The 56,665-nt window shown below is 71.6% G+C and carries 52 protein-coding genes and 1 pseudogene (1 of these 53 cut by a window edge); 33 read left to right on the forward strand and 20 right to left on the reverse strand.

Annotated elements, in window-relative coordinates; genetic code table 11:
- The 3 genes and pseudogenes from O3X23_RS34040 to O3X23_RS34050 all read left to right on the forward strand — a co-directional run.
- A pseudogene (locus tag O3X23_RS34040) lies at positions 1-677 on the forward strand (hypothetical protein); the annotation flags it as partial.
- Positions 678-852: 175 nt separating this feature from the next.
- On the forward strand, positions 853-1,020 hold the full coding sequence (locus O3X23_RS34045) for a hypothetical protein (RefSeq protein ID WP_269276358.1): 168 nt from the start codon (positions 853-855) through the stop codon (positions 1,018-1,020).
- Positions 1,021-1,073: 53 nt separating this feature from the next.
- Positions 1,074-1,418 (forward strand): hypothetical protein, encoded by a 345-nt coding sequence (locus O3X23_RS34050; RefSeq protein ID WP_269276359.1) that lies wholly within the window; start codon positions 1,074-1,076, stop codon positions 1,416-1,418.
- Between the two features lie 50 nt (positions 1,419-1,468).
- On the opposite strand, the gene O3X23_RS34055 is transcribed toward O3X23_RS34050, so the two are convergent.
- Positions 1,469-2,608 carry a DUF5937 family protein gene (locus tag O3X23_RS34055; protein WP_269276360.1) on the reverse strand — a complete coding sequence of 380 codons (1,140 nt, stop codon included), beginning with the start codon at positions 2,606-2,608 and terminating at the stop codon, positions 1,469-1,471.
- Between O3X23_RS34055 and O3X23_RS34060 the strand changes: the two genes are divergently transcribed.
- From O3X23_RS34060 to O3X23_RS34080, 5 genes are all read left to right on the forward strand, one after another.
- Positions 2,607-3,131: a tetratricopeptide repeat protein gene (locus O3X23_RS34060; protein WP_269276362.1), complete on the forward strand. Its 525-nt coding sequence runs from the start codon at positions 2,607-2,609 to the stop codon at positions 3,129-3,131. The two genes, O3X23_RS34055 and O3X23_RS34060, sit on opposite strands and share 2 nt — an antisense overlap.
- Positions 3,132-3,207: 76 nt before the next feature.
- The gene (locus O3X23_RS34065; protein ID WP_269276363.1) at positions 3,208-4,413 is read left to right on the forward strand and encodes a glycosyltransferase; all 1,206 of its coding nucleotides are present in this window, start codon (positions 3,208-3,210) and stop codon (positions 4,411-4,413) included.
- 80 nt (positions 4,414-4,493) lie between these two features.
- A complete protein-coding gene (locus O3X23_RS34070) occupies positions 4,494-5,825 on the forward strand; it encodes a glycosyltransferase family 87 protein (RefSeq protein ID WP_269276365.1) in 1,332 nt (443 codons plus the stop codon).
- 38 nt (positions 5,826-5,863) lie between these two features.
- A complete protein-coding gene (locus O3X23_RS34075) occupies positions 5,864-6,244 on the forward strand; it encodes an RNA-binding S4 domain-containing protein (RefSeq protein ID WP_269276366.1) in 381 nt (126 codons plus the stop codon).
- Between the two features lie 140 nt (positions 6,245-6,384).
- The gene (locus tag O3X23_RS34080; protein ID WP_269276367.1) at positions 6,385-7,953 is read left to right on the forward strand and encodes a DHA2 family efflux MFS transporter permease subunit; all 1,569 of its coding nucleotides are present in this window, start codon (positions 6,385-6,387) and stop codon (positions 7,951-7,953) included.
- Between the two features lie 16 nt (positions 7,954-7,969).
- On the opposite strand, the gene O3X23_RS34085 is transcribed toward O3X23_RS34080, so the two are convergent.
- Complete coding sequence (locus O3X23_RS34085) at positions 7,970-8,290, reverse strand: hypothetical protein (protein WP_269276368.1); 321 nt, start codon at positions 8,288-8,290, stop codon at positions 7,970-7,972.
- Between the two features lie 40 nt (positions 8,291-8,330).
- A complete protein-coding gene (locus O3X23_RS34090) occupies positions 8,331-9,080 on the reverse strand; it encodes a YhjD/YihY/BrkB family envelope integrity protein (RefSeq protein WP_269276369.1) in 750 nt (249 codons plus the stop codon).
- Positions 9,081-9,318: 238 nt separating this feature from the next.
- On the opposite strand from O3X23_RS34090, the gene O3X23_RS34095 reads away from it, so the two are divergent.
- From O3X23_RS34095 to O3X23_RS34130, 8 genes are all read left to right on the forward strand, one after another.
- Entirely contained in the window at positions 9,319-10,338 is a 1,020-nt protein-coding gene (locus O3X23_RS34095; RefSeq protein ID WP_269276370.1) for a LacI family DNA-binding transcriptional regulator, read from the forward strand.
- 372 nt (positions 10,339-10,710) lie between these two features.
- Positions 10,711-12,075 carry an ABC transporter substrate-binding protein gene (locus O3X23_RS34100; RefSeq protein WP_269276371.1) on the forward strand — a complete coding sequence of 455 codons (1,365 nt, stop codon included), beginning with the start codon at positions 10,711-10,713 and terminating at the stop codon, positions 12,073-12,075.
- The gene (locus O3X23_RS34105; RefSeq protein ID WP_443048060.1) at positions 12,072-13,046 is read left to right on the forward strand and encodes a carbohydrate ABC transporter permease; all 975 of its coding nucleotides are present in this window, start codon (positions 12,072-12,074) and stop codon (positions 13,044-13,046) included. The genes O3X23_RS34100 and O3X23_RS34105 overlap by 4 nt, the downstream gene beginning before the upstream one ends.
- 12 nt (positions 13,047-13,058) lie before the next feature.
- Positions 13,059-13,946 (forward strand): carbohydrate ABC transporter permease, encoded by an 888-nt coding sequence (locus O3X23_RS34110; RefSeq protein WP_269276373.1) that lies wholly within the window; start codon positions 13,059-13,061, stop codon positions 13,944-13,946.
- 80 nt (positions 13,947-14,026) lie between these two features.
- Complete coding sequence (locus O3X23_RS34115; RefSeq protein ID WP_269276374.1) at positions 14,027-16,576, forward strand: CBM35 domain-containing protein; 2,550 nt, start codon at positions 14,027-14,029, stop codon at positions 16,574-16,576.
- 113 nt (positions 16,577-16,689) lie between these two features.
- The gene (locus tag O3X23_RS34120) at positions 16,690-18,378 is read left to right on the forward strand and encodes a glycoside hydrolase family 13 protein (RefSeq protein ID WP_269276375.1); all 1,689 of its coding nucleotides are present in this window, start codon (positions 16,690-16,692) and stop codon (positions 18,376-18,378) included.
- Between the two features lie 144 nt (positions 18,379-18,522).
- Complete coding sequence (locus tag O3X23_RS34125) at positions 18,523-19,071, forward strand: ferritin-like domain-containing protein (protein ID WP_269276376.1); 549 nt, start codon at positions 18,523-18,525, stop codon at positions 19,069-19,071.
- A gap of 369 nt (positions 19,072-19,440) precedes the next feature.
- Positions 19,441-19,833, forward strand: coding sequence for a hypothetical protein (locus O3X23_RS34130; RefSeq protein WP_269276378.1), 393 nt, complete (start codon positions 19,441-19,443; stop codon positions 19,831-19,833).
- Positions 19,834-19,847: 14 nt separating this feature from the next.
- Here O3X23_RS34130 and O3X23_RS34135 read toward each other — a convergent pair whose 3' ends face one another.
- Both O3X23_RS34135 and O3X23_RS34140 read right to left on the reverse strand, forming a co-directional pair.
- A complete protein-coding gene (locus O3X23_RS34135) occupies positions 19,848-20,807 on the reverse strand; it encodes a ribokinase (RefSeq protein WP_269276379.1) in 960 nt (319 codons plus the stop codon).
- A 56-nt stretch (positions 20,808-20,863) separates the two neighbouring features.
- The gene (locus O3X23_RS34140) at positions 20,864-21,301 is read right to left on the reverse strand and encodes an SRPBCC family protein (protein WP_269276380.1); all 438 of its coding nucleotides are present in this window, start codon (positions 21,299-21,301) and stop codon (positions 20,864-20,866) included.
- A 130-nt stretch (positions 21,302-21,431) separates the two neighbouring features.
- Here O3X23_RS34140 and O3X23_RS34145 point away from each other — a divergent pair, with 130 nt between their 5' ends.
- Entirely contained in the window at positions 21,432-22,283 is an 852-nt protein-coding gene (locus tag O3X23_RS34145; protein ID WP_269276381.1) for an LLM class flavin-dependent oxidoreductase, read from the forward strand.
- Positions 22,284-22,292: 9 nt separating this feature from the next.
- Here O3X23_RS34145 and O3X23_RS34150 read toward each other — a convergent pair whose 3' ends face one another.
- The 3 genes from O3X23_RS34150 to O3X23_RS34160 all read right to left on the reverse strand — a co-directional run bounded on the left by O3X23_RS34150 (position 22,293) and on the right by O3X23_RS34160 (position 25,883).
- Positions 22,293-23,135: a phosphatase PAP2 family protein gene (locus O3X23_RS34150; RefSeq protein ID WP_269276382.1), complete on the reverse strand. Its 843-nt coding sequence runs from the start codon at positions 23,133-23,135 to the stop codon at positions 22,293-22,295.
- Between the two features lie 83 nt (positions 23,136-23,218).
- Positions 23,219-24,172 (reverse strand): YihY/virulence factor BrkB family protein, encoded by a 954-nt coding sequence (locus O3X23_RS34155; RefSeq protein ID WP_269276383.1) that lies wholly within the window; start codon positions 24,170-24,172, stop codon positions 23,219-23,221.
- Positions 24,108-25,883, reverse strand: coding sequence for a diacylglycerol kinase family protein (locus O3X23_RS34160; protein ID WP_269276384.1), 1,776 nt, complete (start codon positions 25,881-25,883; stop codon positions 24,108-24,110). Before O3X23_RS34160 ends, O3X23_RS34155 begins: the two co-directional genes overlap by 65 nt.
- A gap of 648 nt (positions 25,884-26,531) precedes the next feature.
- On the opposite strand from O3X23_RS34160, the gene O3X23_RS34165 reads away from it, so the two are divergent.
- Positions 26,532-27,377, forward strand: coding sequence for a hypothetical protein (locus tag O3X23_RS34165; RefSeq protein ID WP_269276385.1), 846 nt, complete (start codon positions 26,532-26,534; stop codon positions 27,375-27,377).
- Positions 27,378-27,456: 79 nt separating this feature from the next.
- Here the strand turns inward: O3X23_RS34165 and O3X23_RS34170 are convergent, their stop codons facing one another.
- Complete coding sequence (locus O3X23_RS34170; protein WP_269276386.1) at positions 27,457-28,656, reverse strand: serine hydrolase domain-containing protein; 1,200 nt, start codon at positions 28,654-28,656, stop codon at positions 27,457-27,459.
- 77 nt (positions 28,657-28,733) lie between these two features.
- A complete protein-coding gene (gene pgm / locus O3X23_RS34175; protein ID WP_269276387.1) occupies positions 28,734-30,389 on the reverse strand; it encodes a phosphoglucomutase (alpha-D-glucose-1,6-bisphosphate-dependent) in 1,656 nt (551 codons plus the stop codon).
- Positions 30,390-30,727: 338 nt separating this feature from the next.
- Between pgm and glgA the strand changes: the two genes are divergently transcribed.
- Both glgA and glgC read left to right on the forward strand, forming a co-directional pair.
- Complete coding sequence (gene glgA / locus O3X23_RS34180) at positions 30,728-31,921, forward strand: glycogen synthase (RefSeq protein WP_269276388.1); 1,194 nt, start codon at positions 30,728-30,730, stop codon at positions 31,919-31,921.
- A 39-nt stretch (positions 31,922-31,960) separates the two neighbouring features.
- A complete protein-coding gene (gene glgC, locus O3X23_RS34185) occupies positions 31,961-33,181 on the forward strand; it encodes a glucose-1-phosphate adenylyltransferase (protein WP_269276389.1) in 1,221 nt (406 codons plus the stop codon).
- A 157-nt stretch (positions 33,182-33,338) separates the two neighbouring features.
- Here the strand turns inward: glgC and O3X23_RS34190 are convergent, their stop codons facing one another.
- The 3 genes from O3X23_RS34190 to O3X23_RS34200 are packed head-to-tail and all read right to left on the reverse strand — an operon-like array spanning position 33,339 to position 34,965.
- Complete coding sequence (locus O3X23_RS34190; RefSeq protein WP_269276391.1) at positions 33,339-34,313, reverse strand: NAD(P)-dependent alcohol dehydrogenase; 975 nt, start codon at positions 34,311-34,313, stop codon at positions 33,339-33,341.
- Positions 34,310-34,543 (reverse strand): helix-turn-helix transcriptional regulator, encoded by a 234-nt coding sequence (locus tag O3X23_RS34195; RefSeq protein WP_269276392.1) that lies wholly within the window; start codon positions 34,541-34,543, stop codon positions 34,310-34,312. The genes O3X23_RS34190 and O3X23_RS34195 overlap by 4 nt, the downstream gene beginning before the upstream one ends.
- Positions 34,544-34,545: 2 nt before the next feature.
- The gene (locus O3X23_RS34200; RefSeq protein WP_269276393.1) at positions 34,546-34,965 is read right to left on the reverse strand and encodes a hypothetical protein; all 420 of its coding nucleotides are present in this window, start codon (positions 34,963-34,965) and stop codon (positions 34,546-34,548) included.
- 288 nt (positions 34,966-35,253) lie between these two features.
- Between O3X23_RS34200 and O3X23_RS34205 the strand changes: the two genes are divergently transcribed.
- From O3X23_RS34205 to O3X23_RS34215, 3 genes are read left to right on the forward strand one after another with little or no spacing between them, the layout of a single operon-like run.
- Entirely contained in the window at positions 35,254-36,219 is a 966-nt protein-coding gene (locus O3X23_RS34205) for an LLM class F420-dependent oxidoreductase (protein ID WP_269276394.1), read from the forward strand.
- A 41-nt stretch (positions 36,220-36,260) separates the two neighbouring features.
- A complete protein-coding gene (locus O3X23_RS34210; RefSeq protein WP_269276395.1) occupies positions 36,261-38,009 on the forward strand; it encodes a class I adenylate-forming enzyme family protein in 1,749 nt (582 codons plus the stop codon).
- Entirely contained in the window at positions 37,999-39,480 is a 1,482-nt protein-coding gene (locus tag O3X23_RS34215) for a carotenoid oxygenase family protein (protein WP_269276396.1), read from the forward strand. Before O3X23_RS34210 ends, O3X23_RS34215 begins: the two co-directional genes overlap by 11 nt.
- 24 nt (positions 39,481-39,504) lie before the next feature.
- On the opposite strand, the gene O3X23_RS34220 is transcribed toward O3X23_RS34215, so the two are convergent.
- Positions 39,505-40,176 (reverse strand): M15 family metallopeptidase, encoded by a 672-nt coding sequence (locus O3X23_RS34220; RefSeq protein ID WP_269276397.1) that lies wholly within the window; start codon positions 40,174-40,176, stop codon positions 39,505-39,507.
- Between the two features lie 203 nt (positions 40,177-40,379).
- Here O3X23_RS34220 and O3X23_RS34225 point away from each other — a divergent pair, with 203 nt between their 5' ends.
- The 5 genes from O3X23_RS34225 to O3X23_RS34245 all read left to right on the forward strand — a co-directional run bounded on the left by O3X23_RS34225 (position 40,380) and on the right by O3X23_RS34245 (position 44,324).
- A complete protein-coding gene (locus O3X23_RS34225; RefSeq protein ID WP_269276398.1) occupies positions 40,380-40,808 on the forward strand; it encodes a GntR family transcriptional regulator in 429 nt (142 codons plus the stop codon).
- Positions 40,805-41,734, forward strand: coding sequence for an ABC transporter ATP-binding protein (locus tag O3X23_RS34230; protein ID WP_269276399.1), 930 nt, complete (start codon positions 40,805-40,807; stop codon positions 41,732-41,734). Before O3X23_RS34225 ends, O3X23_RS34230 begins: the two co-directional genes overlap by 4 nt.
- Positions 41,731-42,741, forward strand: coding sequence for an ABC transporter permease subunit (locus tag O3X23_RS34235; RefSeq protein WP_269276400.1), 1,011 nt, complete (start codon positions 41,731-41,733; stop codon positions 42,739-42,741). The genes O3X23_RS34230 and O3X23_RS34235 overlap by 4 nt, the downstream gene beginning before the upstream one ends.
- A 63-nt stretch (positions 42,742-42,804) precedes the next feature.
- Positions 42,805-43,863: an ABC transporter permease gene (locus O3X23_RS34240; protein ID WP_269276401.1), complete on the forward strand. Its 1,059-nt coding sequence runs from the start codon at positions 42,805-42,807 to the stop codon at positions 43,861-43,863.
- A gap of 83 nt (positions 43,864-43,946) precedes the next feature.
- On the forward strand, positions 43,947-44,324 hold the full coding sequence (locus tag O3X23_RS34245; RefSeq protein WP_269276402.1) for a hypothetical protein: 378 nt from the start codon (positions 43,947-43,949) through the stop codon (positions 44,322-44,324).
- On the opposite strand, the gene O3X23_RS34250 is transcribed toward O3X23_RS34245, so the two are convergent.
- Both O3X23_RS34250 and O3X23_RS34255 read right to left on the reverse strand, forming a co-directional pair.
- A complete protein-coding gene (locus tag O3X23_RS34250) occupies positions 44,306-45,001 on the reverse strand; it encodes a response regulator transcription factor (RefSeq protein WP_269276403.1) in 696 nt (231 codons plus the stop codon). The two genes, O3X23_RS34245 and O3X23_RS34250, sit on opposite strands and share 19 nt — an antisense overlap.
- A complete protein-coding gene (locus O3X23_RS34255) occupies positions 44,998-46,245 on the reverse strand; it encodes a sensor histidine kinase (RefSeq protein ID WP_269276404.1) in 1,248 nt (415 codons plus the stop codon). The genes O3X23_RS34250 and O3X23_RS34255 overlap by 4 nt, the downstream gene beginning before the upstream one ends.
- Positions 46,246-46,409: 164 nt before the next feature.
- Here O3X23_RS34255 and O3X23_RS34260 point away from each other — a divergent pair, with 164 nt between their 5' ends.
- Entirely contained in the window at positions 46,410-47,108 is a 699-nt protein-coding gene (locus O3X23_RS34260) for a DUF4386 domain-containing protein (protein ID WP_269276405.1), read from the forward strand.
- A 1-nt stretch (position 47,109) separates the two neighbouring features.
- Here O3X23_RS34260 and O3X23_RS34265 read toward each other — a convergent pair whose 3' ends face one another.
- From O3X23_RS34265 to O3X23_RS34280, 4 genes are all read right to left on the reverse strand, one after another.
- Positions 47,110-48,135: a LacI family DNA-binding transcriptional regulator gene (locus O3X23_RS34265; protein WP_269276406.1), complete on the reverse strand. Its 1,026-nt coding sequence runs from the start codon at positions 48,133-48,135 to the stop codon at positions 47,110-47,112.
- Between the two features lie 189 nt (positions 48,136-48,324).
- On the reverse strand, positions 48,325-49,302 hold the full coding sequence (locus O3X23_RS34270) for an ABC transporter substrate-binding protein (RefSeq protein WP_269276407.1): 978 nt from the start codon (positions 49,300-49,302) through the stop codon (positions 48,325-48,327).
- A 57-nt stretch (positions 49,303-49,359) separates the two neighbouring features.
- On the reverse strand, positions 49,360-50,439 hold the full coding sequence (locus O3X23_RS34275) for an ABC transporter permease (protein WP_269276408.1): 1,080 nt from the start codon (positions 50,437-50,439) through the stop codon (positions 49,360-49,362).
- 23 nt (positions 50,440-50,462) lie between these two features.
- Complete coding sequence (locus O3X23_RS34280) at positions 50,463-51,236, reverse strand: ATP-binding cassette domain-containing protein (RefSeq protein WP_269276409.1); 774 nt, start codon at positions 51,234-51,236, stop codon at positions 50,463-50,465.
- A 280-nt stretch (positions 51,237-51,516) separates the two neighbouring features.
- On the opposite strand from O3X23_RS34280, the gene O3X23_RS34285 reads away from it, so the two are divergent.
- The 4 genes from O3X23_RS34285 to dhbC form a co-directional block, all read left to right on the forward strand.
- Positions 51,517-54,720: a GH92 family glycosyl hydrolase gene (locus tag O3X23_RS34285; protein WP_269276410.1), complete on the forward strand. Its 3,204-nt coding sequence runs from the start codon at positions 51,517-51,519 to the stop codon at positions 54,718-54,720.
- Between the two features lie 144 nt (positions 54,721-54,864).
- Positions 54,865-55,644 (forward strand): ferritin-like domain-containing protein, encoded by a 780-nt coding sequence (locus O3X23_RS34290; protein WP_269276411.1) that lies wholly within the window; start codon positions 54,865-54,867, stop codon positions 55,642-55,644.
- A 96-nt stretch (positions 55,645-55,740) separates the two neighbouring features.
- Positions 55,741-56,517 carry a 2,3-dihydro-2,3-dihydroxybenzoate dehydrogenase gene (locus O3X23_RS34295; protein ID WP_269276412.1) on the forward strand — a complete coding sequence of 259 codons (777 nt, stop codon included), beginning with the start codon at positions 55,741-55,743 and terminating at the stop codon, positions 56,515-56,517.
- Between the two features lie 100 nt (positions 56,518-56,617).
- Positions 56,618-56,665: the 5' end (the start) of an isochorismate synthase DhbC gene (dhbC, locus tag O3X23_RS34300; protein ID WP_269276413.1), read on the forward strand. It continues 1,167 nt past the right edge of the window; only the first 48 of its 1,215 coding nucleotides appear in the window; the start codon lies at positions 56,618-56,620; its stop codon lies off the right edge, out of view.

Below are 56,665 nucleotides of genomic sequence, written 5' to 3' on the forward strand. Positions count from 1 at the left end.
AGGCCCGCTACGGACGGGCCTGGCGCCGCAAAGCCCCCGTCGAAGCCCTCATGCCCCTGCGCCTGGCCCGCTACGGCATCCCCCTCGCCGAAACCGCCCCCCTCGGCCTCGCCGCCGCCGGCATCACGATTCCCGTCACGGCCGTCGTCACGGCCGACACCAACGGCGCTGCCCCCGTGCCCGCGGACGCGGACGGCGAGGACACCGGGGCCACGCACCACGAGCAGTCCGCCGCCCCGGACGGCGTCGACGGCCGGGCCCATCCCGGGCAGCCCGCAGCGGACGACGGGTACGAGAACCTCTGGTTCACCCCGGTCCCGGTGCTGCCCGCGGACGAGCCCGGCGCGCCCGACGCGTCGTACCCGGCGACGGACGACGGCGCGGCGCCCGAGCGGGAACCGGTGGCCGTGCCGGAGCAGACGGCCGCCGCGCCCGCGGGTCCGGCCGGCGCGGCCTCGCGCCTCGACACCCTCTACGCCGCGTTCGTCGAACTGACCGACGCCCTGGGCCAGTACCCGACCTTCGACGACCTCGCGAAGATCCTCTTCGTCAAGTACAACGTCACCGGCCGCAGCGGTCAGGCACTGAGCCCCGACAGCCTGCGCCGATACGCCGGCCAACTGCGGGAGCGGTACGAGGAGGAGCGGTCGGCGGTGGAGTACGGCGCGGAGGTTTGAGACGGCGTCGTCCCCCGCAGGAGTGACCGTTGCGGGAAGTTGTCCTCCTGGACCACCTCGGGCTGGGACACTCCGAACAAGGGTGGTTCGGCATGATCCGGAACCATTTCGTCGTGCTGACAGGCTCGCCTCACCTGCCGCCGGCTGCCCTGCGCAGCGGGTGTGACAAAGGGAGGTGGCGGCGCTGGCGATCACCGTTCTGGAGTGGCTCGGTCTGTGGGTCGGCGTCAGCCTTGCCGCGGGCCTGCTGATCGCCGTGGTCGGATACCGGCGCAACACACTCCGCCGCCGCGCTCAGGAGTCCCGCCGGATCGACCCGCCGGGCGACGAGCCGCAGGACTGACGAGTGGACCCGACACGCTGTCGCTATGAGGGTCCGTGCGCGACACTGGATCCATGACGCCCGAGCAGCAGCGTGTTCTGGACACGATCGCGTTCCGGCTTGCCGCCCGACTGGGCATCGACCGGGCCGAGGCCCGGATCGCGGTCGAGGACGCGGCCGACCGGCGCGGTCCCCATCTCGCCGAGGTCGACGCGGAGTTCCGCGCCGTGGCCGCGGAGCTGGCCGCCGCCGGGCAGCCGGCCGCCCGGTTCGCCGCGGCGCTGCACCGGGCCGCCCGGCGCAGCGTGCGCGACGCGGTCCGCGAGCGGGAGCGCGGCAAGCGCTTCGTCGCCCGCCACCCGGACCTGATCGCCCTCGACCACCGCCTCAACGGACTCTACGAGCGCCCGACGGCCTGACCCGGCGCCGCACTCCCGTCGTCCGGAAGTTCAGCCGGCACGGCCGCTGACTAGCCGACCCCGTGTCCCCGGTGCGCCACCGCGTGGCCGAGGTCCGTGCGGCGGTAGCGGATCTCGTGGCGGTGGCGTTCACCGACGACGAAGCCCGCGTCGCGCAGGACCGACAGGTGCTCCGAGACGGTGCCGCCCGCCAGGGCGTGGCGGTGGGCGAGTGCGGAGGTCGAGGCCGGTTCGTCCAGGCCGGTCAGCAGCGCGGCCCGGGTGCGGCCGATGAGCCGGGCGAGCGCGGCGTCCCCGGTGCCGCGCGGTGGCTGCCACAGGGTGCCGAGGCCGCGGACGGGGTAGATGGCGGTGGGCTGCCAGGGCGGGTCCACGACGATGACCACCTCGTCCCACTTGAAGGCGCTGGGCACCAGCACCAGGCCCTCGCCGTGCAGTTCGCGCCGGTCGTCGTCGCCGAACTCCCGCGTCAGGACGTTGTCGTGCCATCGCAGCATGGGGTGGAGCTCGGCGAAGAGCCGGTCGAGACCGCCTTCGGCCAGCCGCCGGGACTGGAAGCCGACATCGGCGTCGAGCAGGTTGCGCACCCGCGGCCAGACCGGTTCGACCAGGGTGTGCCAGGCCTCGCGGACCAGCCGCGTCAGCCCGGCCAGCACATCGGCCGGCTCGCCGAGCAGCAGCCGGCCGGTCTCGCTGCCGGACGCTCCGGGGCTCTCCCGGAGCGAGCGGACGATCTCGGCGCGGACCCGCGCCGGCGGGGTCGCCGCGATGCGCGCGAGGTCCTCGTCGAAGGTGGCGAGCGGTCCGGTCGGCGGCGGGGACAGGAAGTCGGGGGTGTATCCGCGCCGGGGCTGCAGCAGGGTGATCGGCCGCAGGTCGAGGGTGCCGAGCCCCGGGCGGACGGAATCCAGCCACCGCTGGTGGTGGCCGGGACCCTGCTCGCCGGTGGCGACGCGGATCGCGGCGAGCGTCTCCAGTGCGGGGGAGACCGCGAAGCGGCAGCGCCGCAGGTCGGCGGGGCTGAACCGCAGCGTGACGGCGATGGCGTGCTCCCCGCGGACGTCGGTGTGCCGGTGGGTGATTCGGTCCGGGCCGAATGACTGGTGAGGAGCGTAGCAATGCTCGCAGGATGGTCCCCGTGAGCAGCGCCACCGCCGTCCGGCGGGGCCACCGTGAGGGGAGCACGACATGAACGACACGACGAACGCGACCGGAACGGATGCCGGCTGGGAGCAGCGGACGGCGGAGCTGTGGGCGGCGATCGACAGCCACAGTGAGGACGACTTCCGCGCCCGGATCGGGAAACTCGCCGCCGAGCTGCCGCCGGACCATCCGGCGGCGGTGTTCGAGCGGGCAGCCGCGTTCGACTCGACCGGCCACTCCGATCTCGCGGTCCCGCTGTACCGGCAGGCGCTCGACCTCGGGCTGGCGGGTGAGCGGCGCCGCAGGGCCGTGATCCAGCTGGCCAGCTCGCTGCGCAACCTCGGTCGCGCGCAGGAGAGCGTCGCCCTGCTCACCGCCGAGCGGGACGCCGGCTCCGACCACCTGGACGACGCGGTCGCCGTCTTCCTCGCCCTCGCCCTGGCGGACACCGGTCGCGAGCGCGAGGCGGTGTCGGTCGCGCTGACGGCGCTTGCCGGCCATCTGCCCCGCTACCAGCGCTCGGCGGCCAACTACGCCCGGCTGCTGGTGGAGCCCGATCCCGCCGAGTAGCGGTGCGGGGGCCTGGGGGCCCGTTCGCGGAGCAGTGGCATGATGGCGAGCTTCGCGAGCGAGAGGGGACGCCACGGTGCGCATTCTGTTCACCTTCGTCGGAGGAAACGGCCACTTCGAGCCACTGGTCCCGATCGCGGACGCCGCGCGGGAAGCCGGCCACACCATCGCGTTCGCCTGCGGCCCCGGCATGGTGCGGGCGGTGGCGGCGGCGGGGTTCGACGTCCTCGGACCGGACACCGGCCACGACGGGCAGGCGGAGCGGCGGCCGCTGCTCGCGGTCAGTACCGAGCGCGAGGACCGGATCCTGCGGGAGGCCTTCGCCGGCCACATGGCGCGTGCGCGCGCCGCCGACGGGCTCGACCTGTTCGCCGCGTGGCGCCCCGACCTGCTGGTGTGCGAGGAGATGGACTTCGGCAGCGTGGTCGCGGCCGAGCGGTCGGGACTGCCGTACGCGCGGGTGCTCGTCATCGCCGAGGGCTCCTTCGTACGGCACCACCTGATCGCGGAGCCGCTCAACGAGTTGCGCGCCGCGCACGGCCTGCCCGCCGACCCCGGTCTGGACATGCTCGGCCGGCACCTCGTCCTGGCACCCTTTCCGCCCGGCTTCCGGCACCCGGACTTCCCGCTGCCGCCCACCGGGCAGGCGCTGCGCCCGCGTGGCCTGGACGCCGTGCCGGAGGAGGCGGTGCCGCGGTGGATCGGGGAACTGGGCGACGCGCCGACCGTCTACTTCACCCTCGGCACCGTGTTCAACGTCGAGTCGGGTGACCTCTTCGGGCGGGTACTGGCGGGGTTGCGGGACCTGCCGGTCAATGTGGTCGTGACGGTCGGCGAGGACGTGGACCCCGCGGAGCTCGGACCGCAGCCCGGGCATGTGCGCGTCGAGCGGTTCGTCCCGCAGGCGGCGCTGCTGCCCCACTGCGACGTGGTCGTCTCGCACGGCGGGTCCGGGAGCGTGATCGGTGCGCTGGCGTACGGTCTGCCGTCGGTGCTGATCCCGATGGGCGCCGACCAGCCCCAGAACGCGGCCCGTTGTGCCGCCCTGGGGGTCTCCCGCGTGCTCGACGCCGTGGAGGCCACACCGGACCACGTCCGCGAGGCGGTCGTCGAGATACTGGCGGACGCGTCCTACCGGCTGGCCGCCGAACGCCTGCGGGACGAGATCGCCGCCCTGCCCGGCCCCGCCCACGCCGTCGCGCTCCTGGAACGCCTGGTGGCGGCCGAGTGGCCGAGCGCTGCGGAGGACCGCTCCGAGCGCGGACCGGTTCGGCCGACCTGAGCTTTGGTGAACGTTTCTGCGTGTTGGTCATTTTGTCAGCTTTTGCCGTGTTTTAGCGTCAGGGTTCGTGTGGTTGGCGGGTGACGTGGACGGTGGAGGTTCGGGTGGCGTCGTGCGGTGAGGCCGAGTGCACGGGATGCGCGTGCGGGGCGGGCGGCGGCGTGGAGGGCAGGTGGTGCCCCCGCTGGTGGCCGCTGGCGGCCTACTGGGTGGCCTCCCGGCTGGTGATACTGGCCATGCTGCGCACCGGGCACGGGGACATCGCCTCGGAGGTGCACCGGCTGTACGTGCGCTGGGCCGGAGAGCTGCAGGCGGGATCGTTCCCCGCCGGGGACGTCACCTGGCAGTACCCGCCGGGCGCCGGCCTGCTCATGCTCGCCCCCGCCCTGGTGCCCCTGGTGTCGTATCTGCAGGGCTTCGTCGTGCTGATGGTGCTGGCCGACGCCCTGGTGGTGCTGGCCCTGGCGCGCGCCGCGCGCGGTGGACGCGGCAGCGCGGCCGGTGCCTGGCTGTGGGCGGGCGGCCTGCCCTTGCTGCTGGCGCTGCCCTTCGCGCGGTTCGACGTGGCGGTCGCCGCGCTGGCGGTGGTCTCCCTGCTGGTGATCAACCGGCGGCCGTGGCTCGGCGGCGCACTCGCCGGAATCGCCGCGATGATCAAGGTGTGGCCCGCGCTGGTCGTGCTCGGCACCCCCCGGGGCCGGTCCACCCGTCAGGCCTGGAGCGCGGTGCTGGCGTCCGCGGCGGTGCTGCTGACGGTGCTGGCGGTCGGCTTCCGCGGGACGTTCGGATTCCTGTCCTCGCAGGGCAACCGGGGGGTGGAGGTCGAGTCGATGGGCGGCACCCTGCTGCACCTGGCCCGGCTGGGTGGCTGGCCGGGGCACGTCAGACTGCACTACGGCTCGTTCGAGTTCCTCGGCCCGTACGTCTCCAGCGTCGCCCGCGGCTCCCTGCTGCTGACCGCGGTGGCCTTCGGCTGGCTGCTGCTGTGGCGCTGGCGCGCCCGTGTGTGGAGCGAGGCCACCGTCTACGACGCGGCCCTGACGGCGGTGCTGCTGTTCACCTCCACCAGCCGCGTGATCAGCCCGCAGTACCTGATCTGGCTGATCGCCCTGGCCGCCGTGTGCCTGACGGTGCACGGCACCACCCAGCGGCCGGTCGCGGTGCTGCTGCTCCTCGCCACCGCCGTCACCGCGGTCGACTTCCCGCTGTTCTTCGGCGCGGTGCTCAACAGCTCCTGGCAGGGCGTCGCCGTCCTGGTGGCGCGCAACAGCCTGCTGGCCGCGGCGACGGTGCTGTCGTGCGTACGGCTGTGGCGCGCGGCGATCCCGTCCCGGCGGGCCTCCCTCGCGACCGGACGCCGGGCGGGACCGCGGCCGGTGCCCCTGGAGAGCGGGGTCGCCGGCGGTAATTGACACCGCCCGGTCCCTGCCCGGCGGTTTAAGGTCGTGTCATGGCTGCAGACGAGGGGACCGTACGGGTCGACAGTTGGATCTGGTCCGTACGGCTGACGAAGACCCGGTCGATGGCCGCCGCGGCGTGCCGCGCCGGCCACGTCAAGGTCAACGGTGAGCGCGCGAAACCGGCCCAGACCGTGCGGTCGGGGGACGAGGTACGGCTGCGCGGGGAAGGCGCCGAGCGGATCGTGGTCGTCTCGCGCATCGTGCGCAAGCGGGTCGGGGCGCCCGTCGCCGCGGAGTGCTTCGTCGACAACAGCCCGCCGCCGCCCGCCCGTGAGGACATCCTGGCGATCGGCCGCCGCGACCGCGGCACGGGCCGCCCGACCAAGCGCGACCGGCGGGAGATGGAGCGGCTGCGGGACATCGACGTCTGACGCCCACCCGAACCAGGACCGCCACGCGGCCGCCGGCCGGGCCCTGGAGCGCTTGCCGTCGGAGATCGGCGCACCTAGCGTGAGTCGTGCCGGCCGGGCCCCCGGCGGTCCCGGCCGCTCGGATCAGAACGGTGGGCCCCATGTTCTCGAAGTCGCAGGCGCCCCGGCGCGAACCCGACGGGATCGCGCCGGCAGGCGGGACCGGGACGGCCGGGGAGATCCACGTCGGGTCGGCCGCGGGGCGGTGGGTGCTCGTGGCCTCCATCCTCGGGTCGGCGCTGGCCGGGATCGACGCCACCGTCGTCAACATCGCCCTGCCGGCCATCGGCCGCGACTTCGGTGCCGGATTCGGCACCCTGCAGTGGGCGGTGACCGCGTACACCGTCGCGCTGGCCTCGCTCATCCTGCTGGGCGGCGCGCTGGGCGACCGGTACGGCCGGCGCCGGATCTTCAACGTCGGCGTCCTGTGGTTCGCCGCCGCGTCACTGCTGTGCGGGCTGGCGCCCTCGGCCGGCTTGCTGCTGGCCGCCAGAGCTCTGCAGGGCGTCGGGGGAGCGCTGTTGATGCCCGGCAGCCTGGCCATGATCCAGGCGTCCTTCCACCCGGAGGACCGGGCGCGGGCGATCGGCGCGTGGTCCGCCTTCGGCGGCGTGGCGACCGCGATCGGCCCGTTCCTCGGCGGCTGGCTCGTGCAGGCGGCCTCCTGGCGCTGGGTGTTCCTCATCAACGCCCCGCTCGCCGTCGCCGTCGTCCTCATCTCGCGCCGCCACGTGCCCGAGACCCGCGATCCGGCGGCCGCCGGGCGGATCGACGTGCTCGGCGCGGCCCTCAGCTGCGTCGGGCTGGCGGGCGTCACCTACGCGATCATCGCCGCCCCGGAGCACGGGGCCGGGTCGGCGACGGTGCTCGTCAGCGGCGTGCTGGGCGTGGCGGCGCTGGCCGGCTTCCTCGTCGCGGAGGCCCGTCAGGCACACCCGATGCTGCCGCTGAGCATGTTCGCCGTACGCCAGTTCAGCGCCGCGAACGGTGTCACGTTCGCCGTCTACGGAGCCTTCGGCGGAGTGTTCTTCCTGCTCGCCGTCCAGCTCCAGGTCGTCGCCGGGTTCTCGCCGCTCGCCGCCGGGACGGCGATGCTGCCGATCACGGTCATGATGCTGCTGCTCTCCGCGCGCTTCGGCCGGCTGTCGCAGCGCATCGGCCCCCGGCTGCCCATGACGGCCGGACCGCTGATCTGCGCGGCCGCGACCCTGCTGATGTTCCGTGTCGGGCCGGGCGCGGACTACGTCCGGGACGTGCTGCCCGCCGTCGTCGTGCTCGGTTTCGGCCTGGCCGTCCTGGTCGCGCCGCTCACCGCCACGGTCCTGGGCGCGGTCGGCCCCGAGCACGCCGGTGTGGCGTCGGGGGTCAACAACGCCGTCGCCCGCGCGGCCGGCCTCATCGCCGTCGCCGCGCTGCCGGCCGTCGCCGGACTGTCGGGCCGCAGCTACGACGACCCCGAGGCGTTCTCGCACGGATTCCACGTCTCGCTGGTGATCGCCGCGTCGCTGCTGGCGGCGGGCGCCGCCCTGGCCGCCGTCACGATCCGCACCCCGCCCGCGCCGCCGGCCGGGGCGCCGGCGGCGCCCCGGGACGAGGGGCCGCCCGAGCCGCGCATGCACTGCGCGGTGGACGGCCCGCCGCTGACCGCCCGCAAGTGCGACAGCGGCTGACGGCGGCCGGCAGCGGTCAGCCGAGCAGCCGCCGCATCGTGTAGATGGAGTACGTGCCCATGTGGCCCGCGGAGTCCAGTTCCCTGACCTTGTCGAGCATCCAGGTGGGGGCCATCCCCTTGTCGCTGTACTCCGCCTCGCCGCGCGCCTCCAGCAGCCAGCCCTCGCCGCCCAGCCGGTCGAGCCGGGCCAGGATCAGGGCGGGGGTCTGGAGCGTCGAGTCCTCCAGGGCGACGATCTCCGCGCCCTCGCTGGTGACCACCAGCTCGTAGACCTTCTCCGCCCCCTGGGGCCCGTAGTACCCGATGTACAGAAAGCCGTACTGCCAACGTTCCACTGTCGCGTCTCCCAACCGGTCGTATGGTGGCGCGGTCACGTCACCGGGGACGTTTGCGCTCGTACAACCCCTGCCCCGCCAGAGCTCCCGCATAGATGACGAATCCGATGCCTATCAGCCAGGACTGAACGATCAGCACGGTTCCGATGGGTCCGTAGGAGGTCGCGCTGCTGGCGATCAGCGGCGAGAAGACGGTGATGGAGAAGAACCGGAGCCCGACGAGGCCGGCCACGGTCAGCAGCGCGCCGGGCAGCAGGAGCCACCGGCCGACGCGGCCGCAGAGCAGGAAGTGCTGGATCCACCAGAAGAACGCCACGCCCCCGCTTCCCGTCACCACGATGCGGATGAGGGGCTGCAGCGGCGTGCCCTCCTGAACGTGGTCGGAGTACTCGGCGGTCAGCAGGTAGCCGACCAGGACCGCGAGTGCCAGCGCCCGCCGCAAGGTGGCGTGCCAGGGCGCGGACGGCAGGTCCCAGATGCGTTCGTAGGTGGTCTGGATCGCGGCGATGAACGACAGCCCGAAGACCGCCAGGGACGCCAGGCTGAGCGCGGTCGTGGTACTCAGCACCCGTGCCGGCGAGCTGAACAGGCTCTCCACCGCCTGCGCGGAACTGCCCCGCACCCCGAGCGCGTCCCGCACCCACGCCACGAACCCCTGGCCGTTGTGGCCCAGTGCCGCCGCCACGACGATCAGCAGCGGGATCAGTGTCACCAGACCGAGTGCGGCGAAGCCCATCGACCGCTGCATCAGCTCTATCTCGACACCCCGCCGCCAGATGCGGCGTGCCACCCGCGCAGGCTTCGGACCCCGGTCGGGCGGGCGACCGTCCGAGCCGGAGTGCACCGAGCGGCGGGTTTCGGGGGGCTCCGGACCCATGGAGGTCTGCTACCCCGTCCCCGCACGTGTGCACGCGACAACGGCCGGGTGCACGAGCGGAGCTCGATGGGAGCTCCTTGCTTCGCAAAGAAAGTTACTTTCTTGCGTCAGTGATCTCCATTTTTGCGGAGGCTGCTGTAGCTTCGACTCTGTGACGAAACGACTTTCCCAAATAGCCGGGTTCGCGGGAGTCAGCGAAGCGACGGTCAGCCGGGTGCTGAACGGCAGCCCCGATGTGGCGCAGGGGACGCGGGACTCGGTGCTGACCGCGCTCGACGTCTTCGGGTTCGAAAGGCCGGCCAGGCTGCGCAGGGATCGGGCCCCGCTGATCGGGCTCGTCGTCCCTGACCTGCAGAATCCCATTTTTCCCGCCTTCACCGAGGCGTTGGCCGGGGCGCTCAACAAGCGGGGGCTGATCCCGGTGCTGTGTACCCGGACCGCGGACGGGGTCTCGGAGGCGCACTACATCCAGATGCTGCTGGAGCAGAACATCGGCGGCATCATCTTCGTCGGGGCCAGTTACGCGGACGCGGGCCCGGAGCACGGGCGGGAGTTGAAGGAGCGCCAGGTCCCCATCGTGCTGATCAACGCGGCGGACGAGAACCTGGGCGTCCCCCAGGTGTGCGTCGACGACTCGGTGGCGGCCCAGCAGGCACTGGTGCACCTGGCCGGGTTGGGCCACGAGCGGATCGGACTGATCCTCGGGCCGGTCGGGCATGTGCCGTCCGCGCGCAAACTCGCAGGTTACTCGGCCTATTGGGCGTCGCAAGGGAAGGGGCCCGAGTACTGGCGCCCGCTGGTGACGCACGCGATGTTCGCCATGGAGGGCGGGGCGATGGCGCTGCCCAGGCTGCTGGCCGAGGGGGCCACCGCGGTGGTGTGCGCGAGCGACGCCCTCGCGCTGGGCGCGATCAGGGCCGCCCGCCGGCAGGGCCTGCGCGTACCCCAGGACCTGTCGGTCGTCGGCTTCGACGACTCGCTCTACATGGTGGCCACGGATCCACCGCTGACCACGGCCCGCCAGCCGGTCCAGGCGATGGCCGCCGCGGCGATCGCCGCCCTGATCTCGCAGGTGGACGGGCATGCCACGATCGATGAACTGATGCTGTTCGAACCGGAGCTGATCGTGCGCGGCTCGACGATGATGCGCAGGGCGCCCGATCGGCCCTGAGCTGCGGTTTCCCGGCTCCCTGCGGTAGGGGGGCGGGTGTGAGGGCGGGGTGCCCCCGGTCTGCCAGGGCCGGTGGCACCCCGCCCTTTCGCGTGCCGCCGCGGCGGCTTCCGGCGCCGGACCCCCGACCGTGGTCGTCGACCGCCGGGGGCCGTACCGAATCCCTTAGGGCGCACCGGTGTTACGCCTTCGGATCTCGTTGATGAAGTTCTTGCGTCAGTTCATTGACATCTTGCAAGCCCGACTTCTACTGTCAGCGCCAACGCACAGCGCCCAGACGCGAATCCTCCTCCCCGTTACGCAAGTCGACGCAAGCCCGTATTCGTCATCCGGGCCCAGGTCCGCCGCCGCTCTCCAGGAAGGCCCCATCCCATGGCCGGCTTCAGAACCCACCGCACCGTCTGTCTCACCGCACTCGCCACCGCACTGGTCCTCAGCGTCACCGCGTGCGGGGGGAGTTCGTCCAGCTCCGGTGGCGCCGACAAGAACGGTGTGGTGACGATCAGCGTCAACGGCCTGCCGCCGGCGACCCAGACCGTCGACCGCAAGAACTTCGAGGACGACGTCAGGGAGTTCGAGGCGAGCCACCCGAAGATCAGGATCGACGCCCACGAAGGACTGATGGACCCGACGACGTTCGCGGCCCGGCTGGCCGGCGGTCAGTTGGAGGACGTGTACTACGTCTACTTCACCGATCCCGCCGGGCTGATCCAGCGCCGCCAGGCGGCGGACATCACCGCCCAGCTCAAGGACTTCCCGGGACTGAAGGACATCCGTCCCTCGCTGCAGAACGTCTTCAAGGACGGCAGCGGCAAGGTGTACGGCCTGCCGACCGGCAACTACTCCCTCGGCCTGGTCTACAACCGGGCGCTGTTCGCCAAGGCCGGCCTGGACCCGGACAAGCCCCCGGCCACGTGGGAAGAGGTCCGCACCGCCGCCCGGAAGATCAGCGCGCTCGGAAACGGCATCGTCGGCTACGCCGACTACAGCAAGAACAACCAGGGCGGCTGGCACCTCACCTCGTGGATCTACTCCATGGGCGGTGACGTCGCCACCAAGGACGGCAGCGCCTGGAAGGCCGCCTTCAACAGCGACGCGGGCCGCAAGGCCCTGCAGACCCTGCACGACATGCGCTGGACGGATCAGAGCATGGGCACCCGGCAGCTGCTGGAGATCCCCGACGTCCAGAAGATGATGGGCGCCGACAAGCTCGGGATGTACATGGCGGGGCCCGACAACATACCCACCATCGTCAAGCAGTTCGAGCGCAAGTACGCCGACTACGGTCTGGCCGCCCTGCCCGGTACCGCGACCCTCGGCGGCGGTGACGGCTTCATGTTCAACCCGAAGGACACCCCGGAGAAGATCAAGGCCGGCCTCACCTGGATCCAGTGGAAGTACCTCACCCCGGAGCGCGAGGAGGCCATCACCAAGAAGTCGGCCGGCAAGGACATCCCGATCGGACTGCCGCAGCCGAACCTGTGGGACGGGGCGGGCCAGGCCAAGGTCGACGCCGCCCACCTGAAGTACGCCAACGTGCCGCAGAAGAACTACCAGCCGTTCGTCGACCGCAGCGACTCCGTCGAGGTGAAGGTCGAACCGCCGAACGCCCAGCAGATCTACACCGTGCTCGACGGGGTCATGCAGGCCGTCCTGACCAAGAAGGACGCCGACATCGGCCGGCTCCTCAGCGATGCGGAGAAGAAGGTCAACGTCATCCTGGCCACCGCCAAGTGACGACCGGATCGCTGACCGCCTCCAGCAGCCCGCCCGGCGCCCCCGAGGCGGCCGGCGCCCCGGAAACCCGTGCGGCACGCCGGGCGCGCCCCTCGAGGGAGCGGCTGCGCCGCGGCATCCGCGACAACCTGGTGGCGTACCTCTTCCTGACGGCCGGAGTGCTCTGCTTCGCGGTGTTCTCCTGGTACCCGATCGTGCGCGGGGTGCTGCTCAGCTTCCAGCAGGTCAACTTCGCCGAGCCGGCGCGGTGGGTCGGGCTGGACAACTACCAGCGGCTCTTCGACGACCCGCTGTTCCTGACCGCCTGGCGCAACACCTTCTGGTTCAGCCTGCTGGCCCTGGTCTTCGGGTTCGCCGCCCCGCTCGCGACCGCCGTGGTGCTCAACGAACTGCGGCACGGCCGGGCCTTCCTGCGGATGACGGTCTACCTGCCGGTCATGCTCCCGCCGATCGTCACCATGCTGCTGTGGCGGTGGTTCTACGATCCGGGACCGGGGCTGTTCAACAACGTGCTCCAGGTCGCGCACCTGCCGGCCCAGCAGTGGCTGGAGTCGGAGAACCTGTCGATGATCTCGCTGGTCCTGGTCTCCACCTGGGCCAACATGGGCACCACCACGCTCATCTACCTCGCCGCTCTCGGCGGGATCCCCGGTGAGCTGTACGAGGCGGCCGAACTCGACGGCGCGTCCATCCGGCAGCGCATGTGGCACGTCACCCTGCCGCAGTTGCGCTTCATCCTGATGATCACCCTGCTGCTGCAGATGATCGGCACCATGCAGGTGTTCGTCGAGCCGTTCGTCCTCACCGGAGGCGGCCCGAACGACGCCACGGTGACCGTGCTCCTCCTGCTCTACCGCTACGCGTTCGTCTACAACGACTTCGGTCTCGCCAGCGCCATGAGCACGGTGCTCTTCGTCGTGCTGGGGCTCTTCGCCGGCGTGTACCTGCGCCTGACCCGGACCAAGGGCTGAGAGGAACCCGCCATGGCCGCCGAGACCCCCGTCCGCACGCTCATCGCGCCGACCGAGATGAACCGCCGCACCGGCAGGTTCCTCTACCGCTTCGTCCTGGTGGCGACCCTGCTGAGCTTCACCGCCGCCTTCGTCTTCCCGCTGTACTGGATGGCGTCGGGAGCGGTGAAGTCCTCCTCGGAACTCGCCGCGCCCGAGCCGTCCCTGCTGCCGCACTCCTGGCACCCGGAGAGCTACTCCCAGGCCTGGTCGTCGGTGGGCCTCGGGCACTACTTCCTGAACACGCTGGCCCTCGCGGCCGGCGCGTGGGCCTCCCAACTGGTGGTGGACGTCGCCGCCGCGTACTCCCTGTCCAAACTCCGGCCGGTGCTCGGCAACGTGGTCCTCGGCATGATGCTGGCCACCTTGATGCTGCCGGTCTCCGCGCTGCTCGTGCCGACGTACCTGACGGCGGTCGACGTACCGCTGATCCACGTCAACCTGATCAACACGCCGTTCGCGGTGTGGCTGCCGTCCGCCGCGAACGCGTTCAACATCTTCATCCTCAAACGGTTCTTCGACCAGATCCCCGGTGAACTCCTCGACTCCGCGCGCATCGACGGCGCGGGCACCGTACGAGTCCTGGTCTCCGTGGTGCTGCCGCTGTCGCGGCCGGTGCTCGCGGTGGTGTCGATCTTCGCGGTGGTCGGGGTCTGGAAGGACTTCCTCTGGCCGATGCTCGTGCTGCCCGACCCGTCGAAGCAGCCGATCACCGTCGCGCTGAACCGGCTCTCCGCGGACATGCCGGCCAACCAACTACTGGCCGGGATGGTGATGGCCAGCATCCCCCTGCTCGTCCTGTTCCTCATCTTCCAGCGGAGCATCATCTCCGGCCTGACCGCCGGAAGCCTCAAGGGCTGACCCCGCGGGCTTCCGCCGGCACACCTCCCCCCAACAAGCGGGACCACTCGGCGACGGTGGTGCCGCGGAAGGACTTCTCCGTGTCATCAGGACCCAGAACCCCCACCCGGAGCGCCAAAGTGGCGCTGCCCGTCCTCCTCACCATGCTGAGCGCCCTGGCGCTGTGGAACGTGACGCCCTCCGCCAACGCCGCCACCAACGCCTTCGAGGCGGAGTCGGCGGTGCTGTCCGGCGGTGCGGCGGCGGCGTCCGACCACAGCGGCTACACCGGCAGCGGTTTCGCCGGCGGGTACACCGACGGCAACAAGGGCGCGGCGTCCACCGCGTTCAAGGTGACGTCCACGGCGGCGGGCAGCGGCTCTGTCAAGATCCGCTACGCCAACGGCACCGGCGTGACGATGACGCTCAGTCTGTACGTCAACGGCACCAAGGTCCGCCAGGTGAGCCTGCCGGCGACCGCGAACTGGGACACCTGGGCCACCACCGACCAGGCCGTCACCTTCGCGGCGGGCGCCAACACCGTCGCGCTGACGTTCACCACCGCCGACAGTGGCAACATCAACCTCGACAACATCAACGCCACCACCCCGGACGGCTCCACCACGCCGCCCACCACACCCCCCACCACCCCGCCCCCCGCCGGGACCCCGGCCTACCAGGCCGAGAGCGCCTTCTTCTCCGGCGGCGCCACCGTCTCGACGAGCGCGGCCGGCTCCACCGGCGCCGGCTACCTCACCGGCTTCTCCACCGCCGGTGCCCGCGCGGTCTTCGCGGTGAGCACCCCGGCCGCGGCCACTTACCCGGTCGCCCTGCGCTACCGCACCACGGGCAGTGCCGCCGCCACCGTCACGCTCACCGCCAACGGGCTGAAGGTCCGGCAGATATCCCTGCCGGGCACCTCCGGCGGCTGGTCCGCGGCCTCCACCGACGCACCGCTGCGCAGCGGCCTCAACACCGTGACACTGCGCACCGAGGCGGGCGACACCGGCGGCCCCGACCTCGACGGGATCACCGTCACCGGTTCGAGCGCGAACGCCGCCCGGGGCGCGACCGTCCCGTACACCAGCTACGAGGCGGAGGCCGGCACCACCAACGCGAGCACCCTCGGACCGGACCGCACCTATCTGACGGCCGCCTCCGAGGCGTCCGGCCGCAGGGCAGTGGTGCTGGACAGCACCGGTGAGTACGTCCAGTTCACACTGACCAAGCCGGCGAACGCCGTGACCCTGCGGTACTCGATCCCGGACAACGCGGCCGGCACCGGGGCGGCGGCGACGCTGAGCCTGTACGCCAACGGCACCAAGGCCCGCGACCTGAACCTGACCTCCAAGTACAGCTGGGTCTACGGCGCCTACCCGTACACCAACGTCCCGTCGCAGGGATCCGCCCACCACTTCTACGACGAGACCCGCCAGCTCACCGCCACCTACCCGGCCGGCACCGTGCTGAAGTTCCAGAAGGACGCCGGCAACACCGCGGCCTCCTACACGCTGGACCTGGTGGAGACCGAGCAGGTCGCCGCCGACCGGACCATGCCCGCCACCGGCTTCGTCTCCGCGACCACCCTGGGCGCCACGGCCAACGACGGCAGTGACGACACCAACGCGCTGAACTCCGCGCTGGCGACGGCCAAGTCGCAGGGCAAGGGACTGTGGCTGCCGTCCGGCACCTTCAACATCTCCGGTCACGTCAACCTCACCGGCATCGCCCTGCACGGGGCCGGCGCATGGGCCACCGTCCTCCAGGGCAGCAACGGCAAGGGCGGCCTGTTCGGTCAGGGCGGCACCAGCACCATCCAGGACCTGACGATCTCCGGCGACGCGTCCGTCCGGGACGACGCGGGCGGCGACACGGCGATCGAGGGCAACCTCGGCTCGGGATCGACCATCCAGGACGTCTGGATCGAGCACGCCAAGGTCGGACTGTGGATCGACGCCCCCACCGACGGCCTCTACGCGGGCGGCCTGCGCATCCGCGACACCTTCGCCGACGGCGTCAACCTCCACAAGGGGACCGCCAACACCGAGGTCTGGAACAGCAGTGTCCGCAACACCGGTGACGACGGCCTGGCGATGTTCTCCGAAGCGCTCGCCGTCACCCGCTGCGCCTTCCGCTTCAACACCGTCCAGGCGCCGCTGCTCGCCAACACCGTCGGCGTCTACGGCGGCACCGGCAACCGGGTCGAGGACAACCTCCTCGCCGACACGGTGACCGGATCGGCCGGGATCGCGATCAGCACCCGCTTCGCCCCCGTCCCGTTCAGCGGCACCACCTCGGTGCAGCGCAACACGCTGCTGCGCACCGGCGGTTACGAGCCCAACTGGCAGAGCAAGTTCGGCGCCCTGTGGATCTACGCGGACAGCTCCGACATCACCGCGCCGGTCCTGGTGCAGGACAACACCATTCTCGACAGCACCTACAGCGGTGTCCTGCTCTCGTACCAGAAGACCATCACCAACCTGACGCTGAGGAACACCACGATCCAGAACACCGGCAACTACGGCCTGGAGATCATCTCCAACGGTTCCGGCACCTTCTCCGGAGTCACCGTGACCGGTGCCGCCGCCGGTGGCCTGAGCCTCACCGGCACCTTCACCGTCAACCGGGGCGCCGGCAACAGCGGCTGGTGACCACCCCGGCCCACCCGGTCCGCCCCGCCGCACGCCGGCGGGGCGGACCGCCCCTTCGCCAAGCCCCGGCCACCGGCCCCCGCTTCTCCACGAACCGTCAAGGAGACCCCTCCATGTCCGTCCTCACGACCCCGACCGCCGTCCGCACCGCGACCGCCTGGTGGCGGCATGCCGCGATCTACCAGATCTACGTGCGGAGCTTCGCCGACGGGAACGGCGACGGCATGGGCGACCTCGCGGGCGTCAGGGGGCGGCTGCCGTACCTGCGCGACCTGGGCGTGGACGCACTGTGGTTCAACCCCTGGTACCTGTCCCCGATGGCCGACGGCGGCTACGACGTGGCGGACTACCGCGACATCGACCCGATGTTCGGCACCCTCGCCGAAGCCGAGCAGCTGATCGGTGAGGCACACGCGGAAGGCCTGCGGGTCATCGTCGACCTGGTGCCCAACCACTGCTCCGACCAGCACCGCTGGTTCCAGCAGGCGCTGGCCGCCGGTCCCGGTTCGGCCGAGCGGGAGCGCTTCTGGTTCACGGCCGGGCGCGGCGAGGACGGGGAACTGCCGCCCAACGACTGGCAGTCGTACTTCGGCGGTCCCGCCTGGACCCGGCTCACCGAGGCGGACGGCACCCCCGGCCCCTGGTACCTGCACATGTTCGCCCCCGAGCAGCCCGACCTCAACTGGGAGCACCCCGAGGTGCGGGCCGAGTTCGAGGACATCCTGCACTTCTGGCTGAAGCGCGGGGTGGACGGATTCCGGATCGACGTCGCCCACGGCCTGGCCAAGAAGCCCGGCCTGCCCGATGTCGGCCCCGACCCGGACCCCCAGGACCTGCCGTACCAGGACTGCGACGACGTGCACGACATCTACCGCAGCTGGCGGCGGATCTCCGACGGTTATAACGGTGAACGCGCCTTCGTCGGCGAGGTCTGGCTTCCCACGCCCGAGCAGTTCGCCCGCTATCTGCGCCCGGACGAGTTGCACTCCGCCTTCAACTTCGACTTCCTGTGCTGCCCCTGGGACGCCGACGCCCTGCGGCGCGTCATCGACACCACACTCGCCGCGCACCGGCCGGTCGCCGCGCCTCCCACCTGGGTGCTGTCCAACCACGACACCATCCGGCACGTGACCCGCTACGGCCGCCGGGACACCTCGTTCGACATGGGCGACAAGCGGCTCGGCGACCCCAGTGACCTGGTGCTGGGCCGCCGCCGCGGCCGGGCCGCCGCACTGCTGACGCTCGCGCTGCCCGGCGGCGTGTACATCTACCAGGGCGACGAGCTCGGCCTGGCCGAGGTCCAGGACCTGCCCGACCACCTGATCCAGGACCCGACCTTCGTCCGTTCGCAGGGCAGCGACCGGGGACGCGACGGCTGCCGTGTTCCGCTGCCGTGGTCGGGCGGATCGCCCTCACTGGGATTCTCGCCGGACCGCGCCGCCGCGGCCCCCTGGCTGCCGCAGCCCGCGGGCTGGGAACACCTCAGCGTCGAGGCGCAGGAGGCCGACCCGGATTCGACGCTGGCGCTCTACCGTGCCGGGCTCGCACTGCGCCGGGAGCGGCTGACCGGGCTGCCGGAGACGCTGGAGTGGACGACGACGGGCGACGGCGTCGTCTCCTTCGCCAGGGAGGGTGGCTTCCACTGCCTGGTGAACCTCTCCCCGGCGCCCGTCGCACTGCCCTCCGGCGGGGTCGTCCTGCTCAGCAGCGGACCCCTCGCGTCCGGCCCTGCCGGGTCGGAGCTGGTGCCGGTGGACACCTGCGTCTGGTTCAGCGGCGGAGTGCCGGACTCCGCCGGATGACCTGCCGGGACCGGATGCGGCGGGGCCGGGAGGCTGATCCGCGGCCGGGGCGGGCGTACGAGGGGGAGCGGCCGGGTACGCGCAGCGCGTGGACGGGTCTCCCGCTCGTCCTGGCCGCAGATCACGAAGGACGGTAGTAACGACATGGCGGAGTTCCTGACCGACATCGAAACGCTCCGGAGCCGGGCTCGCCTGGAGATGGAGAAGGGCCCGGTGACCGACGCGTACGGCGCGGACCTGGACCGGGTCCTGCAGGTGCTGAACGAGGCGCTGGCCACCGAGCTCGTGTGCGTGCTGCGCTACAAGCGCCACTACTACACGGCCAGCGGCCTGTACTCCGAACCCGTCGCGGCCGAGTTCCTGGAGCACGCGGGGGAGGAGCAGGAGCACGCGGACAAATTGGCGAAGCGCATCGTCCAGTTGGGCGGGGAGCCGGACTTCAATCCGGACACCCTGACCAAGCGGTCGCACGCCCAGTACGACGAGAGCCTCAACCTGATCGACATGATCAAGGAGGACCTGGTGGCGGAACGGGTCGCCATCGCCTCCTACACCGAGATCGCCAAGTGGCTCGGCGATGGTGACCCGACCACCCGGCGAGTGTTCGAGGACCTCCTCGCGCAGGAGGAGGAGCACGCGGACGACCTGCGCGGGCTCCTGGAGCGCATTCCCCAGGACCAAGGGGGGCTCTGACCGCCCGCACTCCCGCCCGTCCACCGCGGACCGGTTCCGCGGCACGCCAGGAACTCCCCGGTGCGCCGCGAGCCGGTCCGCGGTGCGTCGGGGCGGGCTCGGGTCCCCATGGACCGCGGGAGTACCGTCATGCCCCGGGAGTTTGCCGCCCGTTGGCGGGGGAAGCGGCATCAGTACAGTGTTCCCCGGCCGGCCGGCGGACCTTCGCCCTCGTGCGGAGCTGAACCGGCCGGGGACCTGCCACCACGAGGTGGGCTACGGAACGGTGCGGGGTACGACGTATCGTCCGACCGCGAGCGCGGCCGGTGTTGAGGCAGAAGTGCAGGAGGCGGCCTCCGCCCTGGAGGCCAGACATCGCGGAGATGGCCCATGGACGCTGTAGAACTCACCGACGAGGAACGCCGGATCCTCAACAGCATGGAAGTCAACTTCCGCCGTGAGGGCCGGCTTCTGCGCAGACTGACCAGTTGGGCCGCTCCCGCCGCCCGACGGGTGCGGCGGCCGCCGGTCCGCTGGCTGGTGGCGCTGCTGGGCGGGCTGGCCGCAGGCTCACTGGTCCTGCTGATCGAAGCGGTGCGCGCCGACGCGCCGACGCTGATCTACACCTTCCTCGGCACCTGGACGGTGGCGCTGACCGCTCTCGGGGCCCTGACGCGCAGAGCTACCGCCCCCTCCGTCCCCCGCCCCCACCGGCACCGCAAGCACCGCACCCGCCAACCGGACCGGACGCTCCCCATCGCACCGCGGCACGACGCCCCCTGAGCTTCGGGGACCGGTCAGCCGGCGACACCGTTCCCGCCCAGGATCCGGTCGACCTCGGCCCGGGTGGGCAGGGACCGCTGCGCGCCGTGGCGGGTGGTGGCCATGGCGCCGGCCGCGCAGGCGCCGCGGAGCGCCTGGGCGAGCGGGTGGCCCAGACCGAGAGCGATGGCGAGTCGGGCGCAGAAGGCGTCACCGGCACCGACGGTGTCCACCGCGTCGGCCGGGAAGCCCGGCTCGGTGAGTCGGCCTCCGGCAGCGGCGGCGACCGCACCGGCGCCGCCGAGGGTGATCACGACGGTTTCCGGTCCCAGACGGCGGAGCTGTTCCGCGCGCGCGGTCCAGTTCTCGCCGTCGGCCGTGGAGCCCACGCCGGGGAGGCCGAGCAGTCCGGCCGCCTCGGTCTCGTTGACGATCAGGACGTCGATCTCCCGCAGCAATCGGGTCAGCAACGGGCCGGGAGCCGGCAGTGGAGCGGCGTTGAGCACGGTCAGCGCCCCCGCGGCACGCGCCTCGCGGGCCGCGGCCAGCACGGTGGGCAGCGGCACCTCGAGTTGGAGCAGGACGGTGTCGGCGCGGTTCGCGACGGTCCCTCCGGTGAGGGTCCGCAGGGTGCTCTCGTCGAGGCGGTCGTTGGCGCCGGGGGACAGGGTGATGGTGTTCTCGCCGTCGTGCCGCACCACGATCAGCGCCAGTCCGGAGGCGGTGCCGGGAAGCGTGCCCACCGCGCTGTCGTCGATGCCCGCCGCCACCAGGGCGGCCCGCAGTTCCACGCCGTGGGCGTCGTCCCCGAGCAGTCCGACCATCCGGACCCGCGCGCCCAGTCGCGCCGCGGCGACCGCCTGGTTCCCGCCCTTCCCGCCCGGCCCGCGGACGACATCGGCGCCGGAGACCGTCTCGCCCGGCCGGGGGAGGCGGGGCACCGTGACCGACAGGTCCATGTTGAGACTGCCGACCACGACCAGTCGTTCGTCCATCGCCGCTCTCCGCCGTCCTTGTCGTCGTCGCGACCGGGTCGCCCCGGTGCGCCGGGTCACGCCTCCGCGAGCAGCCCGGTGATCGCCCGGCCGAACATCAGTCGGCCGGAGCGGGCCGTCAGGCCGTCGAAGAGCCGCGGCAGTCCGCGCACCCGCAGCTCCTCGCGCCACGTGACGCGCGATCCGGCGCCGTGCGCGCCCACTTCGATCTCGGCCCATCCCAGAACGAGCGTGCCATGCTTCTCCAGGCGGCAACGGCCGGTGCCGCCTGGCGTCGGCGGTTCCCAGCGCACGACTTCCATCGGGTCGTCGAACCCGACCGGTCCCAGGCCCGTACGGGCCACGAACACGGTGCCGAGCCCGGTGGGAGGCGGGGTCGTGACGGTGATGGCGGTCAACGGCACGTGGGCGGCGTGCCGCTCCCAGCGGGTGAGCCGCCGCCACACCTCGTCGACGGGCAGCGGGGAAGAGCGCTCGATACTGATCAAGGCCACCCCGCGACCCTACGCGAGCGCGCCCGCCGGATGCCGGGACCCGCCGCGACGCCCTGATCCCGGTCCTGCGGCGCCCACGGCGCACGCGACCGCCTCCTGCGATTCCGCATGCCCTACGAAGGAGTCACTCATGAACGTAGGTCTCGGCCTTCCCGTCGACGACCCCGGTCAACTGCTGAGTTGGGCCCGTCGTGCCGACGCCGGCCCTTTCACCACCCTCGGACTGCTGGACCGGGTGGTCCACGACAACCCCGAGCCCCTCATCACCCTGGCGGCGCTGGCCGGCGCCACCCACCGCATCCGCGTCCAGACCGAGGTACTGCTCGCGCCGGTGCACCGCACCGCCCTGCTGGCGAAGCAGACCGCCACCCTCGACCGGCTCTCCGGGGGCCGCTTCACCCTCGGTATCGGGCTCGGCACCCGGGAGGACGACTACCGGGCGGCCGGGGTCGACGTCCGCCGGCGCGGCCGTCGCCTCGACGAGCAGATGGACGTGCTGCGCCGCGTCTGGGCGGGTGGGTCGTACGGCGACGGGGTGGGGCCGATCGGACCCGCGCCCGCGACCCCCGGCGGCCCCGAAGTGCTCTTCGGCGGCTTCACCCCCGCCGCGCTCGCCCGCGCCGCCCGATGGGGCGACGGCTTCCTCGGCGCCGCGCCGTCACCGGACTTCACCGACCGCCTGTTCCGCCTGGCGGAACAGGCCTGGCGCGACGCCGGGCGCACGACGAGCCCCCGGCTGGTGGCCCAGGTCAATGTGGCCATCGGCCCGGACGAGGTGGTCGCGGAGGCCCGCGCCAACGTCGCCCGCTACTACGCGTTCCTGGGCGACCCCTCCCACTTCGCCGAGGGGGTGCTGGGCACGCCCAAGGAGATCCAGGCCGCGGTGAGCGCGTACACCGACGTCGGCGCCGACGAAGTGATCCTCTACTGCTGGTCCCCGGACCCCGGCCAGATCGACCGCCTCACCGACACGCTGTTCTGACGGCCGCGGTCAGGACCGCCGGTCGTGGCCCGTCGGGGGTGCGGTGTGGTCGTGGTGGCCGAGGTCGAGCGTCGGCTCGGGAGGAGTGTGCGGGGTCGGGGTGTCCAGTTCGGGTTCCAGGCCCTGGGCCGGCGAGGTGTGGGCGAGGCCCGCCTCCTGGCGCCAGGCCTGGAACGCGGCGGTGGTGGCGATGAGGAGGGCCAGTCCGAGCAGCCAGCCGCCCACCACATCACTCGCCCAGTGCACGCCCAGGGCGACCCGGGTGTAGCCGACACCCACCACCGACACCACCGCCGCCGCCCACGCCAGGGGCCGTAGCCTGCGGGGCACCAGGGGCAGCAGGACGAGCAGCAGGATGCCGCAGGACGTCGTCGCCGTCATGGCATGGCCGGAGGGGAACGAGTAGCCCGGTGCGTGGGCCACCGGGTCCGGCAGTTGCGGACGGGCGCGCTCGACGGCCACCTTGACCAGCACGCCGATCGACGAACTGAGGGCGGACGTGACGGCGGCCCAGGCAGCCAGCCGCCAGGCGCGGCGGTACAGCAGCCACACCACGACCGCGGCCACCAGCAGACGCATGACGGTGGGCGACCACGGCCCGTTGGTGAGGAAGCGCAGCACCGTCACCCAGGCCGGGTGGTCCAGCGCCGCCCGGTGCAGGTTCTCCGCCGCGCCCCGGTCCGCGCGGTGCAGCGGACCCCAGTGGGCCTCCACGAGGACCAGTACGAGGGCGAACGGGACGGTGGCCACGGCGAACGCCGCCGCGGTGAGCAGCAGCCGTACGCCGAGGCGCTCGTCCGGGCCGCGCAGCCGGTGGATCAGGTTTCCGGGAAATCGCGACAGTGCCCTCATGCTGGTGACAGCTACCCGTTCCGGCGGAGAATCATCAGTCGCGGGCGGAGGTGTTCGTACGGCAACGTCCCGGCTGCGCACGGTCAGACCCCCGGATCCTTGAGAATCGGCCTTTTGACACGGGCACGCACCGCCTCCAGCTGAGCGGCGAACGCGATGCCCAGGAACAACGCCATCGCCGTGAGGTAGGACCACAGCAGCAGCGAGATGAAGGCACTCAGCGGACCGTACACGGAGTTGAACGAACTGCTGAACTCGACGTACAGGCTGAGCAGCCAGGTCAGCAGCGTCCACAGCGCCAGGTAGACGGCCGCGCCGAAGGCGAGCCAGGTGTAGCCGGGCTGCCGGCGCCGCGGTGAGCTGCGGAAGATGACGGAGGTGGAGAACAGGGCCAGGAGGATGCCCACCGGCCTGCGCAGCACGTTCCAGGCCGTCGTCTGGCCCGGCGTCCAGTGGTACACCTCGGCCGCCGCTCCGGCGATGTCCGCTCCGCTGACCATGAGGATGGAGCCCATGCCCAGGGGTACTCCCGCGAGCAGCATCATCAGCAGCCCGCGCCGGTACTTCAGGTGGAAGGGCCGGTCGCGCTCCACGCCGTAGATGCGGTTGGCACCGCGTTCGACCTGGGCCATCGCGGTGGTGACGTTCACCAGGGCGAACAGCAGACCGAACCACAGCGCCAGCTGCCCGCCCTCGTCCGCGTGGCGGCGACTGTCGGAGAGGGCGTTCCGGACCACGTCGGAGCTCGGGCCGCTGGAGATGCGCAGCACGGTGAGTTCGGCCACCCGTCCGATGCCTTCCGCGTGCACCGCGGTGGACAGGCCGATGAGGGCGATGGCGAGCGGCACCAGCGACAGGACCGTCTGCAGGGCCAGTGCGCGCGCGTGACTGAAGCCGTCGGCGTACCGGAACCGCAGGAAGGCGTCGCGGACCAGCTTCCATCCGCCGTAGCGGCGCAGCGTGGCCCACGCCTCATCGCCCGAGAGCTCGTCCCCCTTGATGTCTCGGGTCTGCGGAACTCGGGTTGCCGTGCCCATCGCGTGCTCCTGTCAGGGCTGCCGGTTTCCCGGTGCCCGTCGGCGTCGGTGAGGATGCGGCCGGCGCTGTCGCCGGCAGTTGCATCAGCAGGGCGCCCGGATCGACCTCGATCGCCAGCCGTCTGCCGGGGCCGACCGGTTCTCCGTCCAACTCCCGTTCCTGGGGCTGTTCGAAGGTCATCTCGATGCGCCGTGCGGTGAAGTACTCCAGCGTGCCGTCGGCGAACCGTTCGCCGCTCCCCGCCGGCCGTGCCTTCTCCTGGTGCTGCCGCTTGAGCACATGAGTGGCGGCGCGCAGCCAGCCGAGCGGCCCCGTCGGGTTGAGCAGCACGACCTCGAAGAGGCCGTCGTCCGGCTGCGCGGCGGGGAGCAGGGGCACACCGCCCTGCAGGGTGCCGACGTTGCCCACCAGGACCATGCGCGCCCTGCGGTCGAGCTCCGGTCCGTCGTCGAGCCGCAGGGTCAGTCGCATCCCGGGATCGCGCAGATGCCGCGCTCCGGAGACCAGGTAGGCGGCCCAGCCGATGCCGGCCTTCATCCGGGAGGAGGCGTCCTGGACCACGGCGGCGTCGAATCCGGCGCCTGCCATGGCGGCGAAGCGCGCTTCGGAGATCCCGTCGCCGTCGGCGATGCCGAGGTCGATGGGTCGCGCGGTGCCCTCCAGGGCGGCGACGAGCGCGGCGATGGGATCGACCGGGTAGCCGAGGTTGCGCGCCAGCAGGTTGCCGGTGCCGCAGGGCAGGACGGCGGTCGGGACCCCACTGTGTGCCAGGGCGCCGGCGCAGGCCATCACCGTGCCGTCGCCACCGCACACGACGATCAGATCGGGCTCGCGCAGGATGGCCCGCCGTCCCGCGCCGTTGCCCGGATCCTCTTCCGTGGTCATGTGCCAGGAGACGTCATGGAAGCCGTGCCGCCCCAGCGTGCGGCGGATCGCCTCGTGCAGCGCGTCGTCCACCACGGTCGGGTTCAGCACGACGGCGGCTCGCCGCTCGCGCCGGGCGACAGCCTCCTGAGCGTCGGTGGACCGCCCGGTCCGCGGCGGCGGTTGCGGGCGGGACCGCGCGGACAGGAGCGAGCGCCCCACGATCAGCAGGATCCCGGCGCCGTTGCACAGGCCGAAGAACACATCGGTCGGATAGTGCATCCCGCGGTACAGGCGCGACACCGCGACCACGACGGGTACGGCGAACAGGACCGCGGCCAGGACACAGCGCCGGCCGCCGCGGAACCGGAGGAGGACGATGACGGCCAGACCGCCGTACAGCGCCGTCGCGGCACCGGTGTGTCCGGAGGGGAAACTGGACGTCGGCGGGGCGACGTCCAGGTGCTCCACGTCCGGCCGGGCCCGGTCGATGGCTGCCGTCACCGTGAGGAAGACGAGTGACTGCAGAGCCACCGACGACGCCAGGAACAGGGCCTCGCGCTGGAACCGGCCGCCGTGCACCGGCAGCAGGAGCAGGGCCAGGGACACCGTCGTGACCAGCACGACGGCCTGGGTGTTGCCCGCCTGGGACACCCAGAGGGTGATGCTGTTCCAGTCCGCCGACCGGTGTGCGGCGAAGGCCCGGTTGATCCCGGCCTCCGCGGTGAAGGGCGGGATCTTCACCAGCCACTTGGTGAGCAGCAGGCCGAAGCCGACCAACAGCACGCCCTGCATCACGAGCAGCACACCGATGCGCCGCACCGCCACTCCGTCGCTTGGTCTCATAGGCGGCTTCTTGCCCGTCCTGGCCGAACAACTCCTCTCCGCGCGGGCGAGATACCGGAAGGCGGCGCCCGCGGCGCTCCGCCATTCGACGCCATTTACCCCGGAGGGATAGTCCGGGCCGATGGCGATGGCGCGCTCGAACACGATGTGTCCATTCACTCGCGTCACTCCAGGATCGCGAGGTGTCCGAGATGGCGCCAAGGGTCGCGGAAGGCGACTGCGGGACGTCGGGATCCGCCTCGGGGAGAGTGGGAGCGAACTCGAACTGTTCGCCGAGTTTCTCCCGCGCACCGCGAACACCGGCACCGCGAAGTCATCCGGCCGGTACCCGGCCGAGTGGGGCAACTCCCCCCGCTGTGAATGGAATTACCCGTCCGAACGGGTGCACTTCCAGGTCAACGGCGGGCACTGCTCCTATCCTCGCGCGCCCGAAAGATGTAACCTCCCGGACGTGATCCCGGGAACCGAGTTGGCTTTCGCGGACGTTGACTGGGATGGTCTTACTCATACGGATGCCGGTGCAGCTCGGTCCGGTCCGGACCACGGGACGTGTTGTGAGCGTCCGTTTCGAATATCCCCTCCTCTGTTGATGGCTACCATCACCGTCATCAACGACGCGAAGTGAGCAACGAAAGGCGAGTGGTGTCCATGTCGGACGTCGTGTCCAAGAACCAGGGTCTGCAGAGCGAGTACGAGGCCCGTGTCGCCGCGGATCTGCGCCAGAACGAAGGGGACCGCGACCGCGTCCTCGCGCAGATCGACGCGCTGCAGAAGGAACTGGAGATCCTCGTCCAGGACCGCGAGATGCTGCTGAGCATGCAGAGCGCCGTCGGCGCGACGAAGCAGGCCGCCCCCGAGCCGGCCGAACCGCAGGCGAGTGAGCCGGAGGCGCGCGTCGCGCCGCACGCGAAGTCGAAGGTGCCCGGCGCCCGCCGTCGTACCGCGCGCAAGTCGGTTCCGACCCAGGGTCGTGCCGGCCGCGGCCGCAAGACCGACGCGGCGAGCGCCGTGGCCGATGCCGCGCACGCCGCGAAGGCGCCCGCCAAGGCCGCGACCACGAAGGCCACCGCGACCAAGACCGCGACCAAGACCCCCACGAAGACCGTCACCGAGAAGCCGGCGAAGGCCTCCACGGCCAAGTCCGCGACCGCGAAGCCGGCGAAGGCCACCGCGGCCAAGACCGCCACCCCGAAGGCGGCCGACACCAAGGCCGCCGCCGCCCCCAAGGCGGACAAGCTCGTGAAGGTCGTGGAGAACTTCCTGCTCAAGCAGGGTGCCCCGGCCTCGGCCGCCGAGGTCGCCACGGCCATCTCGACGCCGGAGCGCGCTGTCACCATCATGAGCGTGCGCACCGCACTCGAGGGTCTGGTCCGCAAGTCCGCGGCCCTGCGCTCGAAGCAGTCCCGTTCGGTCTACTACGAGGCAGTCCCCGCCGGCACCGTCGTCACCGCGGCCGTCGAGGCCCCGCAGCAGAGCGAGTCCGTCACCCAGTAGGTCCCGGCTGCCCACGTCGGCCAGGTACTGAGTGAGCAAGCGGAGGGCCGGCGAGGCTGCGGGGTGACGACCCCGCGGCTCAGTCGTCGATCGCCCGGTACGCCGAGGTCCAGAAGTCCTGGAAGACGGCGGGAGGAGTCGTGGAATCCATCTGGCGCTGGGTCAGCAGGATGCCGACGAGGTCTTCCCCCGGGTCCGTGTAGGCGGAGGTGCCCGTGCCGCCGTTCCACCCGAACCGCCCCGGGGTCGTCGCCAGATCGCTACGCCGGACGGAGACGGAGAGGCCGAAGCCCCAGCCCTCGTCGGGACCGAGGAAGCTGTGGGTTCCCGGCCTCTGCTCCGCCGTCAGGTGGTTGCTGGTCATGAGCTCGACCGAGGGCCGGGACAGCACTCGTTCGCTGCCGTACCGCCCCCGCCCCAGCAGCATCCGGCAGAAGGCCAGGTAGTCGTCCGCCGTCGAGACGAGCCCGCCACCACCGGACGGAAATGCCACCGGGCGCCCCCAGCGGCTGTCGGCGGGATCGTCGTGCAGGGCGAGTTCCGCGGTACGGGGAAGCGCCCGGTAGCTGGGCGGCAGTCGGTCCAGCTTCTCCGGCGGCACGTGGAACGCGGTGTCCCGCATCCCGAGCGGACCGAAGACGCGATCGCTGAGGAAGGACGCGAACGACCGGCCGGCGGCGCGCGCGATCAGCACCCCGAGCACTTCGGAACCCGTGTGGTACATCCACTGCTCGCCCGGCTGATGGACCAGCGGCAGGGCACCGAGTCCCTTCATCCACTCGTCGGGATCGAGCGCCGGCGGGTTCGGGCTGGGTGTGAGGCCGGCCTCGTCCATCGCCCGCTGGATCGGGTGGGTCCCCCGGGGCGCGAGCACCGATCCGATGCCCGGCCGGAACGTCAGCAGATCCCGCAGGGTGATCGGCCGACGTGCCGGAACGGTGTCGTCGAGGGGTCCGTCGAGTCGCCGGAGGACCCTGCGGCCGGCGAGTTCCGGCAACAGCCGGTCCACCGGCTCGTCCAGCCGCAGTACGCACTCCTCCACCAGGATCATCGCGGCCACCGCGGTGACGGGCTTGGTCAGTGACGCGATCCGGAAGATCGTGTCGCGGCGCATCGGCACGGTGCCGCCGGCGGCCATCGTGCCCAGCGCCTCGACCCGTGTCTCCCCGCGCCGGTGCACCACGGTCACGAGGCCGGGCACGTCACCGCGTTCGACGTGACCGGACATGACGTCGCGCATCCGGTCGAGGCGTTCCCCGGACAGTCCGCTGCCGCTCAAAGGTGGTTCCCTTCGTCAGCCGGTGATGAGCACCGGCGGGTCGGTCAGGACGGACGCGCGTCGGAGCCGGTCGGGCGTCAGCCCTTGGACGACGCGTCTCCCAGCGCCTTGGACACGATCGCCTTCGCCTCCTCCTGCACGCGGGCGAGGTGCTCGGGCCCGTGGAAGGACTCCGCGTAGATCTTGTACACGTCCTCGGTGCCGGACGGCCGGGCGGCGAACCAGGCGTTGTCGGAGGAGACCTTGAGACCGCCGAGCGACGCGCCGTTGCCGGGCGCCGCGGTGAGGACCGAGGTGACCGGCTCCCCGGCCAACTCGCCCGCCGGGACCTGTTCGGGGGAGAGCGAGGCGAGGACGGCCTTCTGTTCGCGGGTCGCCGGCGCGTCGATCCGGGCGTAGGCGGGCTCGCCGAAGCGCGCGGTGAGATCGGCGTAGTGCTGCGACGGGCTGCGGCCGGTCACGGCGATGATCTCGGCCGCGAGCAGCGCCAGCAGGATGCCGTCCTTGTCGGTGGTCCACACCGATCCGTCCCGGCGCAGGAAGGACGCGCCGGCGGACTCCTCGCCGCCGAAGCCCAACGAGCCGTCCAGCAGCCCGTCCACGAACCACTTGAAGCCGACCGGCACCTCCACGAGCTTGCGGCCGAGGCCGGCGGCCACCTTGTCGATCATGGACGAGGAGACGAGGGTCTTGCCGATCCCGGCGTCCGACGGCCACTGCCCGCGGTGCTCGTAGAGGTACGAGATCGCGACGGCGAGGTAGTGGTTGGGGTTCATCAGCCCGGCGTCCGGGGTCACGATGCCGTGCCGGTCGGCGTCCGCGTCATTGCCGGTGGACACCTGGAAGTCGTCGCGCCGCGCGATGAGCGAGGCCATGGCGTGCGGTGACGAGCAGTCCATCCGGATCTTGCCGTCCCAGTCGAGCGTCATGAAGCGCCACGTCGGGTCGGAGTGGGGATTGACGACCGTCAGATCCAGCCCGTGGCGCTCGGCGATCCGCCCCCAGTACGCGACCGACGCGCCACCCAGCGGGTCAGCGCCGATCCGTACTCCGGCCGCCCGGACGGCCTCCAGGTCGACCACGGCGGGCAGGTCGTCGGTGTAGTGGGTGAGGAAGTCGTAGCGGCCCGTGGTGCCGGCGGCGAGCGCGCGGGCGTACGGGATCCGCCGGACGTCCTTGAGGCCGCCCGCGATCAGCTCGTTCGCCCGGTCCTGGATCCAGGAGGTGGCGTCGGAACCGGCGGGGCCGCCGTTCGGCGGGTTGTACTTGAAGCCGCCGTCGGCCGGCGGATTGTGCGAGGGCGTGACGACCACGCCGTCCGCCAACCCCGAGGTGCGACCGCGGTTGTGGACCAGGATGGCGTGCGAGACCGCCGGGGTGGGGGTGTAGCCGTCCGCGGTGTCGATCAGCACGGTGACGTCGTTGGCGGCGAACACCTCCAGCGCGGTGGCCCGCGCGGGCTCGGACAGCGCGTGCGTGTCCGCCCCCAGGAAGAGCGGCCCGTCGGTTCCCTGCCCGGCGCGGTACTCGCTGATCGCCTGGCTGGTGGCGGCGATGTGGTCCTCGTTGAACGCGATCGACAGTGACGAACCGCGGTGGCCGGAGGTCCCGAACGCGACCCGCTGCCCCACCTCGCCCGGGTCGGGTCGGAGCGTGTAGTACGCGGTCACCAGCCGGGCCACGTCGACCAGGTCGGCGGGCTGTGCGGGCTGTCCGGCGCGCTCGTGCGGCATCTGGGTCTCCTCCGGGTGCGAGTCCGCCCGCCACCGTGGGCCGGTGCCCGTGGTGGCGGACGTTCCGCGTCGTTCGGCATTGTTCCCATTCTCCGTGCCCGGCGCGAGAGGGCGCACTCCCGGTGGCGCGGACCATTGCCGTGTCGCGGGACAAGCCGCCGTGCGGCGGACAGCCGACGGGCCGCGTGACGTTTGCCGTCCGGCGATCCGGTACAGAAGAGGGCTACGAGGCCTGCACCGATCTCCGCGTCCCGGGCCGGCCCCGCTGATGCCGGAGCGGAACGGGCCGGGAGGGCAACGCCGCGGACGCCGGGTGATCAGCGGAGAGGTGGGACACGGTGAAGGTCGGGCTGTTGACGCGCGAGTATCCACCGGACGTGTACGGCGGAGCCGGGGTGCACGCGGAGTTCCTCGCGCGGGAACTGCGCGGGCTCGTCGATCTCAGCGTCCACAGCTGGAGCACCACCGACACCGACTCCGACACGGGTGGCGACGTCGCGGACCAGGCCTCCCGCCTCGTGCGGCACCGCGCGGCCGCCGGACTGGACGGCGCCAACAACGCACTGCGGACGCTGTCGGTGGACCTGTCCATCGCAGCCGCGGTGACGGACGTCGACCTGGCCCACTCGCACACCTGGTACGCCAACATGGCGGGCCATCTCGCCAAACTGCTGCACGGCATCCCGCACGTGATGACCGCCCACTCCCTGGAACCGCTGCGCCCCTGGAAGGCCGAGCAACTGGGCGGCGGCTACGCGGTCTCCTGCTGGGCCGAGCGCACCGCGGTCGAGGCGGCGGACGCGGTGATCGCGGTGTCCCACGGAATGCGCGCCGACGTGCTCGCCTGCTACCCGCGGGTGGATCCCGACCGGGTCCACGTGGTGCACAACGGCATCGACACGGCCCTCTACCGGCCCGACCCGCGGACCGCCGTCCTGGAACGCCTCGGCATCGATCCGGGCCGGCCCTTCGTCCTGTTCGTCGGCAGGATCACCCGACAGAAGGGCGTCCCGCACCTGGTGCGCGCGGCGCGGGAGTTCGCCCCCGGTACGCAGGTCGTGCTGTGCGCGGGGTCGCCCGACACCCCGGAGCTGGACGCGGAGTTCCGCTCGCTGGTCGGTGAGCTGCGGGAACGGCGCGACGGTGTGGTGTGGATCCCGCAGATGCTGCCCCGCCCCGATGTCGTCCAACTCCTCACCCACGCGGCGGTGTTCGTCTGCCCGTCGGTCTACGAACCGCTCGGCATCGTCAACCTGGAGGCCATGGCCTGCGGCACGGCGGTGGTCGCCTCCGCCGTCGGCGGCATCCCCGAGGTGGTGGAGCACGGCCGTACGGGGCTGCTGGTGCCCTACGAGGAGGCCGATCCGCGCGGCTTCGAGGCCGCGCTGGCGGCCGCTGTCAACGAGGTCGTCACCGACGGGCGGCGGGCCCGGGTGATGGGGGAGGCGGGGCGGCAGCGCGCCGTGACGGAGTTCGGCTGGGACGCGGTGGCACGGAGGACCGTGGAGGTCTACGCGTCGGTACTGGAGTGACCGGCTGCCAGCAGGCAGCCGGAGACGAAGGGGGTCAGGGTGAGCGGACGACCGAACGTGCTGGGCATCGTCCTCGCAGGGGGCGAAGGCAAGCGGCTGATGCCGCTGACCGCGGACCGGGCCAAGCCCGCGGTGCCATTCGGCGGGGTCTACCGACTGGTGGACTTCGTCCTGTCGAACCTGGTGAACGGCGGCATCCACCGCATCTGCGTGCTCACACAGTACAAATCGCACTCCCTGGACCGGCATGTGTCGACCACATGGCGGATGACCGGTCTGCTGGGCGACTACGTCACCCCCGTCCCGGCGCAGCAGCGCCTCGGCCCCCGCTGGTACCTCGGCAGCGCGGACGCCATCTACCAGTCGCTGAACCTCGTGCACGACGAGCAACCCGACTACATCGTGGTCTTCGGCGCCGACCACGTCTACCGCATGGACCCGCGGCACATGCTCGACCGGCACATCGAGGCGGGGGCCGGGGTGACGGTCGCCGGGATACGGGTACCGCGGGAGCAGGCGTCCTCCTTCGGCGTCATCACCACCGCCCACCGCAGCACGCAGATAGACGGCTTCCTGGAGAAGCCGGCCGATCCGCCCGGTCTCGCGGACGACCCGGACAGCGTCTTCGCCTCGATGGGCAACTACATCTTCTCGACCAAGGTCCTCATCGACGCGCTCCAGCAGGACGCCGAGGACGAGAACTCCGTGCACGACATGGGCGGCAGCATCCTGCCGCTGCTCACCGGGCGCGGCCAGGCGCAGGTCTACGACTTCGACGACAACCAGGTGCCGGGCGAGACGGACCGGGACCACGGCTACTGGCGCGATGTGGGCACCCTCGACGCCTACTACGAGGCCCATATGGACCTCATATCGATCCGGCCGGTCTTCAACCTCTACAACCGGCAGTGGCCCATCTTCACCAACCAGGCCCAGCGGCCGCCGGCGAAGTTCGTCGCCGGCGGGATCGCCGGCGAGTCGATGGTCAGCACGGGCTGCATCATCAGCGGCCAGGTCACCGGATCCGTACTGGCCCCCGGGGTGATCGTGGAACAGGGAGCCGTCGTGCAGGAGTCCGTCCTGCTGGAGGGCGTCCGGGTCGGCCGCGGAGCGGTCGTCCGCCGCGCGATCCTCGACAAGAACGTCGTCGTACCGCCCGGGGCGACCATCGGCGTGAACTTCGACCACGACGCCCGGCACTACACCGTCTCCGCCGGCGGAATAGTGGCTCTGGGCAAGGGTCAGCTGGTGGCCTCCTGAGGCGCTCGGCCGGGCCGGGCGGTCACGGACGCAGTTCGGCCCGGCCAGCAGGGGGGGAGAGCTGACCGGGCCGAGACTGCGAGGTAAGGGGGGCCTCTACACACTCGCCTGCCCGGCTCCGGCGACGGCAAACGTCATCACCGTCATGTGATGTACGTCACATGACGGTGATGACGACCTTGCCTCGTCCGTGCCCCGCGTCCAGGTGCCGCATGGCGTCGGCGGCGGCGCTCAGCGGGTACGTCCGGTCGATGACCGGGGTGAGCCTGCCCTCCTCGATGAGCTCCGCCAGGAACCGCAGGTCCTTCTCGCGCTGCACGGACATGAGCCCGCGCAGCCGCTGCCGCAGGAAGGGGGAGAGCAGCATCGCCCGCAGTTGGCGGTCCGAGCCCTGCAGCCACCGGCCGCCGCCTTCGGCGCCGACGATGACGAGCGTTCCCCGGGGGGTGAGGGCCCGCCGCAGCAGTGACAGGGGGCGGTTGCCGCCGGTGTCGAGGATGAGGTCGTACCGCCGTACACCGTCCGCGAAGTCCTCCTGGGTGTAGTCGATCACCTCGTCCGCTCCGAGGGAGCGGACGAGGTCGGTCTTGGCGGTGCTGCAGACGCCGGTGACCCGCGCTCCGAAGGCCTTCGCCAGTTGCACCGCGAACGTCCCCACGGCACCTCCGGCCCCGATGACCAGCACCGACTGGCCGGACTGGATCCGCCCCCGGTCCCGGAGGCCCTGCAGGGCGGCGACGCCGGAGCTGGGTACGGCCGCGGCCTGTTCCGCGGTGAGGTTCGCCGGCTGGTGCGTGATGCGGTCCTGCCGGGCGCACGCGTACTCGGCGAAGGAGCCGTCGCAGGTGCCGAAGACCTCGTCGCCCGGCCGGAACCGGGTCACGTCGGCGCCGGCCTCTTCGACGCTCCCCGCCACGTCCATCCCGCGGACGCGGGCCTTGGGCCTGCGCAGCCCGTAGCCGAAGACGCGGATCAGGTACGGCAGGCCGGTCATGACGTGCCGGTCCCCGACGCCGGCGCTCGCGGCCCGCACGCGCAGGCGCACCTCCCCGGCCCCGACCGCGGGCGGCTCGATGTCCCGGACTTCGAGGACATCGGCCGACCCGTAGCTGTCCTGGACAACCGCCTTCATGACTTCTCTCCTTCGTCGTCCGGGTACTGGAACACCTCGCCGAGCGGCACCGCGAAGGCGCGTGCGATCTGGAACGCCACTTCGAGGGATGGTGAGTAGCGGCCCTGTTCGATCGCGATGACGGTCTGCCGGGTGACGCCGATGCGGTCCGCGAGATCAGCCTGGGTCATCTCGGCGTTCACGAACCGCAGGCGCCGGATGTCGTTGGTGACCCTGGTCGGCTTTCCCACGGCTAGAACCCCCGTCGGTAGGCGACGAGTTTCACCGTGGTCCCGCAGAGCGCCGACAGGACGAACGCGAGGTAGATCGCGTTGGCGATCCAGAAGTGGTCGACCTCCGCCATGGCCAGGCCGAGCGGCGCCACGACGCCGACGCCGAGGACGATGCCGCCGACGTACTCGCCGAGCCGGTGAATCTCCCGGTCCCGCTGGTCGCTCCTGCCGGCCTCCGTGGGCCAGGCGGCGGAGATCGCGACGTGGCCCACGATCGACGCCGTGATCGCGGCGCCGATGGCCAGGAGCATCGGCGTCACGTAAGCGACCGTGTTCAGCGGGACGCCCTGCGCTCTGCCGAGGACGGCCACCAGATAGCCCGCGTACCCGCCGATCGCGACCACCGCGTAGACCCAGGCGTTCTTCTCGTCGAATGACATGCCATGAATGTATGGAAGAGCAGACACGATGTCTATCATTCTTGACATCGCATCTCGTGGACGGCACGTCGACGTCAGATCTGGTTCAGGGCTGCGGGTCAGGCCTGGGGGTGTCCTGCCCGGCGCCGCCGACGGGTGAGGGCGAAGGCGGTCCCGAGGGAGCTGACGAGGCCGATGCCCACGCCGCCGGCCGGCCGAAGGCCGCCCTTCGGTGACGCTGCCTGTTGTAGCGTCTGCGTATCGTGGATTCGTGGGGCCCCGTGGGCTGCGGTCGGGAGGCTGACGCACGTGAAGTTGTCCGTGTCGCTGGGCTATTGGCAGGACCGGCCGCCCGAGGAGGCACTGCTGACGGCGGCCGTCGCCGAGCACCACGGCTACGAAGAGCTGTGGCTCGGCGAGATGGCCACGTACGACGTGTTCGCCCTCGCCACCGCCGTCGCGTTACGCACCCGGAGCATCCCGCTGACCGTCGGCCCGCTCGCCGTGGCCGTACGCGACCCGATGACGATCGCGCGCGGGGTCGCCTCGGTGGCCGCCCTCACCGGGCGGCGGGTGGACGTGGCGATCGGCAGCTCCAGTCCGGTCGTCGTCGAGCAGTGGCACGGCCGCTCGCACCGGCGCAGCGGAGTGGCGCTGCGGGAGTCGGCGATCGCCCTGCGGCAGTTGCTGGACGGGGAGCGGACCACCTCGCCGGGTGAGGTCGTGAGCACCAGCGGGTACCGGCTGCGGCTGCCGGCCCCGAAGTCGCAGCTGACGGTGGCCGCCTTCGGCCCCGTCGCGGTCCGCACGGCGGCCGCGTTCGCCGACCGGATGGTGCTGAACCTCCTCACGCCGGCCTCCGCGGCGACGCTGATCGGACGGATGCGGGCCGAGGCCGGTGCGCTGGGACGTCCGTCGCCCCGGGTGGCCGCCTGGGTGACGGCCGCCGTCGACCCGTCCCCCGAGGCGCTGGAGCAGTTGCGGCGCGGCGTGGTGGGCTACCTCGCGGCGCCCGGCTACGCCGAGATGTTCGTCGAGGCCGGTTTCGGGGAGGTCGTGGAGTTCGCACGGTCCCGGCCGCATCCGCGGGAGCTGCTGGCGGCGGTTCCGGGCGAACTGATGGCCGCGGTCGGGCTGGTCGGCGACCTGGACGCGGTCCGGGCCAGGCTCGCGGAGTACGCGGCGGCGGGAGTGGACGAGATCGCGGTCGTCGCGTCGAGCACGGACGCCGACCCGGGGGGCGAGCGGACGCTCGCCCTGCTGCGGGACCGGTAGACCGCGGGTCGGTCGGCCGGTCGCTGAGGGAGAGAGCGCATATGGGGGCATGGAGACTGCATCCGGCCGAGCGGGTCGCCGAGTACACCGCGGCGGGCTGGTGGGACGGCGAGACCACGGAGTCGCTGCTGCGGGAGCGGGTGCGGGCGCACCCCGGACGGCTCGCGCTCGTCGATCCGCTGAACAAACCGGACCTGATGGGCCGGCCGGTCCGCAGGCTGAGCTGGGCCGAACTCGACGCGGACGTGGACCGCTTCGCGGCCGTGCTGCTGCGGCACGGCATCGGCCAGGGCGACGTGGTGGGGGTGCAGCTGCCCAACATCGTCGAGCTGGTGTCCGTCTACCTCGCCTGCTGGCGGATCGGGGTGATCGTCTCCCCGCTGCCGGTGCAGTACCGCGAGCACGAGACGGTGCAACTGGGCGCACTGGCGGACTTCACGGCGTTCATCACCGCCGAACGGGTCGGCGAGCGGGAGATCGCCGCCGAGGTCGACGGCCTGCGGCAACGACTCCCGCGGCTGCGGCTGCTGCTCGCGTACGAAGCGGCGGGCGGCGAGGGCGAGGGCGACGGCGCGAAGCTCCCGCCCGGGGCGGTATCGCTCGACGCCGAACTGCGGTCGCCGTACGACCCCGCCGACGTCGCCGCGTACACCCGCGAGCACCCCGTCGACCCGAACGACTGCGTCACCATCTGCTGGACCTCGGGCACCGAGAGCACCCCGAAGGGGGTGCCCCGCTGCCACAACGACTGGCTGGCCATCGCCTGGACGTGTCTGGAAGCGCCGAGGATGACGGCGGACGATGTGCTGCTCAACCCCTTCCCGATGGTCAACATGGCGGGTTTTGGCGGGCTCTTCCTGCCGTGGCTGCGGACCGGGTGCGTTCTCGTCCAGCACCACCCGTTCGACCTGCCGGTGTTCCTCCGCCAGATCGCCGAGGAGCACGTCACGTACACCGTCGCGCCCCCGGCGCTGCTGACCATGCTGCTCGCCCGGGAAGAACTCCTCGCGAGCACCGACATCTCGTCACTCACCCGGATCGGCTCGGGCTCGGCGCCGCTCTCCCCGGCGATGGTGCGCGGCTGGCAGGAGCGGTACGGGATCGGCGTCATCAACTTCTTCGGGTCGAACGAGGGCACGGGGATGCTCACCGACCCGTACGACGTGCCGGATCCGGAGGAGCGGGCACGGTACTTCCCCCGGTACGGCGTGCCCGGCGTCGAGTGGTCCACCCGCGGCGCCCGCTGGACGAAGGTGCGGATCGTGGACACCGCGACGGGCGCGGACATCGAGGAGCCGGGCCGGCCGGGGGAGCTGCGGATCAAGAGCCCGCAGGTCTTCGCGGGCTATCTGAAGGGCACCGACCTGCCCAGCCCCTTCGACGACCGGGGATACCTCAGGACGGGCGACGTCTTCGAGATCGCGGGCGATCGTGGTCAGTTCCTGAAGTACGTGGACCGGGCGAAGGACGTGGTGATCCGCGGCGGGATGAACATCGCCCCCGCGGAACTGGAAGAGCTCATCGCCGGACATCCCGCGGTGGCCGAGGTCGCGGTCGTGGGCTATCCCGACGAGGTGCTGGACGAGAAGATCTGCGCGGTGGTCGTGGCCCGCTCCCCGCTCGTGCTGGAAGATCTGGTCGGCTACCTCAAGGAACGGCACATCGCCTCGTACAAACTGCCCGAACGGCTCGAACTCCGTGACGAACTGCCGCGCAACCCCGTCGGCAAGGTGCTGAAACGGGTGCTGCGCGCCTCCGTCGTGGAAGAGGAGAGAACCCATGGACGTTGAGATCGTCGGACGCGCCCTGTCGACCCTGCCGGAGGACGACGACCACCCGTACCGCACCGGCCCCTGGCGTCCGCAGACCACCGAATGGCGGGCGGACGACCTGGAGGTGACCGGCGAGATCCCGGCCGACCTCGAAGGCGTCTACCTGCGCAACACCGAGAACCCGGTGCACCCCGCCATCTCGCTGTACCACCCCTTCGACGGCGACGGCATGGTCCATGTGGTGGGCTTCCGCGACGGAAAGGCCTTCTACCGCAACCGCTTCGTGCGCACCGACGGCTTCACCGCGGAACAGGAGGCGGGAAAGGCACTGTGGGCGGGCATCGCCGAGCGTCCCGCGCTGTCGCTGCGCGAGGACGGCTGGGGTGCGCGCACCCGGATGAAGGACGCCTCCAGCACCGACATCGTCGTCCACGCCGGTCAGGCACTGAGCAGTTTCTGGCAGTGCGGGGACCTCTACCGGCTGGACCCGCTCACCCTGGAGACCATCGGCAAGTCCCCCTGGGCGCCGGACTGGGGCGTCTCCGCGCACACCAAGGTCGACGGCCGCACGGGCGAACTGCTCTTCTTCAGCTACGCCACCGAGGCGCCCTATCTGCGCTACGGGGTGGTCGGCCCGGACAACCGCCTGAAGCACCTCACCGATGTCCCGCTGCCCGGCCCGCGACTGCCGCACGACATGGCCTTCACCGAGAACTACACGATCCTCAACGACTTCCCGCTGTTCTGGGACCCGGCCCTGATCGCCCAGGGCAAGTACGCCTCCCGCTTCCACCGCGACCTGCCGAGCCGCTTCGGGGTCGTCCCCCGCCACGGCACCGAGGTCCGCTGGTTCGAGGCCGACCCGACGTACGTCCTGCACTTCGTCAACGCCTACGAGGACGGCGACGAGATCGTCGTCGACGGCTTCCACCAGGGCTGCCCCGAGCCTGCCGACCCGGGCGGGAAGGGCGTCTACCAGCGGATGTTCCGCTTCCTGGCACTGGAACGGATGGAGACCCGGCTGCACCGCTGGCGGCTGAACCTGGTGACCGGGCAGGCGAAGGAGGAACGGCTCAGCGAGCGCTTCACCGAGTTCGGGATGATCAACCCGAACCTCGGCGGACAGCCGTACCGGTACACCTACGCCGCCACCCAGCGTCCGGGCTGGTTCCTCTTCGACGGCATCGTCCGGCACGATCTGCACACCGGGAGCGAGGAGCGGTACGCGCTGCCCGAGGGCGTGTACGGCAGCGAGACCGCCATGGCCCCGCGCCCCGGCGCGACCGCGGAGGACGACGGCTACCTCATCACGCTGACGACCGACATGAACGCCGACCGTTCCGAATGCCTCGTGTTCGACGCGGCCCGCCTCACCGACGGGCCGATCGCCCGGGTGCGGCTGCCGGAACGGATCTCCAGCGGGACGCACTCGACGTGGGCGGCCGGCTCCGCACTGCCGGGCTGGCGCGACGGGGCGGACGTTCTGTGACGGGCGCTTCGTAGGGGACGGGAGTCACAGGCTGCGGCCGTTCCGGGAGAAGTGCTGGTAGTCGGGGTTGTCCCAGCGGCCGCCCCACTGCCAGCCGATGGCCTGCATGGCGCTGTGCACGACGTCGCCCGGCTGGATCATCCCCGGCACGGACTCCCCGCGGTCGAGGAAGCGCTCGGCGTCGCCGGGGTGGACGTCGCCGTTGACGTCGACATAGGGATTCTCGGCGGTGTTGATGTCGATGGCGTCGCCGTAGGAGTGCTGCGACTGCGTTCCCGGGTCCCCGGTGACCTGGCGGCAGTTGAAGGCAGAGGTGTTGTCGGCCGCCATCGCGGCCTCGTCGTCGCCGTGGAAATCGGCCATCACCTGCATCCGCGCGATGGGGAAGCGGGCGGCGAATGCCTTGGTGAAGACGCCCACCACGGGGTCGACGACGTTCTTGTGGACGATCAGCTCGCCGCGGTGCACCACCCCGTCGTAGCCCCAGTGGTTCATCCGGATCAGCCGCAGGTCGTCCGGCCCCACCGGGCAGCCGGCGCGGTAGGTGTCGACGAGCTTCTCCGGCGGGACGGACTCGACGATGGCGTCGAGGGCCGGTTCCGGCGCGGCGACCGCGGCCTGGGGCCAGCCGCCGAGCAGCGCGGCGATCAGTGCCGGAGCCGCCAGGCGGTGGGCCGTACTTCGAGAAGGACGCATGTGGGGAGGGGTACCAGGCACGGCCGCGGCCAATCGGCTGCGGCAGCCGGGTCGCCCGTGCGGCGCACCGCACCCGGCACCCCCGACCCGAACGGCCCACTGCGCCCAGGCGCTCCCATGACCCGCCGGACGCGCGGTGGTTGACGTGCGGAGCCGATTGCAACACTATTCCACTACTGAACTAGTGAAAGGGTGATGCGGGCGTGATCGAGTACCGCATCGACCGCCGCAGCGGCGTGTCCACGTACCAGCAGATCGTCCTCCAGACCAAGCAGGCCCTACGGCTGGGCCTGCTGCTGCCGGGCGACAAACTCCCCACCGCGCGGGAGGTCGTCGAAGCGACAGCCATCAACCCCAACACGGTTCTCAAGGCCTACCGCGAACTCGACCGTGAGGGGCTGGTCGAACCCCGCCCCGGGCTGGGCACCTTCGTCCGGCGGTCCCTCGCCAGGCCCGGGGCGGAGGCGGACGGACCGCTGCGCGCCGAACTGGTCGGCTGGGTGGACCGGGCGCGCGAGGCGGGACTGGAACGCGAGGACGTCACCGCTCTGGTGGCCTCCGTACTTGAACAGCGCTACGGGACCGGGGCCACCCCGGACGCACCCGCGCGGAACATCGAGGGGGACGCATGAGGGATCCGGCAGAAGACCGGCGGACGGCGGTGGAGGCGGCCGGCCTGGGCATGGGGTACCGGCGGGAGTGGGCACTGCGGGAGTGCGCCTTCCGGATCCCGGCGGGCCGGGTGTGCGGGGTGGTGGGCCCCAACGGCGCGGGCAAGAGCACCCTGCTGGCGCTGGCCGCGGGGCTGTTGCGGCCGACCGAAGGCACCATCCGGACGTTCGGCCGTCACGCGGACGACCCGGAGCAGCGCCACCTCGTGGCCTTCGTCGGCCAGGACAAGCCGCTCTACCCGCGCTTCACGGTCGCGGAGACGCTGCGCCTGGGCCGTGAACTGAATCCGCGCTGGGACGCGGGCCGCGCCCAGCGCGTCGTCGACCAGGGCGACCTCGACCCCGGGGCGCGGATCGGATCGCTCTCCGGCGGCCAGCGCACCCGCGTCGCCATGGCGTTGGCCCTGGGCAAGCGCCCCGAACTGCTGCTGCTCGACGAACCCATGGCGGACATGGATCCGCTCGCCCGCCATCAGCTCATGGGCACGCTGATGTCGGAGGCGGCGGAGCACAGCACCACCATCGTGATGTCCTCGCACATCCTCAGCGAACTGGAGAGCGTCATCGACTTCCTGCTGCTGGTCGACGCCGGCCGGGTGCGGCTGGCGGGTGAGGTGGAGGAGATCGTGCGAGCCCACCGGATCCTGGTCGGCGCGCACACCGGAACCGGAACACCGCTGGGACTGGCCGCCCACAGCGTCATCGAAACGCGGCACAGCGGACGCCAGTTCACCGCACTGATACGTCCCGAAGGGCCGGTCCTCGGCGCATGGCAGAGCAGCGAGCCGACTCTGGAGGAACTGCTCCTCGGCTATCTGCGCTCTCCGCTGGCCCCGTCGATGTGCACCGACAGCGCGCGCGTTCTCGAAACGGCGGTGACGTCATGACGACGGACACACTCGACGCGGCGGCCCCGGTGACGCGGCGGCCGCGGGCCGGCGGACGGCTGCACGGCCTGCTCTGGCTGGTCTGGCGGCAGAACCGGGTCGCGGTCTGGCTGGGCCTGGCCGTGGTGGTCCTCGGCACCGGCTGGCTGCTGACCGAGCACCTCGCCATCGCCGACGGGATGGACACGGCGCGGCGCGCCGGATGCGGCAAGCCGACGGAGTGGCGCAACCCGGGCTGCAACGAGCTGTGGAACGACGTCTACCTCCGCGCTCAGCGCTTCCCGAGCATCGTCCAGCCCGCGCTCGCGCTGCTCCCGCTGCTGATCGGCCTCTTCCTCGGCGCTCCGCTGCTGGCCCAGGAGTACGAGCACGGCACGCTCCGGCTGCTCTGGACCCAGTCCGTCTCGCGAAGCCGCTGGCTCGCCTTCCGGCTGGGCGGTGCCGGCCTGATCGTCCTGCTCGTGTCCGGGTCCCTGGCCGGAGCGGCCGGCTGGTTCTGGCTGACGGACGTGCACCGGGGCTTCTTCACGTACGCCCTGCCGTTCGCGGCGGTCACCTATCCGGTGATCGGCCCGGTGGCGGTGGCCACGGCGCTGTTCGCGCTCGCCCTGGGCGCCGTGGCGGGGATGCTGCTGCGCCGCACGCTGCCGGCGATGGCGGCGACCGGAGGGGCCCTGGCGGCCGTCGAACTCGGTCTGTACGCCCTGCGCCCCCACCTGTATCCCCTCGTCCACACGACCCAGGTCGGCCGGAGCGGCAGAGACTTCTTCCACGTGCCGGAAGGGGCCTGGATGGTGTCGAACGGAACGGTGCTGCCGGACGGTTCGAAGGTCCCGTTCCCGTGCGGAAGCGACCTCGTGTGCCAGGCGTCCCGCACGTTCTACGGCGACTACCACCCGGTCTCGCACCTCCTGCCGATCCAGCTCATCGAGTCCGGGATCCTGCTGCTCGGCACGGCGGCCCTGGTGGCCTTCGCGTTCCACCGGTTGCGGCGCGCGGCCGTCTGACGGTGCCGCCGCATGGCCCACTCCGGCGAGTGGTCGGGCCCCGGTCGCCCCTAGCGTGGCGGTATGGCAGACCAGCACGGTGCGCATGCCAGGCCGCGTTCGCTCTCGGAGCACTGGGGGGCGTTCAAGGTGTCGCCGTTCCTGCCCGCCGTGGTACTGGTCCTCATCCTGGGGGCGGCGGCCGGGCTCTTCGCGGGCTCCTACTGCTACGCCATGGCCAACCCCACTCCGCACCGGATCCCCACCGCCGTGACGGGGGAGTCGGACCAGGGCGAGGCGTTCGTGGCCGGGATGGAGAAGGCGCTCGGCGCCTCGCTCGCCGTGCAGCGTTACCCGACGTACGAGCGGGCGGTCGAGGCCGTCGACGACCAGCAGGCCTTCGCGATCATCGAGCTCGGTCCCTCCGCGGTGCGGCTCGACACCGCGGGGGCGGCCGGTGCGTCGGTCGCCCGGCTGCTGACGACGGCCGCGCCGAAGGTCGGTGCCGCGCTGCACACCCCGGTCACGGTGCGGGACATCAAACCGCTGCAGCCCACCGACCCGCAGGGACTCGCGCTGTTCTACATCTCGCTGGCCGCGGTCATCATCGGCTTCGTCGGGGCGATCCAGCTGAGCGTGCACGCCAGGGCGCTCAACGCGGGGGAGCGGGTCGCCTTCACGGTCGGGTACTCGCTCTTCGGCGGGTTCGTCATCTGCGCGGTGGTGGACTGGCTGCTCGGCGTGCTCGACCTGCCGTTCCCGCAGTCCTGGCTGATCCTGGCGCTGACGATGTTCACCTCGGGCATGGTCTTCACCATGTTCAACACGCTCTTCGGCCGCTGGGCGATGATCCCGACCTGGGGCCTGATGGTGCTCCTCGGCAACCCGTCGTCGGGCGGTGCGGTGTCCTGGCCGCTGCTGCCGTCGCCACTGGGCCGCATCGGCCGGTGGCTGCCGCCGGGCGCCTCGGTCAACGCGCAGCACAACGCCATCTACTTCGCGGGACACCAGTACCTCTTCCCCTACCTGGTGCTCGCCGCCTGGAGCCTGGTGGCCGTGACCGTCTTCCTCGTCTGGCGCCACCGCCACCCGGGCGGCCGGGAGCGCAACCCCGCACACGCCACGGCTCCGGCCGGCGCCTGAGGGCTCGCGGGCCGTCGTAGATCCACTTGCCGTGCGGTCCGCCCGGGTGTGCCCTGGAAGGAGACAGCGGAAGGAGTTCCGTCATGGCCACTGCCTCAGTGGTGCCGGCTCGGCACCACGGCTCGCTCGGAGTCGCCCTGCCCGTCACGCTGGGCGTGATCTACGGCGTCTGGGCGGCGTTCATCGCCCGCGAGAGCGGGCCGCTCACCGGTGGCGACATCGCGCTCGGCGTGGTAGCCGGCGCTGTCGTGGCCGCGCTGTGCTTCGTGCTCGGCAGGACGCAGATGGAGCTGCCGCGCGAGCTGCGCGCCGCGGCCTACGGGGTGCTGACGGGGGTGTCGGTGGGCTTCCTGCACAGCCTGACCGGCGAAAGCATCCTGCGGTGCGTCGGAATGGGCCTCTTCTTCGCGGCCGGGGCGGTCGCCGCCTCGTACTACGTTTTCTATACGCACGAGTCCTGACCGGCGCCAGGCCCGGCGTCCGCCCCCGCGTCGTGCACGCAGCGCGCGACCTGGACCCGGTTGGAGACCTCCAGCTTGGCGAACACGCTCCCGACGTGGGTCTTGACGGTGGCCACACCCATGTAGAGCGACCGGGCGATCTCCGGGTTCGTCAGACCCTCACTCACCGCGATCGCCACCTCCCGCTCGCGGGCGGTCAGCCGGTCCAGCAGGGCGAGCGCCGCGTGCTGCCGTGACGTGTCGGGCGTCGTGGTGACGGCGGCGATCAGTCGGGTGGTCACGCTGGCGGACAGGCTCGGCTCCCCGCGGGCGACCCGCCGGACCGCGAGCACCAGCTCGGCCGGCGGGGTGTCCTTGAGCAGGAACCCCACGGCTCCGTGCCGCAGCGCCGTCAGGACCATCTCGTCGGTGTCGAACGTGGTCAGGATGACGATCCGGGTGCCGCTGCCCAGCTCCCGCAGTCTGCGGGTGGCGGCCAGCCCGTCCATCCGCGGCATCCGGATGTCCATCAGGACGACGTCGGGCAGCGCGCGGGCGACCGCGTCGAGCGCCTCCTGCCCGTCGGCGGCCTCCGCGACCAGCTCCAGGTCCGGCGCTCCGCCCAGGATCATCCGCAGGCCGGCCCGCACCAGCGGGTCGTCGTCCACGATCAGCACCCTGATCCGCGCCGTGGTCACGCCGGCCACGGGAGCCTCGCCCGGACGGCGAAGTGCCCGCCCTCCTCGACCCCGAAGCGCAGCGTCCCGCCCGCCAGCTCGGCGCGCTCGCCCAGGCCCGCGAGACCGACCCCGGCCGAGGTCAGCGGCGCACCGGCCGGGAGTCCGACCGGGTTGCGGACCTCGATGCGCAAGTGGTCCCCGGGTGCCCCCGCCAGCCGCACGGCGACCGCCGTACCCGGGGCGTGCTTGCGGGCGTTGGTGAGGGCTTCCTGCACGATCCGGAAGGACGTCAGTGACAGCGTCCCGGTGATGGCGGACAGGTCGGGGCCGGTCCCCCCGGGCAGCCCCGAGGTGTCGAGCCGGACGACCGAGCCGGCCTCCCGGGCATCGGCCAGCAGCGCCGGCAGCTCGGCGAGCGTCGGCTGGGACCGCTCGGCGCCGGACGGCTGTCCGGACCGCAGCACGCCCAGCACCTGCCGCAGTTCGGCCAGCGCCAGCTGCGCGTTGGTCTGGATGGTCTGGGCGGTGGCCGCGGTCTCGGCCCGGCTGAGGTCCTCGCGAAAAGTCAGCGCCCCGGCGTGCAGGGCCACCAGGGAGATCCGGTGCGCCAGATCGTCGTGCATCTCCCGGGCGATGCGGGTCCGCTCGGCGTCGCGGGCCGCCTGCGCGGCCAGGGCCCGCTCCCGCTCGGCGGTCAGCGCCCGCTCCCGCAGCGACGCGAGGAGTTCGCGCCGGGCGGCGGCGTAGTACCCGGTGGTGACGGCGGCCGCGAAGATCAGCAGGACCACCACGACGTTGCCCGCGACGGGGTAAGCGTGGCTGTCCACGGCGGGGGAGAGCCAGGGGCGGTACAGGCCGGCGGACACCACGGCGCCGGCCGCCGCGAGGGCCCCGACCAGGGCGATCCACCACCGCCGCCGGTAGGTCGCCATCGTGGCGACGGCCAGCGTCATCGCCCCCAGCCCGGCCACCGAGACAGGCGCCAACGCGACCAGCAGGCAGGCGACCGCCAGCGGGTACCGGCGCCGGAGCGGCAGCAGTCCCAGCGCCACCGCACCCAGCAGGAGATCCAGGAGGAGCGCGGCTCCCACGCGGTCCGTCCGCGCCGGGCTCAGCGGCTCGGAGTGCAGCACGGCGGCCTGCACGATCCAGGCGACGGCTCCGAGGCCCGCCGCGAGCAGGTAGCGCCGGACCGGCGCCCGGACTCCGGACGCCGAGGGCACCTTCGCCCGGTCCCGCGGCGGGGGCGGTGGTGTGGTCATGGGCTCAGAGTAGGTGCCGTCCGGCGGTCCGCAGACCCCCCGAAGGGCTCGGTCGTCTCCACCCTGGGGTGGAGCTCCTTCCGCCCCGGAGGGGAGGTTTCCGGGGCGGGGGGCCCGCAGTGTTGCCCTCACCGAACACAGCCATGCGGACGAGGAGCGGGAATATGAGTACGCACAGACGGAGGGCCGCAGCGACCGGGATCCTGTTCATCCTGGCAGCGGTCACCTCCATCATCGGCCTTCTGCAGTACGCGCCGATCCTGGATCACACCGGGTACGTCGTCGAGGGGTCCGCGCAGGTGGGCAGGGTGGCATCGGGCGCGCTGCTGGAGCTGACGTGTGTCTTCTCCATCATCGGCACCGCGATTCTCATGTTCCCCCTCCTGAGGAAGCGAAGTGAGACCGCGGCGCTCGGATACGTCTGCTTCCGCCTGCTCGAAGCCGCGATCATCGTCGTCGGAATCATCAGCCTGCTCTCGGTGATGACGCTCGGTCAGGAGTTCTCCCGGGCCCAGTCCCCCGACGCCGCCGCGTACCTGACCGCGAGCAGGCTGCTGGTGGCGCAGCACGACTGGTCGTTCCTGTTCGGGCCCAATCTGGCGCTGGGCCCGAGCACGTTGATGATGGGCTGGTTCCTGTACCGGTCCCGACTCGTTCCGCGCTGGATCGCGGCCCTGGGCATCGTCGGAGGGCCGCTGATCCTCGCCTCGGGCGTGCTGGTCCTGTTCGGTGTCTACGAGCAGATCTCCGTGTGGGGGACCGTGTGCGCGCTTCCGGTGTTCCTCTACGAGATGACCCTGGCGGTCTGGCTCGTTGCCAGGGGGTTCCGCCCCGCCGGGCCGGCTTCCCTGCCGGCCCGGTAGGTCAGTCGGCCCCGGTCACCGGCGTCTCGCCGGAGCCGCGGACGATGAAACGGGTCAGCAGGATCACCGAACGCGGTGCGGAGCGGTCGCCGTCGATCCTCGAGAACAGCAGGTTCGCCGCGGTGCTGCCGAGGGCCACCGGGTCCTGACTCACCACGGTCAGCGGTGGGCTGAGCCGTTCCGCGAGCGGGAAGTCGTCGAAGCCGACGAGCGCGATCCGTTCGAACAGGCCGCCCTCGGCCTGGCCGAGACCGTCCATGACGCCGATGGTGATCAGGTCGTTGCTGGTGAACAGCGCGGTCGGCGGCCGGCGCAGGGCGCGCAGCTGCGCCAGCGCCGCGGCCGCGTCGGGCTGGGAGCGCAGTTCGTGCCGGACCAGTTCGGGATCCTCCGCCACGCCCCGGGCCGCCAGTGCCTCCTGATAGCCGGCGTAGCGCTCGCGCTGGGTCCAGATGCCGAACCGGTCGCCGAGGTAGGCGATCCGGGTGTGCCCGTGGTCCAGCAGGTGGGTGACGGCCCGGTTCGCCCCGTCGCGGTTGTCGACGGTGACGGTGTCGACCGCCAGGCCCTTGGCCGGGCGGTCGACACACACGACCCGGGTGCCGCCCTCCATGGGCTGCTTGAGGAATCCGTGACTGCCGATGGTCGGCACGAGGATCAGGCCGTCGACCTGCCGGGCGCAGAACGCCGCCACGACCTCCTGCTCCCTGCGCGGCTCGTCGTTGGTGCTGCCGACCAGGACCAGGTACCCGCGCCGGTGCGCCTCGTCCTCCACGGACCGGGCCATCAGGGCGTAGAACGGGTTCGCCAGATCGTCCACCACCAGTCCGATGGTGGACGTCCCCAGGTTCTTCGAGCGCAGGTTCCGGGCGTTGTCGTTGCGCTGGTAGCCCAGCTTCCGCACCGCCTGCTCGACTCGGGCCGTGGTGTCCGGGGACACGGCCGACTCGCCGGATATGACACGGGAGACCGTCATGGGGCTCACTCCCGCGGCGCGGGCCACGTCCTTCATCGTCGGGCGCTTCACGGGCCTCCTCATCGACGGGCCCCGGTGCGGTGCCGGACCCGTCGCGTGGTTGATGGCCGGCGGGACCCTCCGCACTCCCCGCGTGCGGTCCGGGCACCGGCGGCGCCAACGTTACCCACCCCTGCCGCCCGAGACGGGGGCGGGACCGGATGAGCAGCCCCGGCCCCGCCCCCGTCCCCGGTCCGGCGGTCAGCAGGCGGACTTGTAGAAGTACTTGGTGATGCTCGGGTCGGTCATGTTCGCCTTGGTGATGGCGACCATGGGAGTGCCGATCTGGGCGGTCACCTTCTTGCCCTCGATGGCGGCCAGTGCCTGGTCGACGCCCTGGGTGCCGATGCCGGCCGGGTCCTGCGCGACCAGGACGTCCAGGGTGCCGTTCTTGAGCGCGGTGATCTCGTCGGGTTCGGCGTCGAACGCGGCGACCTTGACCTTGCCCTGCCTGCCGGCGGCCTGCAGTCCGGTGGACACCCCCTGGGCGGTGTTGGTGTTGCCCGCGAAGACACCGCCGAGGTCGGGGTGCGCGGCGAGGGTCGCCTGGATCTGCGACGCGGCCGTGGCCGGCAGGTCGTTGTCGTACAGCACAGGGAGCAGCGTGATCGCGGGGTGGTTGCCCTGCATCTCCTCGGTGAAGCCCTTGATGCGGGCGTCGGTGGTGGAGACACCGGGCTTGACACTGATGACGATGGCCGAGCCCTTGTCGCCCATCAGTTGGGCCAGGGCCTTGGCCGCGGCCTTGCCGCCGGCCTCGTTGTCGGAGGAGATCCGCGAGACGCCCACCGAGGCCTCGGTGACCGAGGTGTCCACGAGCACGACCTTGGTGCCCGCGCTCTGGATCTGCTGGAGCGAGGGGGTCAGCGCCGTACTGTCCACCGGGGATATCAGCAGGCCGTCCGGGCGGGTGGCGGCGACGGAGTCGATGATCGGCCGCTGTACCGCGACGTCCCACTGCGCCGAACCGTTGATCTTGAGGTCGACGCCGACCTTCGCGGCCTCGGCCTGGGCGGCGCACGCCATCGTGATGTAGAAGGGGTCGCTCTTGACGCCGGTGATCAGTTGGAGGGTCTTCTTCCCGGAACCGGCTGACCCGCTGTCGTCGCTGCAGCCGGCGGTGGTGGCCAACACGGCCAGCACCGCGCAGCATCCGGCGAACTTCATGGCTCTGTGCATGGCGGAGATCCTTCTGTGAGGGTTCGGCCCGAGCGGGGGGTTGCGTTCGGCGCGCGGTCAGCCGCGGTCGCGGCTGCGCCTGCGGAACTGGTCGAGGTAGACGGCGAGGACCAGGACCACGCCGATGGCGACGTCCTGCCAGTACTGCTGGACGCCGATGATGATCAGGCCGGTGGTCAGGACCGCCGGGATGAAGACCCCGATCACCGTGCCGAGTACCGATCCGCGGCCGCCGAAGAGGCTGGCGCCGCCGAGCACCACCGCGGTGATGACCTTGAGGTTGTCGGTGGAGTGGCCGGCGATGGACGTGGTGCCGAAGTAGGCCAGCCACATCACACTGCCGAGTCCCGCCAGCAGTCCGGCCAGCGCGTAGACCAGGATGAGATGGCGGTCCACCGCGATGCCCACCCGGCGCGCGCCCTCCGCGTTGGAGCCGATCGCGTAGGTGTAGCGGCCGAACCGGGTGTAGGCGAGCACCAGGCCGAACACGACGGTGGTGCCGAACGCGATGACCACCAGCCAGGGGATCTGCCCGAAGAGCTTGCCGAACCCGATGGTGTGCTGCAGTTTGCCCGAGACGGCCCCGGTGAGGTCCTGCCCGCCGGTGATGATCTGGGCGAGGCCCAGGGCCGCGCCGAAGCCGCCGAGTGTGACGATCAGCGGGGGCACCTTGGCCTTGGCCACCAGCAGCCCCTGCACCGCGCCCCACACCAGTCCGGTGGCCAGGGCTATCAGCGCGCTGACGGTGATGGTGCCCCAGCCCGACGCGGCGCCACCGTGGTGCACGGTGTACTCGCCGGACAGCACGGCCGCCAGGACGAGCACCGAGCCGACGGACAGGTCGATCCCGGCCACGATGATGACGAAGGTCATGCCGACGCCGAGCACCAGGTAGATCGCGGCGTTGGTGGCTATCTGGGTGATGTCGTACGGGGTGAGGAAGGTGTTCGGCGCGGCGATGGTGAAGAAGGCGACCAGGAGCACGAGGACGCCGAACGTCCAGGCCTCGTTGACCGCCGCGAGGCGCTGGGCCCACCCCGGTACGGTGATCCGCTTCCGCGCGGGCGCGTTGTCCGGAGCGGTTACCGGGTCCGCGGCCGCCGTCTTCTCCAGCCGCGGCCCGTCTGATTCCGTCATGTTCCGTCCCGACATCTCCGGCTTCACGCCCCACCACCGTTCGCCGCCGGGTCCAGTGCCCCGGTCATCGCGCCGACCAGTTCCTCGACCGATGACTGCGCGGCGGTGAACCGCGCGACCCGGCGGCCCAGCCGCAGTACCTCGACGCGGTCCGCCACCGACAGCACCTCGGGCATGTTGTGGCTGATCAGGACGACGGCGATACCGCGGTCCCGGACGCGCCGGATGGTGTCGAGCACCCGACCGCGCTGCACCACGCCGAGGGCGGCGGTCGGTTCGTCCATGAAGATGATCCGATTGGCGAAGGCGACCGCCCTGGCCACCGCGACCGACTGGCGCTGGCCGCCCGACAGGGAGGCGACGGGGACGTTCACGTCCCGCAGGTCGACCCCGAGTTCGGCGAAGGCCGTGACGGCCGACCGGCGCATCGCCGCCCGGTCGAGCACGTGGAGCCGTCCGAGCAGGCCGCTGCGGAACAGCTCCCGGCCCAGGTGCAGATTGGCCGCCGCGTCCAGGTCCGGCGCGAGCGCCAGGTCCTGGTAGACGGTCTCGATGCCGTACCGCCGGGCGTCCAGGGGGCTGGTCAGCCGCACCGGCGCGCCGTCCACCAGGATCTGCCCGCCGTCCGGTCTGATGGTGCCGGACAACGTCTTGACCAGAGTGCTCTTCCCGGCGCCGTTGTCGCCGATGAGTGCGACGACCTCACCGGGCCAGGCGGTGAAATCAGCACCCTGGAGAGCCTGGACATGACCGAAGTGCTTGGTCACCCCCCGCGCCTCCAGGAGTGGTTCTGCCATCGGGAAACCTCCCCGTGCCTTGGTAACGTTCTCAGCGATTCCCGGATTGTGGGCGTGGCCTGATGATGTGTCAATACTCCGCGCACAGGTGCCTTTCGGCCCTCCGGTACCGGACAGGCCCGTGTTTTGCGGCGTGGTGGGCACTCTTGACACGCCATCAGGGACACGTCAAGAATCCTCTTTTGATTGATAACGTTCACATGCACTTCGAGCATCCTCCGTGCCTTCAGGACGCTGGCCTCGCGGGCGAGCGGCCTTCCCCACGACAAGGTGGTCCTCCGTGCTCCGATCGCATTCCCTCCGGCACCGCGGTGCCCCCGGCGCCAATCCGCCTCCCGGCCGGCCCACCCCGTTGCTGAGATTCGGGACGGCCCTCTCCTGTCTGCTGCTGACCGCGGTGGGCGCGGTCGCCCTCGCCGCACCCCCCGCGCTGGCCGCGGTGGCGAACCCGACCCAGTACGTCGATCCGTTCATCGGCACCGATGACAGCACCGCGCCCAACCCGGTGCCGGGCGGCGCCGGCGGAAGCACCTATCCGGGCGCGGTGGTCCCGTTCGGCGGGGTCCAGCTGAGCCCGGACACCCCGACCGCCTCGCCGTCCGGCTACCGTGCCTCGGACACCACCGTCGAGAGCTTCAGCGCCACCCACTTCGACGGGGCGGGCTGCTCGAACAACGAGGACCTGCCGATGCTCCCGATCACCGGAGCGCTGGGCACCTCGCCGGGTACCGGGTGGACCGGCTACGCGTCCGGCTACACCAAGGCGAACGAGTCCGCGGCGCCCGGCTACTACAAGACCCGGCTGGACAAGTACGCCACCAACGTCGAGCTGACCGCGACCACCCGCACCGGCATGGGCAAGCTCACCTACCCCGCCGGCACGGCCTCCAAGCTGCTGATCAACACCAGTCGCAGTGCCACCGGCAACCGCAGTGGGTCGGTCCAGATCAGCGGCTCGGAGGTCTCCGGCAGCGTCACCGCGGGCGGCTTCTGCGGCTCGTCGAAGACGTACCAGATCTTCTTCGACATCCGCTTCGACAAGGCCCCCACCGGGTTCGGTACCTGGAGCGGCGGGACGGTCACCGCGGGCTCGGCGAGTGCCAACGGCACCAACACCGGCGCCTATGTCACCTTCGACACCACGGCCGCCCAGAGCGTCCAGTTCAAGGTCGCGCTGTCGTACGTCAGCGTCGCGAACGCGAAGACCAACCTCACCACCGAGAACAACGGCTGGGACTTCAACGCCGTGCGCACCGCGGCGGACACCTCCTGGAACCAGATCCTCAACCGGGTCCAGATCCCCAGCGGCGGCGCCACCGAGCTGCTGAAGTTCTACACCGCCCTCTACCACGTCTTCCAGAGCCCGAACATCTCCAGCGACGTGAACGGCGACTACCGGGGATTCGACGGGGCGGTGCACAACTCCGCGCGCCCGGTCTACCAGAACTACTCCGGCTGGGACATCTACCGTTCCTGGGCGGCCCTGATCGCGCTGATCGCGCCGACCGAGGCGAGTGACATCGCCAAGTCCATGGTCCTCGACGGTCAGCAGGGCGGCCTGCTGCCCAAGTGGTCGCAGCAGACCAACGAGGACTTCGTGATGACGGGCGATCCCGGGCCCATCATCGTGAGCAGCATGTACGCCTTCGGCGCCCGGGACTTCGACACCGCCGCCGCGCTGGCGCTGATGGAGAAGTCCTCCAACGGCGGCACCATCCAGGGCACCGCGATCCGCGGCCGGCAGTCCACGTTCACCAGCCTGCACTACATCAACGGCGACCCGTCGGACTCGCTGGAGTACTCGGCGTCCGACTTCGCCACGGCGCAGTTCGCCAAGTCGCTGGGCGACACGAGCAGCTACAACACGCACATGACGCGCGCCCAGTGGTGGCGCAACACCTACAACCCCGAGTCCGGCTTCGTCCACCCGCGCAACAGCGACGGCAGCTGGCCCTGGCCCCTGGACCCGGCCAGCCAGTCCACCTTCACCGAGGGCAACGCGGCCCAGTACACCTGGATGGTCACCTACGACTTCGCCGGCCTCGTCAACTCGATGGGCGGCCGGCAGACCGCCGTACAGCGTCTGGACCACCACTTCACCGAGGTCAACGCCGGGCAGAGCCGGCCGTACTACTACATCGGCAACGAGCCGGAGCACGGTGTGCCGTGGGCGTACAACTACGCCCGGCACCCGTCCGGCGCGTCGGACGCGGTGCGCAAGGTGATGACCGAGTCGTTCACCACCGGGCCGGGCGGACTGCCCGGCAACGACGACCTGGGCGCGACCTCCGCCTGGTACGTCTGGGCCGCGCTCGGCATGTACCCCGCGACCCCCGGCGCCGACACGCTCGCCGTGCACGGCCCGACGTTCCCCTCGATCACGATCCAGCGGGCCGCGGGGGACATCACCATCAACTCCTCGGGCTCCGGCAGCTACGTCCAGGGCCTGAGCGTCAACGGCGCCGCCACCGGGCACAGCTACCTGCGCTACCCGGACGTGGCGGGTGGCGGGACGCTGAACTACACGATGGGCGGAACGCCGAGCGCGACGTGGGGCACCGGCGCCGCTGACGTGCCGCCGTCGTTCCAGGACGGCGCGACCTCGGTCCCCGCCGCTCCCGAACTGGGCGCGAACCTGGCCCTGGGCAAGCCGGTGACCAGCTCCGCGGCCCCCTGTGCCGCGGCCGAGTCGGTGGACAAGGCCGTCGACGGCTCGCTGAGGAGCAACAGCAAGTGGTGCACCAACACGGCGCCACCGACGGTGCAGGTCGATCTCGGCTCCGCGCAGTCGGTCTCCTCGTTCGTCGTCAAGCACGCCGGACTGGGCGGCGAGAACACCGCCTGGAACACCGGCGCGTACACGATCCAGACGAGCACCGACGGCACGACGTGGACCGCCGCGGCGACCGTCACCGGCTCCCGGTCCAGCAGGACGTACAACGCGGTCTCCGCCCGGCAGGCGCGCTACGTCAGGCTGACCGTCAACACCCCCGGAAACACCGGGGCGACCGCGACGCGGATCTACGAACTGGAGGTCTACGGGGGCGGCAGCGGCGGCCCGAGCAATCTGGCGCTGAACCGGCCCGCCACCGGGTCGGTCTCCTGCAACACCACCGAGACGCCCGACAAGGCGGTCAACGGCAGCGTCTCCGGGGGCAACACCGACAAGTGGTGCTCGGGCGCCACCGGGACCAGGACGCTCCAGGTCGACCTCGGCGCGTCGCACGCGCTCAGCTCCATCACCGTGCGGCACGCCGGCGCGGGCGGGGAGTCGGCCGGCTGGGACACCAAGGACTTCGATCTGCAGGTCTCCGCGGACGGCACGACCTGGACCTCGGTGGCCCAGGTGCGCGGCAACACCTCCGACGTCACGACCAACTCGTTCACCGCCACCGCCCGCTACGCCCGTCTCGCCGTCATCACGCCCACCCAGAACACCGACACCGCGGCCCGGATCTACGAATTCGAGGTCTACGGCACCTGATCCACCTCCCTCCGCCGATCACCCCCTCCCGGTGGTCACCTTCCCGGGCCCGGTCGCGTCCGGTGTGCTGGCATAGGAATTGAACACGTTCAATGTTATGTTCTCCGTCATCGCACCAGAGATGACGTACGAGGTGGGGGCAGCATGAGCGTGCACACATTCGCCGGCTGGACACGGGCGTTCGAGGCGGAGACCGAGCGCCGGCGCGCGCAGGGCGAACCGGACTGGGCGGGCGGCGCGAGCCTGCCGGGACCGCTCACCCGCAGCCTGCAGCGCTTCCAGGTCGGCGAGGACGGCGACGGAGCGAACCTGATCCGCAAGGCCGACGAGGCCGGCGACCGCGAGTACGCCGCGGCGGTGCGGCTGTTCGTGGCGGAGGAACAGAACCACGCGCGACTGCTCGCGCTGCTGCTCGGCGCGGGCGGCATGCCGACCATCGCGGCCCACTGGAGCGACTCGGCCTTCGTCCGGCTGCGCCGCCTGCTGGGCCTGCGCCTGGAGTTGATGGTCCTGATGATCGCCGAGGTGGTGGCCCTGCGGTACTACCGGGCTGTCAGCGAGGGTGCCGGGGACCCGCTCGTGAGCGAGGTCGCGGCGCGGATCCTGGCCGACGAGCGGCGGCACGTCCCCTTCCACTGCCTGCGGCTGCGGGAGGCGCTCGGCGTGCTGCCCGGGGCGCTGCGCGTCCTGGTGCTGGCCAGCTGGCGGCTGCTGCTGCTCGGTGCCACCGCCGTCGTCGTCTGGGACCACGGCCCGGCGCTGCGCCATCTCGGCGTGCCGCGCCGCCGGTTCGTCGCCGATGTCATGCGGTCGTCCACGGACGTCGTCGCCGACATCCTGGGCGCCCGGTCGTTGCAGCCGTCCGGCGCGGCGCCCGCGCGGACGCGGGACCGGGCGGCGGCCTCGCCCGGCCGTGCCGCCTGATCGCGGCTTCGCGTCCGGGGCTCCCGCCCGAGCCCGAGGACATCGGCATAGGTTAGGCTAACCTAAGCAGATGTCGGGCAGGGTGAGGAGCAACCCGTGCAGTATCAAGAGCTGGCCGGCCGAACGGCATTGGTCACCGGCGCCGGCCAGGGCATAGGGGAGAGCGTCGCCCGTGCCCTCGCCGACCGCGGCGCGACCGTCGCCGTGGCGGACCGGGCGCCCGAAGGACTGGAGCGCCTGCGGTCCTCGTACGAACCGGGCACCATCGCGGCCTACCCGCTCGACGTCACCGACCGCGCGGCCGTGGACGCCGCCTTCGCCGACATCGAGAAGAACGTCGGCCCGCTGGCCATCCTGGTCAACGTCGCCGGGATCCTGCGACCCGCCCCCGTCGTCGAACTCACCGACCAGGACTGGGCCGACACCTTCGCCGTCAACACCACCGGGGTCTTCCACACCTGCCGCGCCGCCGCCCGCCTCATGGTGGAGCGGCGCGGCGGGTCCATCGTGACCGTGGGCTCCAACGCGGCCGGCATCCCGCGGACGGGCATGGCCGCGTACGCCGCGTCCAAGGCCGCGGCGGCGATGTTCACCAAGTGTCTGGGGCTCGAGCTGGGACGCAGCCAGGTGCGCTGCAACGTCGTCTCGCCGGGCTCCACCGACACCCCCATGCAGCGGCAGTTGTGGTCCGGGCCCGAAGCCCCGGACTCGGTCCTCGACGGCGATCTCGCCTCGTACCGCACCGGCATTCCGCTCGGCCGCCTCGGCGATCCGTCCGACGTGGCCGAAGCCGTCGCGTTCCTGGTCTCCGACCGGGCGCGCCACATCACGATGCACGACCTGTACGTGGACGGCGGCGCGACCCTCCGCTGACGGAGCGTCCTCCCGCCACACCTGCCACCAGGCCCCCGCGCGCACCCGAGAGTGCGCGCTCTCCGCCTGCCTCCTGCCTGACACAGAATCGGAGCACCCCGTGACGACGGCACACGATGTCGCGCCCCATCCCGCCCCCCGCCGCACC

Source organism: Streptomyces sp. H39-S7 (assembly GCF_027158205.1).
Lineage (GTDB): Bacteria > Actinomycetota > Actinomycetes > Streptomycetales > Streptomycetaceae > Actinacidiphila.

What these genes read in the sequence shown, in the direction of transcription:
- O3X23_RS34100 (WP_269276371.1), top strand. Translation starts at nt 10,711, where the DNA reads ATGGCCGGCTTCAGAACCCACCGCACCGTCTGTCTCACCGCACTCGCC.
- O3X23_RS34155 (WP_269276383.1), bottom strand. Translation starts at nt 24,172, where the DNA reads ATGGGCACGGCAACCCGAGTTCCGCAGACCCGAGACATCAAGGGGGAC.
- O3X23_RS34210 (WP_269276395.1), top strand. Translation starts at nt 36,261, where the DNA reads ATGGGGGCATGGAGACTGCATCCGGCCGAGCGGGTCGCCGAGTACACC.
- O3X23_RS34060 (WP_269276362.1), top strand. Translation starts at nt 2,607, where the DNA reads ATGAACGACACGACGAACGCGACCGGAACGGATGCCGGCTGGGAGCAG.
- O3X23_RS34235 (WP_269276400.1), top strand. Translation starts at nt 41,731, where the DNA reads ATGACGACGGACACACTCGACGCGGCGGCCCCGGTGACGCGGCGGCCG.
- O3X23_RS34110 (WP_269276373.1), top strand. Translation starts at nt 13,059, where the DNA reads ATGGCCGCCGAGACCCCCGTCCGCACGCTCATCGCGCCGACCGAGATG.
- O3X23_RS34190 (WP_269276391.1), bottom strand. Translation starts at nt 34,313, where the DNA reads ATGAAGGCGGTTGTCCAGGACAGCTACGGGTCGGCCGATGTCCTCGAA.
- O3X23_RS34275 (WP_269276408.1), bottom strand. Translation starts at nt 50,439, where the DNA reads ATGACGGAATCAGACGGGCCGCGGCTGGAGAAGACGGCGGCCGCGGAC.
- O3X23_RS34165 (WP_269276385.1), top strand. Translation starts at nt 26,532, where the DNA reads ATGTCGGACGTCGTGTCCAAGAACCAGGGTCTGCAGAGCGAGTACGAG.
- O3X23_RS34120 (WP_269276375.1), top strand. Translation starts at nt 16,690, where the DNA reads ATGTCCGTCCTCACGACCCCGACCGCCGTCCGCACCGCGACCGCCTGG.
- O3X23_RS34280 (WP_269276409.1), bottom strand. Translation starts at nt 51,236, where the DNA reads ATGGCAGAACCACTCCTGGAGGCGCGGGGGGTGACCAAGCACTTCGGT.
- O3X23_RS34150 (WP_269276382.1), bottom strand. Translation starts at nt 23,135, where the DNA reads ATGAGGGCACTGTCGCGATTTCCCGGAAACCTGATCCACCGGCTGCGC.
- pgm (WP_269276387.1), bottom strand. Translation starts at nt 30,389, where the DNA reads ATGCCGCACGAGCGCGCCGGACAGCCCGCACAGCCCGCCGACCTGGTC.
- O3X23_RS34240 (WP_269276401.1), top strand. Translation starts at nt 42,805, where the DNA reads ATGGCAGACCAGCACGGTGCGCATGCCAGGCCGCGTTCGCTCTCGGAG.
- O3X23_RS34050 (WP_269276359.1), top strand. Translation starts at nt 1,074, where the DNA reads ATGACGCCCGAGCAGCAGCGTGTTCTGGACACGATCGCGTTCCGGCTT.
- O3X23_RS34125 (WP_269276376.1), top strand. Translation starts at nt 18,523, where the DNA reads ATGGCGGAGTTCCTGACCGACATCGAAACGCTCCGGAGCCGGGCTCGC.
- O3X23_RS34270 (WP_269276407.1), bottom strand. Translation starts at nt 49,302, where the DNA reads ATGCACAGAGCCATGAAGTTCGCCGGATGCTGCGCGGTGCTGGCCGTG.
- O3X23_RS34135 (WP_269276379.1), bottom strand. Translation starts at nt 20,807, where the DNA reads ATGGACGAACGACTGGTCGTGGTCGGCAGTCTCAACATGGACCTGTCG.
- O3X23_RS34145 (WP_269276381.1), top strand. Translation starts at nt 21,432, where the DNA reads ATGAACGTAGGTCTCGGCCTTCCCGTCGACGACCCCGGTCAACTGCTG.
- O3X23_RS34055 (WP_269276360.1), bottom strand. Translation starts at nt 2,608, where the DNA reads ATGTCGTGCTCCCCTCACGGTGGCCCCGCCGGACGGCGGTGGCGCTGC.
- O3X23_RS34130 (WP_269276378.1), top strand. Translation starts at nt 19,441, where the DNA reads ATGGACGCTGTAGAACTCACCGACGAGGAACGCCGGATCCTCAACAGC.
- O3X23_RS34220 (WP_269276397.1), bottom strand. Translation starts at nt 40,176, where the DNA reads ATGCGTCCTTCTCGAAGTACGGCCCACCGCCTGGCGGCTCCGGCACTG.
- O3X23_RS34230 (WP_269276399.1), top strand. Translation starts at nt 40,805, where the DNA reads ATGAGGGATCCGGCAGAAGACCGGCGGACGGCGGTGGAGGCGGCCGGC.
- O3X23_RS34160 (WP_269276384.1), bottom strand. Translation starts at nt 25,883, where the DNA reads ATGAGACCAAGCGACGGAGTGGCGGTGCGGCGCATCGGTGTGCTGCTC.
- O3X23_RS34075 (WP_269276366.1), top strand. Translation starts at nt 5,864, where the DNA reads ATGGCTGCAGACGAGGGGACCGTACGGGTCGACAGTTGGATCTGGTCC.
- O3X23_RS34260 (WP_269276405.1), top strand. Translation starts at nt 46,410, where the DNA reads ATGAGTACGCACAGACGGAGGGCCGCAGCGACCGGGATCCTGTTCATC.
- O3X23_RS34080 (WP_269276367.1), top strand. Translation starts at nt 6,385, where the DNA reads ATGTTCTCGAAGTCGCAGGCGCCCCGGCGCGAACCCGACGGGATCGCG.
- O3X23_RS34245 (WP_269276402.1), top strand. Translation starts at nt 43,947, where the DNA reads ATGGCCACTGCCTCAGTGGTGCCGGCTCGGCACCACGGCTCGCTCGGA.
- O3X23_RS34215 (WP_269276396.1), top strand. Translation starts at nt 37,999, where the DNA reads ATGGACGTTGAGATCGTCGGACGCGCCCTGTCGACCCTGCCGGAGGAC.
- O3X23_RS34255 (WP_269276404.1), bottom strand. Translation starts at nt 46,245, where the DNA reads ATGACCACACCACCGCCCCCGCCGCGGGACCGGGCGAAGGTGCCCTCG.
- O3X23_RS34290 (WP_269276411.1), top strand. Translation starts at nt 54,865, where the DNA reads ATGAGCGTGCACACATTCGCCGGCTGGACACGGGCGTTCGAGGCGGAG.
- O3X23_RS34200 (WP_269276393.1), bottom strand. Translation starts at nt 34,965, where the DNA reads ATGTCATTCGACGAGAAGAACGCCTGGGTCTACGCGGTGGTCGCGATC.